Raw genomic sequence first — 55,902 nt, 5'->3', positions numbered from 1 at the left:
ACACCGCCCTGAAGACCGCCAACTCCGGCTACCTGACCCGCCGCCTCGTCGACGTGGCCCAGGACGCCGTGATCCGCGAGGTGGATTGCGGCACGACCAACGGCATCAAGATGCGCGCCATCGTCGATGCCGGCCAGGTCGTGGCGACGCTGGCCACCCGCATCCTGGGCCGCGCCACGGCCGAGGATCTCGTGGCCGCGGACGGCACGGTGATCGTCAAGACCGGCGAGACCATCGAGGAGCGTCACCTGCCGGCGATCAACGCCGCCGGCATCCAGGAGGTGAAGATTCGCTCGGTGCTGGTCTGCGCCACCAAGAGCGGCGTCTGCGCCACCTGCTACGGGCGCGACCTCGCCCGCGGCACGCCCGTCAACATGGGCGAGGCCGTCGGCGTCATCGCGGCGCAGTCGATCGGCGAGCCGGGCACGCAGCTGACGATGCGCACCTTCCACATCGGTGGTGCGGCCCAGATCGCCGACTCGTCGTTCATCGAGTCGAGCTTCGAGGGCACGATCAAGATCCGCAACCGGGCGATCGCCAAGAACTCCGATGGCGATCTGATCGCCACCGGCCGCAACGTGGCGGTGGTCGTCGTCGGGTCGGACGGGGTCGAGCGGGCGGTCCACCGCCTGCAGTACGGCGCCAAGCTCCGGGTCGACGAGGGTGACAAGATCAAGCGCGGGCAGCGGATCGCCGAATGGGATCCCTACACCCGTCCGATCCTCACCGAGGTCGACGGCCTCGTGGCCTACGAGGATCTGGTCGACGGCCAGTCCATGACCGAGACCACCGACGAGTCGACCGGCATCGCCAAGCGCGTCGTCGTCGACTGGCGTGGTTCGGCCCGGACCTCGGACCTGAAGCCCGCGATGGTCGTGGTCGATCGGGACGGCAAGGCGCTCAAGCTGCCCCGCGGCTCGGACGCCCGCTACTTCCTGCCGGTCGACGCCATCATCGGCTTCGATCCGGGTGCGAAGGTCAACGCCGGCGACATCCTGGCCCGCGTCTCGACCGACTCGGCCAAGACCCGCGACATCACCGGCGGTCTGCCGCGGGTGGCGGAGCTGTTCGAGGCCCGGCGCCCGAAGGACGCGGCGATCATCGCCGAGAAGTCGGGCACCATCGCGTTCGGCCGCGACTACAAGAACAAGCGTCGGCTCACGCTGACGCCGCATGACGGCTCGGAGGCGGTCGAGTACCTGATCCCGAAGGGCAAGCACATCCACCTGCAGGACGGGGACGTGGTCGAACTCGGCGATTACATCGTCGACGGAAACCCGGCTCCGCACGACATCCTGGCGATCAAGGGCGTGGAGGAACTCGCGGCCTACCTCGTCAACGAGATCCAGGAGGTCTACCGGCTCCAGGGCGTGTCGATCAACGACAAGCACATTGAGGTGATCGTCCGCCAGATGCTGCAGAAGGTCGAGGTGACCGACGGCGGCGACTCGGACATCCTCGCGGGTGACCAGATCGACCGGACGGAGCTGACCGACTTCAACGAGAAGCTTCTGTCCGAGGGCAAGAAGCCGATCCAGGGCGTCCCGGTCCTGCTCGGCATCACCAAGGCGTCGCTGCAGACGAAGTCGTTCATCTCGGCGGCCTCGTTCCAGGAGACCACCCGCGTCCTCACGGAGGCGGCGGTCAACGGCAAGGTCGACACCCTGGAAGGCCTCAAGGAGAACGTCATCGTGGGCTCGCTGATCCCGGCCGGCACCGGCTCGATGGTGGCGGATATCCGTTCCATCGCCCGCCGTCGTGACGCGATGATCCTGCAGCAGAAGCAGTCCGAGAGCGGCGCGATGCCGGTCGAGGAGCTTCCGCCCGCCGCGGCCGAGTGAGGCAGGCGGCAGAACCAAAGGAGAGAGGGCGGCCTTCGGGCCGCCCTTTTTCGTTCCCGGGGTACCTCGGCCACACGTCGCCCTCGGACCCGCCGGCATTCGCCCGCGGCCCGGGCGGGGGCGGTCGCTGGCACCACGATCCCGCAGGATCTCGGCGCCTCCGCGATTCCGGATTCGGGCGCCGCTCCGCAGCGTCGGAACACCCCCTGACGAGGATGGAGGCTGTCCGCCGCCCGGCGCGGGACGGCGCCCACGCCGCCGGCTTAACCGGCCCTCAACCATGTCGGGCGATAAATCCCGCACGGCCGCACAAAGACCCTGGAAACGGGGAGGCTGGGGTCGGTTCGGGTGCGTGAGTACGGGTCTGGCGTTGTGGGAACGAGACGAGGACGACGGGAATCGAGCCTGCGATGGCTCTCGGCGGCCATGACGCCCTGGATGGTCGGGCTCGGCCTCCTAGTGTCGTTCACCGCGGATGCCGGGACGGAGAACGCCATCGGGTCGAGTCGCCGCGGCGTGATCGATGCCAACACGGTGCCGGCGCTGCCGCCCGGCACCCTCCTGATCGGTGCCGGCCTGCGCCGTCTCGGCGACGAGCCGCCCCAGGCGGAGTTCAAGACCGGCGCGCACGTGTTCCCCGTGGTCCAGCGGGCCGGCAAGGGCAACCCGACGCGGCCCCCGGCCGCGAGCTTCGCCCGCCGGGCCGCCGCCCTGCGCGAGTCCGGGGCCGCCCTTCTGTTCGGCGACGTGACCGGCAGCGTCAGCGGCGTGCTGACCCAGGGCTCGGCGGTCTGGGATCCGGATTCGGAGCCGGAGGCCGCCTTCGTGCCCGTCCCCGATCTCGGCCTGACCACCGGCGCCGGCAGCGCCGCCTCCACGGGTGCGGGAACGGCCGATCTCACCGAGGACGGCGACCCCGCGCGCTTCGACGGCTCGACGCCGCCGGTGCCCCGGGCGGTCGCCCTGTCGTCCACCACTCCGGCACCCGCGGACGCGATCCCCGTGGAAGTCGCCGCGGCCAGCCTCGCGCTGCCCGATTTCGCGATCCGCACCGAGCGCCCGGACAGCGTCCAGCCGGTGCCGGAGGACGCGCGGCGGCGCTACGCCGACCTGATCGACCCGGAATCCCTCGACAAGGAGCAGCGCTGCCTGTCGGAGGCCGTCTATTTCGAGGCGCGCAGCGAGCCGGAGGCCGGTCAGGCCGCCGTCGCCCAGGTGGTGCTCAACCGCGTCAAGAGCGGCCTCTATCCGAGCAGCGTCTGCGGCGTCGTCTACCAGAACCGGCACCACTACATGGGCTGCCAATTCTCCTTCGCCTGTGAGGGCAAGTCGCTGCGCATCACCGATGCCGGCGCCTGGGAATCGGCGACCCGCATCGCCCGCTCGGTGATCGAGGGCCGGACCTACCTCGCCGAGGTCGGCGCCGCGACCCACTACCACGCCGACTACGTGCGGCCGGGCTGGTCACGCCGCCTGCGCAAGATGGACGTGATCGGCCGGCACATCTTCTACCAGCTGCGCGCCGGCCAGACCTGAGACGATGCAGACCGCGCCGGACTTCATAAGAGAGACTATCGTTAATCAGAACAATGCTACCTAGGTAGGCGACGACTAAGCAGTCGAAATCAAGGGTTAATTTTACCTTCGTTCCCGATAATGCTTGCGAGTCGGGCAACGACTCTGGCCTCTGGTACGTCGAGACGAGCGCCGCCATCGCGACGCTTCTCGCTGTATCGCGTACCAGAGGACTTCCATGACCGCGCCGGTCGCTCGCACCGCCCTTCTCGCCGCCGCCCTGGGCGGCCTGATGCTCGCCGCACCCGCCCAGGCCGGCGGCTGCTACGGAACCGAATGCTACCGCCACGTGGTCACGCCGCCGGTCTACGACACCGTGCAGGAGAACGTGCTGGTGCGTCCGCCGCGCACGGTCTACCGGACCACCCCGCCGGTCTACGACACCGTGTCCGAGCGCGTGATGGTCTCGCCCGGTGGCCGGTTCTGGCAGACGAGCCGGGGCCCCGGCGGTGAGCTGATCGGCTGCTGGGTCACCACGCCGCCGCGCTTCGCCGTCCGCACCCGGACCGTACTGGTGCGTCCGGCGCAGTCGATCCCCGAGACCATCCCGCCGGAATACGCGAGCGTCAGCCGCCGAGTCCTGGTGGCGCCGGCCCGTGCCGGCTGGGTGCCGGCCGGCGGCTACGGCGGCTACGGCTATCGTCCGGCCGCCTATGGCGGACCGCTGGTCGGTTCGATCCCGGACGCGATGGGCATCACCGGGGCCAGCGCGTCGGATATCGGCGTCGGTCTCGGCTTCTCCTACGGCAGCCGTTACGAAGGGTACTGATCCCGGCCCGGCCGCCTTGATTCCGGGCGTCCCGGCGACACCTCACCGCCCAACGCAGGAGGTGTCGATGGGGACGTTCAAGGCCTGGGTGGTCGAGAAGAGCGAGGCCGGCCAGAATCTGGCCTTCCGGGACTTCGACGACGCCGACCTCATGGACGGCGACGTCACCGTGCGGGTCACGCACTCCACCCTGAACTACAAGGACGGTCTCGCGCTCACCGGCACGTCACCCGTGGTCCGTCGCTTCCCGATGATCCCCGGCATCGACTTCTCCGGCGTGGTCGAGACGTCGGACCATCCCGAGTACAAGCCGGGTGATTCGGTGGTGCTCACCGGCTGGGGCGTCGGCGAGACGCATCTCGGCGCCTACGCGCAGCGTGCCCGGGTCAAGGGCGACTGGCTGGTGCCGCTGCCCCAGGGGCTTACCCCCGAGCAGGCCATGGCGGTCGGCACCGCCGGCTACACCGCGATGCTGTGCTGCATGGCGCTCGACGCGCACGGGGTCACGCCCGGCCACGGACCGGTGATCGTCACCGGCGCCTCGGGCGGCGTCGGCTCGGTGGCGGTGGCGCTGCTGGCGCGGGCGGGCTGGCACGTGATCGCCTCCACGGGCCGGGATGGCGAAGCGGATTACCTCAAGGGGCTCGGCGCCGCCGAGATTCTCGACCGGGCCGAATTGGCGAAGCCCGGCAAGCCGCTCGGCAAGGAGCGCTGGGCGGCCGGCATCGATGCGGTCGGCTCGACCACGCTCGCCAATGTGCTGGCCATGACCAAGGCCGACGGCGCCGTCGCGGCCTGTGGGCTGGCGCAGGGCATGGACCTGCCGACCTCGGTGGCCCCGTTCATTTTGCGCGGCGTCTCGCTGCTCGGCATCAACAGCGTCACGACTCCGCAGAAGAAGCGCCGCGAGGCCTGGGCGCGGCTCGCTCGCGACCTCGACCTCGGCAAGCTCGCCGCCATGACGAGTCGCGTCCGCCTGGAGGAAGTCGGCCGGCTCGGTGCGGAGATCCTGGCCGGCAAGGTCCGGGGCCGGACCGTGGTGGAGGTAGGTTAAATCCCGCCTGCATGGAACCGCTGCCGTTCCAGCCTTGTTTTTTGCTTCATGAGCGTTGCATTCGTCAAAGAGCCCGAGGGCGGGGAAGCTTTCGAGAACCTGCCCGACCGGCCGATCTCGCCCCATACCAACTTCGTTACGCCGGAAGGCCTCGCGCAGATCGAGGCCGAGGTCGCGCGCTTAGAGAAGGAGGTCGCGTCCCTGGATCCCGCCGACAAGGCCGAGGATTCCCGGATCGGACGCGACCTCCGCTACTGGGCCGCGCGGAAGAACACCGCGCAACTCGTGGAGGCCAAGGGGGGCGACACGGTTCAGTTCGGCTCGACCGTCACGGTGCTGCGGGAAGACGAGTCCGGCAAGGAGACGCGCCAGACCTTCCACATCGTCGGCGAGGACGAGGCTGACCCGCACAAGGGTTCGATCTCCTACGTGGCGCCCCTGGCCCGCGCGCTCACCGGAAAGACGGTGGGCGACGTGGTCGAGGTCAACGGCCACGAGGTCGAGTTGGTCGAGATCCGCTGAGCCCGTTCAGCCGCCCGCGAAGCGCGGCCGCAACGGCAGGATCGCCTCCGCGACATGCTCCATGAAGACCCGGACCCGCGCCGCGTGGCGCAGATCCGGATGCGTCAGCACCCAGAGGTCGGCGCCGAGTTCCGGGTGCGGACCCGACAGGCGGCGCAGCGCCGGATCGGCATCGGCGGTGAAGCAGGGCAGGGGGCCGACGCCCAGGCCTGCCAGGATCGCGGCGTCGAGCCCGGTGACGGTGTTGATCCGCAGCCTGATCCGGTCGGCCGGCGCCCGCGCCGCCACGAACGGCGTGAACGAGCCTCCCACCACGCTCGGGCCCGGGCTGACCCAGTCCTCCACCGCCAAGTCGCCGTAGTCGCGCGTGGCCAGGCCGTAGACGGCCCAGGCCACCGCGGCGAGCCGGCGCCCGACCAAGGTCTCGCTCGGGTCGCGGGTCACCCGGATCGCCACGTCGGCGTCCCGCCGCGACAGGTTGAGGGCGTCCTCGGACAGGATCAGGGCGATCCGGATGTCCGGATAGCGCGCACCGAACGACGCCAGCATCGGCATGAGCAGGTTCGACGCGAAGCCGGCCGGCGCGGTCACGCGCAACTCGCCCGACGGCGTGTCGCCGCGGCCCGCCGCCACCCGCTCGAACCGGGTGATGTCGTCCTCGATCCGGGTCGCCGCCTCGATCATCGCCCGCCCGCAGGCGGTCGGCACGTAGCCGGTGCGCAGGCGGTCGAACAGCCGCGTTCCGAGCGTGGCCTCGAGCGCCGAGAGCCTGCGGAAGGCCGTGGAATGGTTGATCCCGAGCCGTGCGGCGGCGGCCGTCAACCCCGCACAATCCGACACCGCCTTAACGAAACGGAACTCGTCCCAATCCAGCGGCACGACGGTATCCTTGCTCTGGTGCAAACCCAGTTTTGCACCAGATGGCATTTTTGCAAGCAGCGAAACGCGTCATGGAGGAGCACCGCGCCGCCGGTGATCCGGCCGGCGCATCGTCACGCACGCGGGAGAATCACCCCATGGCCAAGGTTCTGGTCCTGTACTACTCAAGCTACGGGCACGTAGAGCAGATGGCCTACGCCGTCGCCGAGGGCGCCCGGGAGGCCGGCGCCGAGGCCGTAGTGAAGCGCGTGCCGGAACTGGTGCCGGAGGAAGCGGCCCGGCAGAATCACTTCAAGCTCGATCAGGCGGCGCCGATCGCCACCGTGGCCGAACTCCCCGATTACGACGCGATCATCTTCGGGACGCCCACCCGGTACGGCAACATGGCCTCGCAGATGAAGCAGTTCATCGACCAGACCGGCGGGCTCTGGATGAAGGGTGCGCTGGTCGGCAAGGTCGGATCGGTCTTCACCTCCACCGCCTCGCAGCACGGCGGCCAGGAGACGACCCTGACGAGCTTCCACACGGTGCTGTTCCACCACGGGATGGTGGTGGTTGGGCTGCCCTACAGTTTCCAGGGGCAGGCCGGGGTCGAGGCGGTCAAGGGCAACACGCCCTACGGTGCCAGCACCATCGCGGACGGCGACGGCTCGCGCCAGCCCAGCGCCGTGGAGCTGGAGGGCGCCCGCTTCCAGGGCCGCCACGTCGCTGGGATCGCCGCCAAGCTCGCCTGACGGGAAACCCCTCCCTCAGCAGCGCCCAAGAAAAAAGGCTCGGATTGCTCCGAGCCTGAAGGGGAAAAGGCCAATGGGGGCTGAGAAGGCCTTCGTGATCAATAAACGGGCGGCAGACAGGTCCGTTCCGCGGATGGCGAAAAAAATCTTCGCCGTCAGCGCGGGGCGGCGGCCCGGGCGAGGCGGTCGCGGATCGCTTCGCCCAGGCCCTCGGACGGGATCGGCGCCACCGCGATGGTGGCGGCTCCCGAAGCATCGAGGTCGCGCAAGGCTCCGAACAGCCGGGCCGCCGCCTCGGCCAGATCGGCCGCCGGGCTGAGATTCCGGACCGCGCAGGCCTGCTCGTGGCCCGAGGGGCGCCCCTCTCCGAACAGCAGCACCGCCTCGTCGGCCGTCACGCTCCGGGCGTCGAGGCGCACCCGCGCCCGGGGCGCGTAGTGCGAAGCGAGCATCCCGGGGGCGGCAGGCCGTCCGGGATCCGCGTCGTCGGGGGCGGCCGGGTCGAGACCGAGGACGTCGCGCAGGGCGGCACGGGTGACCCCCCCCGGCCGCAACAGGCGCGGAACACCACCGAGACAGGCCACCACGGTCGATTCGACGCCCACCGGCGTGTCACCGCCGTCGAGCACCGCGGCGATCCGGCCCGCGAGGTCGTCGAGTACGTGCGCGGCCCGGGTCGGGCTGACCCGACCCGACCGGTTCGCCGAGGGCGCCGCCACCGGACGGCCGACATCGGCCAGCAGCGCCTGGGCAACCGGATGCGCCGGCACCCGCAGGGCGACGCTCGGCAACCCGGCGCGGGCGAGATCGCAGATTGCCGTGCCGGGGCGAGCCGGGACCACCAGCGTGAGGGGACCCGGCCAGAAGGCCTCGGCGAGTCGGCGCGCCTGCGCGTCGAAGACGCCCTCGGCCAGGGCCGCCCGCACCGCGGCAAGATGGGAGATCAGCGGGTTGAAGCGCGGCCGTTCCTTGGCGGCGAAGATCCGCGCCACCGCGGCCGCGTCCGTGGCATCCGCGCCGAGCCCGTAGACGGTCTCGGTGGGAAAGGCGACGAGGCCGCCCGCCCGCAGGAGCGCGGCCGCCTCCGCAAGGCCGGACGCGTCGGGGTCGAGCCACCGGGTCGCGGCCGGGACCGTTGACCCGGGATCATTCATGCGGGAAGCCGTCTCCGGGGTGGTGGCGGCGCGAAACCCGCGCGCCTATCCTCGGTCCGCCCTAGCGCCGGTGCGCGGGCGCGGTCAAACCCGCCGCGGGTCGAACGAGCGGGCGGGCCGCAAGACGGGAGGATCCTATGAGTTACCGCGCCCCAGTCCCGGAGATGCTGTTCACCCTCCGGCACGTGGCCGGGCTCGAGGCGGTCGATCCCGACGACGCCGAGGCGATTCTCGGCGAGGCCGCAAGGATCGCCGCCGGCGTGATCGCGCCGCTCAACCGGATCGGCGACCGCCACGGCACGCCCTTCGCGGACGGGCGCGTGACCACGCCGCCCGGCTGGCGGGAGGCCTACCGCACCTTCACGGAGGGCGGCTGGAACGGGCTCTCGGCCGAGGCCGAGCATGGCGGCCAGGGCCTGCCGAAGCTGATCGAGGCCGCCTGCACCGAGATGTGGAACGGCGCCAACCTCGCCTTCGGCCTCTGCCCGCTGCTGACGCAGGGCGGCATCGAGGCGCTGGCGGCCCACGGTTCCGACGCGCTGAGGGAACGCTACCTCGGGAAGCTGGTCTCGGGCGAATGGCCCGCCACCATGAACCTGACCGAACCGCAGGCGGGCTCCGACCTCGCGCTGCTGCGGACCCGAGCCGAGCCCGCGGGAGACGGCACCTACCGGATCACCGGCAGCAAGATCTACATCACGTACGGCGAGCACGACTTGGCGGACAACATCGTCCACCTCGTCCTGGCCCGGCTTCCGGACGCGCCCGCCGGCACGCGGGGCATCTCCCTGTTCCTGGTGCCGAAGGTGCTGCCGGACGGGACCGCCAACGACCTGCGCTGCTCCGGCATCGAGCACAAGCTCGGCATCCACGCCTCGCCGACCTGCTCCATGGCCTTCGGCGACAACGGCGGCGCCACCGGCTGGCTGATCGGCCAGGAGCACAAGGGCCTGGCCTGCATGTTCACGATGATGAACGCGGCGCGGCTCGGTGTCGGCCTCCAGGGCGTCGGGGTCGCCGAGGCGGCGACCCAGCGGGCGCTCGCCTACGCGCAGGAGCGCCGCCAGGGTAAGGCCCTGGGGGGCGCTGAGGCGGCGAGCCCGATCGCCGCGCATCCCGACGTGCAGCGGATGCTGCTCACCATGAAGGCCTACACGGCCGCGTCCCGCGCCATCTGCTACCTCACCGCGGCCGCCCTCGACGCGTCGAAGGGCGCTGAAGGACGGCCGGCCCTGGACCGCGCCTCGCTGCTGACGCCGGTGGCGAAGGCCTTCTCCACCGATCTCGCCAACGAGGTGACCTCGCTGGGCGTCCAGGTCCATGGCGGCATGGGCTTCGTGGAGGAGACCGGCGCCGCGCAGCTCATGCGCGACGCCCGCATCCTCGGCATCTACGAGGGCACCAACGGGATCCAGGCCATCGACCTCACCGCCCGCAAGCTGCCGCTGAACGGTGGTGCCACGGTCCGGTCCCAGATCGCCTGGATGCGCCGGACCGCCGAGGGGCTGCTCAAGGCCGGGGAGCCCGCCTTCGGCCATATGGCGGCCCGGCTTCGGGACGGGATCGGCAGCCTCGACCGGGCGACGAGCCACCAGCTCGCGGCGCTCGCCTCGAACCGGCCCGAGGCGGCGCTGGCCGGGGCAGCGCCGTACCTCCGGCTGTTCGGCCTGACGCTCGGCGGTGCGTGCCTCGCGCGGAGTGCGCTCGCCGCGAGCGCCGCCCTGAAGGCCGGCGGGACCGACCCGGCCCATGCCGGTCGCATCGCGCTGGCGCGGTTCTACGCCGAGAACCTGCTCACCGCGGCCGAAGGCCTGGAACAGACCGTGGTGGCGGGCGGTGCCTTCACGGACGACGCCGCCCTGGCGCTGGCGGTTTGAGGAGGGCGACCATGGCCGATACCGTCGCGATCGACGATCTCCAGGGCGGCGTCCGCCTGATCACCCTGAACCGCCCGGAGAAGAAGAACGCGCTCACCGGCGCGATGTACGACGCCATGCGCGAGGCCCTGGTCGAGGCCGATGGCTCGGGCGCGGTCGGCGCCGTGGTCTTCGCCGGTCAGCCCGGCATGTTCAGCGCCGGCAACGACCTCGCCGACTTCATGGGGCATGCGGGCGACGGCTTCAGCGCCTCCCCGGCCCTGTCGTTCATCCGCCAACTCGCCCGCACCCGCACCCCGATGGTGGCGGCGGTCGACGGGATCGCGGTGGGCATCGGCGCGACGCTCTGCCTGCACTGCGACCTCGTCTACGCGAGTCCGGCGGCGCGGCTGCGCATGCCCTTCGTGGAACTCGGCCTCGTGCCGGAGGCGGCATCGAGCTACCTGCTGCCCCTGCGGGTCGGCCGGCTCAAGGCGACCGAGCTGCTGCTTCTGTCGCGGCCGCTCGAGGCCGACGAGGCGCAGGTGCTCGGCCTCGTCAACGCGGTGCTGCCGGCCGACATGCTGGTGGAGCAGGCGATAGCCCAGGCCACGCGCCTCGCCGCCCTGCCGCGCGGGGCGCTGGCGGCCTCGCGGGCGCTGATCCGCGGAGATCAGGCGCAGGTCGAGGCGGCCCTTGAGGCGGAGGCCAAGGCCTTCGACGTGCAGCTGCGCTCGCCCGAGTCCCAGGAGCGGCTTGCCGCCTTCCTGTCGCGGTCGAAGCCCGCCGCCTCGGCGTGAGCGCGCCCGACCTGTCGCAGAAGATCTGCCTCGTGGCGGGCGCGTCGCGGGGCGTCGGGCGGGGGCTCGCCCGGGCGCTGGGGGAGGCGGGGGCCACCGTGATCGTCACCGCCCGGTCCAGCGAGACGGGCGCGCGCACCGAATTGCGGCCCGAATCGATCGAGGACACGGCCCGCATGGTCGATGCGGCGGGCGGGCGCGGCCACCATTATCTCTGCGACCACCGCTCCGAGCGCGCCACCGACACGCTGGTGCATTGGGTGCTGCGCCGCTTCGGCCGGATCGACGTGGCGGCCTGCAGCGTCTGGAGCGGCAACGAGGGCTACGACGGCGAGCGCTACCCGGACGGGGCCGGCTGGGGGACGCCGTTCTGGCGCCGCTCGGCCGCGCCGTATCTGGGGTTCCTCGAAGCGGGTCCTTTGCCAGCTCTCTTGCTGGCCCGCGCGGTCGCTCCCGCCATGGTGGCGGCACGCGCCGGCCTGATCGCGCTGGTCTCGTTCGGGACCGAGGACTACCTCGGCGACGTGTTCTACGACTCCGCCAAGGCCGCCACCAACCGACTGGCCCTGTCCTTCGCCCGGGATCTGGCGCCCTACGGCGTCACGGCCCTCGGCCTCTCGCCGGGTTTCGTCGCCACCGAGCGGGCGCGGGACCTGGGCCAGGACGGGCTCGCCACCGAAAGCCCCCTCTATGCCGGCCGGGCGCTCGCCGCGCTGGCCGCCGACCCGAACGTCGCCACGCGGGCCGGGTCGGTCCTGCATGCCGGCGACCTCGCGCGGATCTACGGCTTCACGGACAGCGACGGCACGCAACCGGAGCGGTTCCGCGTCGCGCCGTGACGGCAGGGCGCGCGCCGGTTTGACCTCACCGTGCGCCGATCCGGCGCGGGGCCGGCCGCACAGCCCGGTCGAATCCCACAGCCGGGGCGAGGCGTGCTGCGGGAGCGAAAAACGGCCTCAATTCGCCCGCAAGTCAGACAGCGATCTTTGCACGGCCCGATGGCGCGGATTCGGGCCGCCTGCGTGAACGAGGGAAGCTGGCATGTCGGATGCGAATACGGCCCCGCGCGTGCTGATGGTGTTCCCGAAGTTCTACGAAAACTCCATGTGGAACTTCAAGGAGGCCATGGAGCTGCAGGGCGCCCGCGCCCCCGCGCCGCCGCTCGGGCTGATCACGCTGGCCGCGATGCTGCCGCCGGCCTGGCAGGTGACGCTGGTCAACCGCAACTGCGAGGACCTGACCGACGCCGAGATCCAGGCCGCCGATCTCGTGATGACCGGCGGCATGCTGCCCCAAGAGCCGGACTGCCTCGTCGTGATCGACAGGTGCGTCGCGCTCGGCACGCCGGTCTGCGTCGGCGGTCCCGCACCCACCTCGACGCCTGAGGTCTACGACAGGGCCGACTTCCTCGTGCTGGGCGAGGCCGAGGGCATCCTCGACACGTTCGTGGCCGCCTGGGAAGCGGGTGAGCGACGCGGCCGCTTCACGGCCGAGAAGTTCAAGGCCGACGTCACCAAGAGCCCGATCCCGCGCTTCGACCTGCTGACCTTCAGCCACTACCTCTACATCGGCGTCCAGTTCTCGCGCGGCTGCCCGTTCACCTGCGAGTTCTGCGATATCATCGAGCTCTACGGCCGCGCCCCGCGGACCAAGACCACGCCGCAGATGCTGGCCGAACTCGACCGGCTCCACGGCCTCGGCTACCGCGGCCATGTCGACTTCGTCGACGACAACCTGATCGGCAACAAGAAGGCGATCAAGCTGTTCCTGCCGCACCTGATCCAGTGGCAGGAGGCGCACGGCTACCCGTTCAAGTTCTCCACCGAGGCCTCGCTGAACCTCGCGGACGACGAAGAGCTGCTCGGGATGATGCGGGACGCGAACTTCTTCGCCCTGTTCACCGGGATCGAGACGCCCGACGAGGCGACGCTGATCCAGACGCAGAAGAAGCAGAACACCAAGCGGTCGATCGCCGACAGCGTGCACAAGCTCTACGAGCACGGCATGTTCGTCACCGCCGGCTTCATCGTCGGCTTCGACACCGAGAAGGACAGCATCGCCCAGGCGATGTCGCTCTGCATCAGCCAGACCGGCATCCCGATCGCCATGGTCGGCCTGCTCTACGCGCTGCCCAACACGCAGCTCTCGCGCCGCCTGCGCAAGGAGGGCCGCCTCTACGAGAACTACGCGGCGACCACCGCCGATCAGGGCGATCAATGCACGCAGGGGATCAACTTCGTGACCCTGCGCCCGCAGCGTGACGTGTTGGCCGACTACCGCGACGTCCTGCAGGAGATCTACGACCCGGCGAACTTCTTCGACCGGGTGCGGGTGGTCGCAAGCCGCGTGAAGCGGCCGAAATTCGCCGCCCAGAAGCTGAACTGGCGCCACGTCGTCCACGATCTCTATTCGCTGCTGCGCGTCTGCTGGCGGATGACCGTGCGGCGGCCGGAACTCGCCAAGCATTTCTGGAGCGTGTTCCTGGAGACCGCCCGCCGCAACCCGGCGGCCCTGGAGGCCGTGGTCACCAACATGGTGATCTACCTCCACGTCTACCCGTTCTCGCGCTACGTCATCCGCGAGATCAACGGCCGGATCACCGAACTGGACGCCGGCCGCTGGGTGCAGCCGCCGATCCTGCTCCCCGAGGTGGAGAGCGGCGGCAAGGCGGCACCGGTCGGTAAGGTGGCAGCCCGGGCCGAGGTGAAGCACCTCGCCGCCGTCGCCTGAAACCAGCGCGCATCGGACGGGTCGACAGGCCGCCGCGGGAGCGCATCCCCGGCGGCCTTGCCGTCTCTGGCCGGTTTCGGTGAGGGCCCGGGTCCGCCGCCCTGGCGGGCGGAGCGAGGACATCCGGACCGTGCCCCGCCCGCCCAGACCGCTCCGCCCCGAGGCGCTTCGCCCGGCGCGTGAGGACGGACGGAGCCGGAGGGGCCGAAGCGTTCACACCGCCGCGTTGGACGCCCGGAAGGAGCCCGTCAGGCGGCCCGCACCGTCGCCAGGAACGTGTCGATCTCCCGGCGCAGCTCGGTGGATTGGTCCGACAGGCTCGCCGCCGAGGCGAGCATCCGCGTGGCGGCCGTGCCGGTGGCATCGGCGGCCCGCGCCACCGCGTCGATGGTGCCGGTGACCGCGCCGGTTCCGACGGCCGCTTCGGCGACGTTGCGGGCGATCTCCCGGGTCGCTGCGCCCTGCTGCTCGACGGCGGCCGCGATGGAGGTCGCCACCCCGTCGATCTCGCGGATGCGCGCCGCGATGCCGTCGATCGCCCCCACGGTCTGACCTGTGGCGCCCTGGATGCGGCCGACCTGATCGGCGATCTCCCCCGTGGCCTTGGCGGTCTGGGCGGCGAGCTGCTTCACCTCGGCGGCGACCACCGCGAATCCCTTCCCGGCCGCGCCGGCCCGCGCGGCCTCAATGGTGGCGTTGAGTGCCAGCAGGTTCGTCTGGCCGGCGATATCGGTGATCAGGCGCACGACGTCCCCGATCCGGCCCGCCGCCGCGCTCAACTCCTGGACGAGGCTGGCGGTCTGCCCGGCCTCGACCACCGCGCCCCGGGCGAGGTCGGCGGACCCGTCCACCTGCCGGCTGATCTCCTGGACCGAGGCGCCGAGTTCCTCGGCCGCCGCCGCCACCGTGCCGACGTGCTGGGCCGCCTCCTGCGCGGCGCCCGACACCGTCGCGGCGCGCTCGGCCGTGTGCGTGGCCGTGCCGGACATCGCCTCGGCATCCGCGCGCAGGCCGAGGGCGGCGTCCGACACCCGTGCCAGCACGCCGCCGACGGCGGCCTCGAAGGATCCGGCCATCGCGTGGACGGCACGCCGACGCTGCGTCTCGGCGCCCTCGCGCGCCAGCGCGGTGTCCCGCTCCAGGGCGCGGCTGCGGATCAGGTTGTCCTTGAACACCTGCACGGCGGCCGCCATCGCGCCGATCTCGTCCCCGCGCCCCGTGTGCGGAACCGGCACGGTCTCGTCACCCTCGGCGAGGCGACCCATGGTTCCGGTCATGCGCTCGATCGGCCGGGCGATCCCGAAGATCGCGAACAGCATCGCCGCCGCGGCGACCGCGAGGCCCATCACCGTAGCGGCCAGCGCGACGAGCTTGGCCCGCGTCGCCTTCGCCACGGTCACGGCGACGTTGGCCTCCGTCTGCGCCCGCGCGGAGGCAATCGTCTCGGTGAGGCTGGCGACCGCCGCGTCGTTCTGCGCGCCCGTCGCGGGATTCAGCACCAGCGCGAGGGCAGCCGGTTGGTCGCCCGCGATCATCAGCTCGACCACTTGGAGCTGGACGTTCTGATACGCGTTCCAGGCCGTGGTGAACCGTTCGTAGGTCTCCCGCTCGCGGGGAGCAGTCGGGCGCTCCTGAAAGGCTTGGCGCAGGTCGGAGAGCGCCCCGAGCGTGTCGGTCAGCGCGGTCTGGTTCCTGTCGAGGGCCGCCGCATCGGGGGAGGCCACGACCAGTCGGTAGAGGCTGAGGCGCGCGTCCCGGACGGCCGTCCCGATCGCCTCGGCCTGGTTCTGTGCGGGCAGGGCCTGCCGCGAGATCTCGGTCGCATTCCCCTCGATCTCCGACAGGGTCACGACGCTGGCGATCCCCTGGCCGGCGGCGGCGAGGGCGAGCAGGCCGATCGCACCGGAGAGGACCGTCTTGAGAGAGAATCGCATGGGAGCTTCCGTCTTCGCGGGCCTGCCGCGCCTTCAAGCTCGCGCTTTTTCCCAGAGATCCCTTAATTCTTTCTCGGCTCTTGGATAAAGACTAGTGCTAGAGCCACTTCTTCCATCGAAAGAAGAAGTAGGGAAATATGGCGGCAACGACCATCATGACCAGCGCCATCGGGTAGCCGTACGGCAGCTCCAGTTCGGGAAGAGACTTGAAATTCATGCCGTAGATCGAGGCTATCAGGGTCGGTGGCATGAAGACAACCGCCATCACCGAGAACAGTTTGATGATGTTGTTCTGCTCGAGGTTGACGAGCCCGAGTGTTGCATCGAGCAGAAACTGTATCTTGTTGTTCAGGAAGGTGGCGTGCTCCTCCAGTGATTGAAGATCCCGCAGGGTCGAGCGCACGTCTTCCCGAAGGTCGCGCGGCGCCTTGTTGGTCCGGTAGGTCGCGGACAGCGAGAGCAGGATTCGCTCCATGGAGACCAAGCTCTCGCGCTGCTTGGAGATGAGGTCGCCGTGCCGACCGAGCGCCCGCAAGGTGTCCTGAAGGGCGGTGTTGCGGGCGGACGGATCCTCCTGCACCTCGAAGATCTTCCCCGACAGGCGGTCGATCCGCTCGCCCTGGAGCTGGAGCACGTCCGCAGCCCGGTCGATCACCGCCTCGATCAGCCCGGCCAGGATGGATTCCCCGGAGGTCGAGGCGCTGCTGCCGTTGCCCATCGAGCGGCCGGCGCGCTGCGTGTACATCCGGAAGGCCTGCGGCTCCTCGTAGCGCACGGTGACGAGGCGGTTGCCGCGCAGGATGAAGGTGATGCCGGCGAGCCCCGGCTCCTCCGAGTCGCTCACCTTCGAGAGCACCCGCCCGGTCATGTAGCGGGCGCCCTCCTCGACGTAGAGGAGTTCCGAAGGCTCGATGTCCTTCATCTCCTCGCGGGTCGGCACCTCGATGCCCGCGAAGGCCTCGACCTTGAGCTCCTCCTCGCGGCTCGGCCGGATCAGGTCGAGCCAGACGGTATCCTCCGGGATCGTGTCCTGAAGATTGACCACGCGCCGCTCAAGCTGCGTGGATCCGGCGCCGACGGCGGGCTGGTGGATGAAGATCACGAACGAGTCTCGGATGCGGAACGGACGCGAAGCGGCGCAGGGCTCAGCCCGCATCCGGCACCGCGAGTCCCGACGCAAGCTGTGGCGCGGATGTGGCGGTGTTTTCTGACGCTTCCGTGACATTCCGGAGCGCACGCGCGACGACGCAGGGTCCCTCCGTCGTCACGGCCCGATCCAGGGTGATCCGCGCACAGGAACGGGCCGTCGGCCGCGCCGACGAACCCGCCGCGCACCGCGTCAGTTGCAGCCGTCGCAGATGCTGCGATCGATCTGGTCGGTCAGGGCGCGTTCCCGGCGCCGCTCCTCGCGGGAGGGCACCTCGCCTGGCCCCAGCGACGTGCCCGGCGGCTTGGTCACGCCGTAGCTGTTGGTGTTCGGCGCCGTGATCGTCGAGGCCGGGCCGCCGCCGGTGCCGGTCTGGTCGGGCGCGACGGTCTGCGCCGCGAGCGCGCCCGGCAGGGCGAGGCTCAGCGCGGCCAGCGCGAGGGGGCGAAGGCATCCGCGGGTCATGTGGACCTCCAGTCGTCGTGAAAACGCGAAACGTGGCCGCAGGTTGCGTGGGTCATCGCCGCCGCGTGGCGGCGCGGCGGAAGATCCCGGCCATCTCGACGTGACCCGCGTGGCGGAACTGGTCGACCGGCGTCACCGCCTCCAGCCGGTAGCCGCCGGCCACGAGGGTCGCCGCGTCCCGCGCGAAGGTACCGGCGTCGCAGGCGATGCCGACCACTAGGGGGACGCGCGAGGCCGCGAGCTGACGGACCTGGGCATCCGCGCCGGCCCGGGGCGGATCGAACACCACAGCCTCGAAGACGTCGAGTTCAATCGGCAGCAGCGGCCGCCGGAACAGGTCGCGGCGCTCGCTGGTGATCGGGCGCAGGCCCGTGGCCGCGCGGGCGGACCGGTCGAGGCCGGCGAGCGCGGCCGCGTCCGCCTCTACGGCGTGAACGGCCGCGATTCTTGCCATCGCCAGGGTGAGCGGCCCGCAGCCCGCGAACAGATCGGCGGCGCGGCGCACCCGCGGGCCGAGGGCTGCCAGCGTCAGTTCGGTGAGCACGGCCTGCCCGGCGGCCGTCGCCTGCAGGAAGCCGCCGGGGGCCGGGTAGAGGCGGATGTCGCCGGCGGTGACCGAGACCGGCTCGGCCTCCATGAGGCGCTCGCCGTGCAGGGACAGCCGGGCGAGGCCGAGGGCGCCGGCGATCCGCACCAGGGCGGCGCTGACGCCTCCGCTCACCGGGCCATGACCGCGCAGATCGACGTCGAGGCCCTGATCGGTGGCGGTCACCGCGACGTCGAGGGGCTTGCGGCCGTGGCCCAGGGGCGCCGCGAGGCGGCGCGCGATTTCCGGCGCCGCGTGCAGTGCCGGCACGGTGATCGGACAATGATTGATCGGAACCAGGGCGTGGCTGCGCGCCGCCATGAGCCCGGCTTCGGCCCGGTCGTCGATCTCCCGGACGTGCAGCGTGATGCGGCGGCGGCCCGCGCCGTGGGCATCGACGGTCGGCGCCGGGTCGACGGCATGCCCGGCCTGAGACAGGGCCTGCGCGACGAGGCCGCGCTTCCAGGCGAGTTCGGCCGGCCGCGCCAGATGCTGCGTCCGGCAGCCGCCGCAGCGCATGTAGTAGGGACAGAACGGCTCGACCCGGTCGGCGGAGGCCTGCTCGATGCCGAGCAGCTCCGCGCGCCGGCCCTCCGGCCGGATCGCGACGCGCTCCCCCGGCAGCGCGTAGGGGACGAGGATCCCGCCCTCCGCAATGCCGTCGCCCCGGGCACCGAGTTCCCGGATCGCGACCGTCTCGTTGGGGGCATCGCTCATGGGCATCTCACCGGCATCTCATCGGCGTCGCATCCGGCGTCGCATCGGCATCGCGCCGACGACTCTAGGCGATCCGGCCGCTCCCGGGCATCTCACGGCAACCGCGCCCCGATCAGGAACTCGGCATTGCCGTCGCCGCCGGGCACGGGCGAATCGACCAGGCCCAGGATCGCGGCGCCGAGCGCCTCCAGCGCGCTCCGCACCGCGGCGCAGACCTCGGCATGGACCGCCGGATCGCGCACGAGGCCCCCACGCCCGACCCGGGCCCGGCCGGCCTCGAATTGTGGCTTGATCAGCGCGACGAGCTCCGCGCCGGGAGCCAGCAAGGCCGGCAGGACCGGCAGCACGAGGCGCAGGCCGATGAAGCTCACGTCGATGCCCGCGAGATCCGGACGCGGCGTCAGGGCCGCCGGGTCGAGGCCGCGGATGTCCGTGCCCTCCAGGTTCGTCACGCGCGGATCGGCGGCGAGGCGGGGATGGAGCTGTCCCCGTCCCACATCCACGGCGTGGACATGGTGCGCGCCGCGGCCGAGCAGAACGTCCGTGAACCCGCCCGTGGAGGCGCCGACGTCCAGGCCGGTGCGGCCGCGCGGATCCAGGAGGAAGGCATCCAGGGCGGCGGCCAGCTTGAGCCCGCCCCGGGAGACGTAGGGATGCGCGGGAGCCGCGTCGACGCGGGCCCCCGCGGCGACCGGCTCCGAGGCGCGCGTGAGCGGTCGCCCGTCGATCCGCACCAGCCCGGCCTTGATCGCGGCCTGCGCCCGAGCCCGGCTCTCGAAATGGCCCTGCTCCACCAGGAACAGATCGGCGCGTCGGGGGGGCGGGGCACCGGTCGCGGCGCGGTCCGCTATGGGCCGGTCTCGGGTCATCAGAATTAAGCGCGGTTCCGGCAGAGCTGCGGTCGAGGTTCGGAGGCGCGGCCCTGTCGAAGGGCGGCACGCTCCCTAACTAGACCGGGCCGTACAGGAGAGCCACCGCATGACCCGTACCCTGCCGCTGTTCGCATTGCTCGGGACCCTCGCCGCGAGCGGCGCCCTGGCGCAGGAGCCCTCCAAGGAGGGTTCGAAGGAGCCTGCCAAGGCTCCCGAGACCTACGAGGCGCCGATCAAGAACGCCAAGGGCGACGCGATCGGGACGCTGACGATCCGAGACGGGGCGAACGCCCTGGTCCTGCGCGTGGCCATTCAGCCCGGCGGCCTGCCCCCCGGCTGGCACGGCATGCACTTCCACGCGGTCGGCGACTGCTCCGACGCGAAGTTCCAGAATTCCAAGGCGCACGTGAACCACGACCAGAGCAAGCACGGCCTGCTCAACCCGGAGGGCCCCGACGAGGGCGACCTGCCGAACCTCTACGCCGCGCAGGACGGCTCGGCCCAGGCCGAGGTGTCGAGCGAGACGCCGCTCAACGGCGAGGGCGGGCTCAAGGACGGGGACGGTTCGGCCCTGATCATCCACGCCAACCCGGACGACCACACCAGCCAGCCGATCGGCGGCGCCGGCGACCGGGTCGCCTGCGGGGTGATCAAGTAGCCGCGGGCGGCGACGGGACGGCCGGCGGGATCGGCCGCGGCCGGCCGGCCTCGTCGATCGCCACGAAGGTCAGGGTGGCCTGCGTCACCCGCTCGCGCACCTGGGTGCAGAAGCGCCGCGCCCAGGCCTCGACCTCGATCTTCATGGAGGTCCGGCCGACCTGCGAAACCCGGGTGTAGACGCACAGCACGTCGCCCACCCGGACCGGCCGGATGAAGGTCATGGCATCGAGCGCCACGGTGACGACCCGGCCCTGGGCACGATCGACGCCCGCGATGCCGCCGGCCTGATCCATCTGCGAGAGCACCCAGCCGCCGAAGATGTCGCCGTTGGCGTTGGTGTCGGCCGGCATGGCGATGGTGCGCACCGTCAGGTCACCCCGGGGCAGATCGACCTCCGGGGGCGGGGGGGTACTTGCCCCCGCTGAGGGTCCGACGTGCTGCATGCCGTCCATCCACCCGCCTCGCGCCGTCAGGGAAGGAAGCCGGCGAGCTTGAGCCCCGCCGCCACCAGGACTGCGACGGCGCTCAGGATGCATTCGAGCGGGACCAATTGCCAGAGGTCTTGCGTCGCCGCCGAAGGCTCGGCGCGCTGCGCGATATCGTTCATCAGGCGTCCTCCCGGGTGGGTCGATCTCCCGTCGTCCATCCCGTCCCATGCAGAATAACGCATGGGGCGCCCTCGCGCACCCCGAATCAAGGCATGAAAAAGCCCGGCGGCTCGAAGAAGCCGCCGGGCCGATCAAGGCCGCGCGCTCAGTAGTAGAACCGGCGGCGGTAATACGGACGGCGCCAGTAGGGCCGCGGGCCGTAGAACCGACGGCCGTAATACGGGCGGCGCCAGTAGGGCCGCGGGCCGTAGAAACGGCGACGGTAATAGTACTGGGCCTTCTCGGTCGCTGCAGCGGGTGCGGCATCGGCCGGCAGGGCGAGCCCCGGACCGATGGGCGCGGCGGACGCTCTCTCCGGCGCGACGGCCGCGAAGCCCAGCACCAGCAGGGCCGCGAGCAGGAATTTCCTCAGCAAGGTCTCGACTCCCTTGTGTCATTACGTCGTGACGACGAACCGCACGGGAAGCGAGGCCTTCCGACCGGTCCGAAACGCTGCAACGCGTGGGTGAGCCCAAGCGTTGCAGCGTAACCGCTACGGAGTGGCGAACAGGGTTGATCGCGGGTTGAGGCCCGCCGCGTCAGGCGATCTTCGTGGTCATGTCCTCGATGCGGGCCTCGGCGCTCTGTCGGACGAGCGCGATGCCGTGCTCGCAATCCTCGCGGCGCGCGTAACCTTCGCCGGATTCCGCCACCACCTCGCCGTTGCGCGCCCGCAGACGCCAGCGCCACTCGCCCTTGGCGTCCCGGTAGAGTTCGAACCGCATGGTGGAGGCTCCCTGTCCAATCCGGACGAGATGGGATCGGGGGCCCATCAGGAAAAGATTGCCCCTGCGGCTTACGGGGCAGGAATTCCGCCGTCCCGCATCCCGCCCGCCTTCGGCGGTGCGGCGGCGCGACCTGGATACCTCCACACCGCGCGCAGGGACGACGCGTCGAGGTCGGCGACCGGCGGTGCCAGCCCGAGGTCGCGCTCGACCCTCCCCCTCCAAACGCGAAGCCGCCCGGGATGGATGCGTCCCGGGCGGCTTCACAGGTCAGATCGTGTTAGTCGGCTCAGGAGCGCGGCGCCCGCTCCAGCCAGCCGATGTTGCGGCCCTCACCGCCACCGCCACCGCCGCTGCGCGGACGGGCGTCGGCCCGCTGGGGCCGTCCGTCGCGGTTCGGGCGGCCCTGGCTGGGACGCTGCTCACCCTGCGGCCGGGCCGGCCTGCTGTCCGGGCGCGCCTCGCGCCCCTGCGGGGCCTGGCTGCGGCCGTCGGTCCGACCCTCCTGGGGCCGTCCCTGCCGGGGTGCGCCCTGGCCGCCGAACCCGCGTCCGCCCTCGGGCCGCCCCTGCGGGGGACGACCCTGCTGCTGCCGGGGCCGCTGGCCCGGGCGCCCGCCGCCGGGACGCTGCTGCCGCTCGGGCCGGCGCTCCTCCTCGCGGGCGATGTCGGCGGCCTCCTGGCGGGACGGCGGGTTGAAGCCCTCCGGGAAGCCCGCCACCGGCACCTTCTGCCGGGTGATGCGCTCGATGTCGCGCAGGTAGGCCTTCTCCTCGTCGTTGCAGAACGAGATGGCGAGGCCGTCCGCGCCCGCCCGGGCCGTGCGGCCGATCCGGTGAACGTAGCTCTCCGGCACGTTCGGCAGGTCGAAATTGACCACGTGGCTCACGGCCTCGACGTCGATGCCGCGGGCCGCGATGTCGGTGGCCACCAGCACCCGGCTGGAGCCGTCCTTGAAGGCGGCCAGCGCCCGCTCGCGCTGGGGCTGGCTCTTGTTGCCGTGGATCGCCGCCGCCGCGATGCCGACCTTGTCGAGGCCGCGCACCACCCGGTCCGCGCCGTGCTTGGTCCGGGTGAACACGAGGACGCGCTCGATCGCCGGGTCGCGCAGGATGTGCCCCAGCAGCGCCTGCTTGGCGCCAGTGTGGACGAAGATCACCTGCTGGTCGACCCGCTCGGCCGTGGTGGCGACGGGCGTCACCGCGACCTGCACCGGGTCGGTGAGATACTGACTGGCGAGGCCGGCGATGTTCTTCGGCATGGTGGCCGAGAAGAACAGGCTCTGGCGCTTCTGCGGCAGCATCTTCACGATGCGCTTGAGGGCGTGGATGAAGCCGAGGTCGAGCATCTGGTCGGCCTCGTCGAGGACGAGGATCTCGACGCCTTCGAGGGTCAGCGAGCGGCGCTCGATCAGGTCGATCAACCGGCCCGGCGTGGCCACGAGGATGTCGACGCCCGGCGCCAGCGCCCGCTCCTGACGGCTGATGGTGACACCGCCGAACACCACCGTGTTGGTGTACGGCAGGTGGCGCCCGTAATCCGAGAAGGACTCGGCGATCTGGTTGGCGAGCTCGCGGGTGGGCGAGAGCACCAGCACCCGGCAGCCGCGGCGCGGGGGGCGGCGGTCCGAGAGCGAGAGGCGGTGCAGGATCGGCAGCGCGAAGGCCGCGGTCTTGCCGGTGCCGGTCTGGGCGATACCGCAGAGGTCGCGGCCCGCCATGGCCGGCGGGATCGCCTGGGCCTGGATCGGGGTCGGCGCGACGTAGCCAGCCTCGCTGAGCGACCGCAGCACGGGCTGGGCGAGGCCGAAATCGGTGAATTGGGTCAAGGATGTATCCGATGCAGCAGGACCGACCGGGCGCCTCGCGTTCTCGTCGCGAGCGGTGCCGTGTTCGGGTCGGTCCGTTGGCAGGGAGCAGCCCGCGTGATGGGGCGGCTCGGGTGCATGCACGTTATGAAGAGGGGGGCCGGATCACGCCGGAAGGCGCCCGATCCGTCACGCAGCCCCCTCAAGCGGGCCATGGCGGCCGCTGACGCTGCACCGCCGATATGCGGCTGTGCGGCTGCGAAGTCAACTCGCCGCGGTGCGAGCCCGCGCATGGCACGGCATCCGCCGACGCGTGGCTCGACCACCGGGCGGAACGGCGTCTATCCGGTGCGGCGCCCGAGGGGCTCAGCCGGTGACGAAGGCCTGGGCTCGGCGCATCCAGCGCAGGGACGCCTCCACCAGGGTGGGGCTGCGATGCTTGAGGATCGCCGATTTCAGGAGGCTCCTGGGCACTTCCCAGAGCTGGACCGACCCGACCGGGAAATGCGCCACGTCGCCTTGGCTGAGGTGATGCCGCTGGCCGTCCGCGTCGGTGATGAACACCTCGCCCTCCAGGATCGTGATGATCTCATCGGCCTGATGGGTCCACCGGAACGTGCTCGCCGTGGTGCGCCACAGATAGACGTGCGCGCTGCCGTCATGGACCTCGGAGACCTTGGCGGCTTCGGTGACGGGATTGCCCGAGATTATCCAGGCCGCTGGGATCGGTGACGGGCTGAAGGCGGCGATCCCGGGTCGAATCGCGGTGCTGGCGACGGGGCGCCCCTCCTCGTGCAGCTGGATCTCCGCGTAGGCACCTGTGGCGGCCAGGAGGAGGGCCGCGGCGACGAGGATCTTCTTCACGGTCAGCTCCGACACGCGGGGCACAAGGTTCGTACGAACGAAGACAGCGATGTTGGCCCGTCGCTTTCCGAAGATTAGCCGGTGAGACCGACCAGTTCCAGCATGTCCTCCGGTCTTCGCGCGTTTGCCTTAATCAGCACTGGCGCGGATGGTGGTCTTGACACGCGCGCTGCCGGGCCGGACCAGATTTCTACCCGGCCGACCGCCCCCTGCGGGGCCCGCCGCCGCGCTCCGGACTCGATGGCTCCCGCCGAGTTCCGGCTCGGGTCACTCCTGGAAACCGGAGGCGCCCTGCGGGCCGCGCCGCCTGTTCAAGCTCCCGCCCTCGTAGAGGATGACCGGGCGCGGACCCGCGAAGCTGACGCCCAGATCGAACTTCGCCGAACCGCTCTTTCTGGTCCCTCGGTTCGGGTTGGCGACCGTGAAGTCGATGGTGGACCGCGCCGCACATTTGCGGGCCTCGACGTTGCAGATGACCCGCATCGTGCCGGGGCGGTGTGCATACTGTCGCACCGGCCATTGCGCGATGGCGCGTAGCTTCTCGGCCTGCAGGTCCGCCTGGCTATACGGTTTTCCGTAGAACTGGACCGTCCGCCCGTACATGTAGGGTACGTCCGAGACCGGGCTCACGTTGTTGGAGGACCAGATCTGCAGGTAACGGCTCGCGATGGCGGCCGTGCGCTCGCGCATGTCCTCGGGGCTGAGGGCGCTGGCCGCGCTCGCCCACGCGACGACGGTCGCGCCGATCGCCAATCCCCGGACATTCAACATGCGAGCCTCGCTGCTCTCGGACAGGGAAGGCTCAAGGATGGTCGAGCCAGCGCAGGACACCACCGGCCTCGGCAGCGGTCACTCTGCGTCGAACCACGGAAGGCCGGTCCTCGACATCCCGCTCGTAGCGGTCGACGACCTCGACGTGCCGGGGCGGGTAAAACCCTGACGGCGGGTCGACGTCGTCCCGCCGCGCGACGTAGATCTGGCGCGACTGCCGCGGGGCCACGAGGCGGACGTCGTCCTGGCTCGCGTCCGACGACGCGACGCGGGACCCTGCGGCCTTGTGCTGAGCGTTGGCCGTCTGCCGCGGCGCCTGAGGCTTGGGCGCCGGCGCCCGCGATTCCCGGGTGGCGTCCGCCGTGTCAGTCTCGGAGGCCGGTTCGCGGCGGGGCCCGGATTTCGCCAGGAGTTCGGACGCGGTCGGTCGGCGCGGCGGCGGGACGACAGCGGTTCGACGCACGTCTCCCTCATCCGCTCCCGTGCCGTCCCGGGCCGCCTGATCCTTCGCCGGTTCGCTCCTGCGCTCCACGTGGAACACCAGCGGGGGCAGCGGCGGGTTGGCGGCCGGTGCCGCAGCGCGCTGCCGGGTCGGGTCGACCCAGGTCTCCGTGGCCGCCGGGGCCTTGCCGAGCGGTGCGGTCTCGGCCGCGCGGGACGTCGACGCGAGATCGGCGACCTTCGGGGCCTGCCCGGTCGCGGACGGCCCGGCCGTCATGGCCGGCTCGACCTGCGGCCGCTCGGGCCGGCCGCCGACGAAGGCCGCGGTAACCGCGATTCCTGCGGCGAAGGCGGTCCCGACGGCGAGAAATGATCTTACCGGCGCGCTCATAGGCACTCTGTTCGTAGGCGTTGCGGATCCGGGGTCCGACATAAACCCCAGGCTGTCCTGGGTGGTTCCGGCATCCCGCTCTCCCGCGCTGAGCGCGGAGGCGCGAACCGAAGATGAGGCGTGCCGACCCGCCGCGCGCCGGCGTCGAGATCCGCTCCGGCCCTAATATTCCCCGCGCGGTCCGATCCAGACCTGGCGTCGCGCGTCGTCGTCCCAGGAGGGATGGTGCCTCGTCCGGTTGATGCCGGCGGTCACGTCCCGGGGATCCAGACCGATATCCTCAAGGCACCGGCAGTCGAGGCGGCACAGATCGCGGCTGGTCCGCGCACCGGCAAGCCATGACTTCACAGAAGCGACGACGCGGTTCGCCATCGGTGATCTCCCTGGCAGATGTGAACGGCCAGGATCCATCGTTGCTGTCTTCGTGGCGGTGCTGATCCGCACGGCTGCAACGAAGACGGATCGTGGCGTGCCGAGACCCATCAGAGGTTCTGGGACGAGCGCCTGCGCGGTTGCCGGAGATCTGCGGCGATCCGCCCCCGCCGGCTGTCCTGCGTCGATCGGGCGGCCGGGTCCGCTTCGGTCGGGAAGAGGCCGGAGAACAGACCCGAGGCTGCGGCGGCCGTATCGGATACCCGGGAGCGGAGGGGACTAGGCCGCGCGACGCTGAACACATGAGCGTTGATCGCACCCCGCGATCATGCCGGAGTCGCGATCCATCCTGCGGGGGCTGCCCATGGCCGGACGGCCGAAGGGCTCGATCACCTGATCGCTTGCCGGATGGTGTGTGTGTCGGATGCGTCGGACAGGGCTGCGCGGAGCGCGTCGGCCACTTCCGAAGTCGTGCACCGAACCTCGTCTCGCTGTTCGAGAAAAGGTTGGTGCGGCCAAGAGGACTCGAACCTCCACCCCTCGCGGGACTAGCACCTCAAGCTAGCGCGTCTACCAATTCCGCCATGGCCGCATCGGACGCGAAGACCCGTCCATTCGCTCGACTTGTGCGCCCCGCGGGAGAACCCGGGGCCGCCGTCGTGTCGCGCGGCGCAGCGGATAACAGATCGCCCCGCCGCCGACAAGCGTTTCGCTCACGCTCGATCGTAGCCGGTCTCCAGGAGCGAGGCCGCGCCGTCGCCGATGCTGGCGCCGGGCTCCACGATCGAGGCCGCCTTGCGGATCAGCTCCGTCACCTCGACGGAGATGCGGTCGCCCGTCACCACGATCTGCCCGCGGGCGATCGGGTGATCGTTGGCCAGGATCTCGACCATGTCGCTGTCGCTGGCCTCGAGCTCGATCACGGCGCCGCGGCCCATGCGCAACAGCATGTGCAGCGGCATGCGGGCGCGGCCCAGCACCACCGTCAGATCGACCTTCAGGGTCTCGAAGACCGCCACCGTTCGTCATCCCGTCTTGCAGTTGGAACCTTGCAACCGCCGGTCGCGGATGGTGAAGGCTTCGACCATCGCCGCAGGATGGTGAACCCTTGGTAAACGCGCCGCGCCTCACGGTCAGCCCCCACGCCTTCCCGAAGGAGACCGGCTCCGATCCGGCCGCGGGGCCGGTGGGCTGGCGCGTGAGCGACGCACCCGTGGCGTACGCGGCGGCCGTCGCCTGGATGGAGGCGCGCGCGGAGGCGGTCGCCCGCGGCGCGGCCCCGGAATGCGTCTGGCTGCTGGAGCACCCGCCGCTCTACACGGCCGGGACGTCGGCACGGCCCGCCGATCTCGTGGCGCCCGGGCGCTTCCCGGTCCACGCCACGGGGCGGGGCGGGCAGTACACCTATCACGGCCCCGGTCAGCGGGTCGCCTACGTGATGCTCGACCTCGGCCGGCGCAGCCGCGACCTGCGCGCCTACGTGGCGAGCCTGGAGGCGTGGCTGATCGAGACGCTGGCCGCCTTCAACATCCGCGCCGAGCGCCGCGAGGATCGGGTCGGCGTCTGGGTGCGCCGTCCCGAGAAGGGCCCGGGGGTCGAGGACAAGATCGCGGCGATCGGCATCCGGGTGCGCCGCTGGGTCAGCTTCCACGGCATCAGCCTGAACGTCGAGCCCGATCTCACGCATTTCGACGGGATCGTACCCTGCGGCGTCCGGGAGCACGGGGTGACGAGCTTGGTCGATCTCGGCCTGCCGGTGAGCATGGCGGAGGTCGACATGCAACTCCGGGCGGCGTTCGAGGACATCTTCGGGGCGACCGTGACTGAGGCGGCGGACTGACCGCACCGCGCTCAGAAATCCGCGTGCAGCCGCGAGGCGAAGAAGTGGGCGGGGCCGCGGTCGCGGTTGTAGCCCGGGTTGTTCACGAACTGGTAGTCGAAGGTCAGGGTCACGAACTTGGTGAGGTTCAGGGCGTAGTAGGTCTCCAGCGCCCGCTCGGTGCCGTAGTTGAGCCGCCCGTCGCCGACGAGCAGCCCGAAATAGCCCGCCGCGAAGGCGGCCCGGTGCGAGGGCGAGAGGCCGTTCATCGCCGCGCCGATGCCCACCGTGTCGTCCGGCCGGTCCCAGGCCTTGCCCTTCAGCGACAGGCCGCCGGAGAAACTCTGGTCGATGTCGGTGAAGGAGATGTTCTCCGTCCGCCCGTCGTTCAGGCTGGCGCGGGCGAACAGTCCGAGTTCCGGGGTGAGCGCCTGCTCCAGGTTGATGTAGCCGCCGGTCTTGCGGCGGGGGCGCCGCGTCGCCGCGACTGCGTCGTTGATGTCGTCGAAGGCGCCGATTTGCGTGAGGGTGACCACCGACCGGTTGTTGGCCGAGACCCCCACGTTCGAGAACAGCCCGAGGCGGAGCTTGCCCGGCTGGTCGAGCCACGGGAGCACGTAGCGCTGCTCGAACTCCGCGTTCAGTCCGGCGCGCCGGAACACCCGCGGGTCGAGGACGTCGCTCGACGGCTCCTTGGGGACCTGCGTGTAGGCGGCGCGGATCGCGAATTCCGGCCGGTTGTACTCGGCGTAGACGCCCTGGGTGAAGCCGGGGAGGTTCGCCGGGAAGTCCCAGGCCGAGGCGCCCCAGAGCGACCAGTTGAAGAAGTCGACCCGCGGATCGTGCGCGTAGACGTTGCCGTCGAAGAAGTCGCCGAGCGCGAACTTGCCGGCGATCAGCGTGATCCGCTCGGAATCGTAGCGGGTGGCGACCTGATTGGGCCCGTCCGGCACCTCCACGGTCTCGCCGCCCAGCCCGATCGTCTGCTTCACGTAGTAGCGGTTCGAGCGCAGCTTCGGGAACGGGGCGCCGGCCTTCTGCGCCTCGCCGTTGACGAAGCCCGCGACGCCGAGCGTCCGCGACAGGCCGAAGCCCTGGCTGAACTCGGGATTGTAGTAGATCTCGGTGCTGTCGGTGAGCTTGAGCCCGAGGAAGATCGTAGCCGTCGTCGTCTGCCGGGCCTGATGCGGGACCAGGCTCTGCGCGCCCGCGTAGGGTGAGCGGAAGCCCGGCACCCCCTGCGCGATCAGAGTCGTCTGCCCGTGCAGCGAGAAGCGGCCGGTGTCGCCGTTGTCGGGATCGTGCGGGGCGGTCTCGTCCGGATCCGGCGGAGCCCTCAATCCCTCCGGGAACCACATCAGCCGGGCGAAGAGCTGGTTGGACGTGAAGCTCGCCCGGCTGGTGACCGGGCCGCCCGCATCGCCGGGCACGACGCCCAGCGTGAAGCGCCGGCTGCCGCCGAGATCGATGTAGCGGTAGTCGATCCCGAGGGCGAGGTGATCGGTGATGGCGTACTGGATGCCCGCGCCCAGGGTGAAGCCGACATAGCCGAGTTCCCGCCGGGCCGCGTTCTGGCCCCCCACGTCGAGGTTCGGGTAGGACGCGAGGAATCGCGCGTTCGCCCCCGTGAGCCCGAAGGCGCCGTAGATCAGGTAGCGGTCGAAGCTGTAGCCGAGGCGGGCGCGCAGGGCGCCGTAGAGATCGGTCTTGGCGCGCACGACGTTGAAGGCCGGGTCCACGTCCGCGTAGCCGAAGCCCGCGATGGTCGAGGGAACCGGCCGTTTCAGGTTCGCCGCGTCGAGGCTGGCCTCGACGCCGTAGACCCACGGCCCGCTCTGCCAGTTCCAGCCGCCGAACAGGCCGCCCGCCGCCGTGGTGGCGTCGCGCCCCTGGTCGCTGCGGCCGGTGGAATCGCCGCTCTTGAAGGCCGGGACCGGGCGGCCGCCGATCGTGGTGGGCCCGAAATTGTAGGCCCCATAGGATCCTCCGGCGCTACCCTCCAGGCCGAGATAGCCGCCGGACCAGTCGGCGTAGGCCGGACCCTCCGCCGCGGCCGGCGGGGCGGCAGGATCGGCCGCCCGTGCGGCGACGGGGGCGAGGAGGGAGGCGGTCAGCGCGAGGACCGCGACGTGGGCCAGGGTCACGGAACGGGTTCTCATCCGACTCACGGCAAAAGTATAGCACTTGCTAAGACGGGGCCGGCCGTTAAGCAAGCACGGGTTCTGCCGGGGCACAGCTCGTTCCGCCAAACGCCGCGATCTGCCCGGCACTTCGATCCCGCTCCCCATCCTGGCGCCGCGGCATGGCAGTGACATGACGACACGGCCCCGATGGATTGGTCAAGATTCGGACCGCCGCGAGATGGCGAACATCTTCGTCAGGGCGGCTGATAGTAGGAAGTCTGCACGACCATGCTTCGAATTACGCGCCGGTCGTCAGTGCGAAATCGCAGATTAGAATTGTTATTATTTGAGAGCGCTGCGATTCGAGTTTGAACTTCGCGTGTGAGCCGTTATGTCCGCTTCCATGCGTGCTTTGAACGTCCCCCCGATTCTCCGCGGCCTCGCCGCGGCCTCGCTCCTCGCGCTCGCCGGGACAGCGATGGCCAAGGAGGTGCCGATCGGCCCGCACGTCACGCGGAACGGCCTCGAGGTCGCCGCCGTCTATCTCCAGCCGATCGAGATGGATCCGCCCGGCATGATGCGCGAGGCCGCGCAGTCGGACATCCACCTCGAGACGGATATCCGGGCCGCCAAGGACAACCGCAACGGCTTCGCGGAGGGCGACTGGGTTCCAGCCCTCGACGTCCGGTTCGAGGCGGTGAAGCTCGACGGCGACAAGGCCACCGACCAGAAGGTGGCCGGCATGCTGATGCCGATGGTCGCCAATGACGGGCCGCATTACGGCGACAACGTCAAGCTCTTCGGTCCCGGCCGCTACCGCCTCAAGGTGACCGTCGCGCCGCCCGGCAAGGCCAGCCATTTCGGCCGCCACGTGGATAAGGAGACGGGGGTCGGGCCGTGGTTCGAGCCCTTCGACGTGACCCAGGACTTCACCTTCGCCGGCGTCGGCAAGAAGGGCGCCTACTGAGATCCCGGAGGTCGCCGTGACACGCCTGCCGCGTTCCGCCCGCTTCGCCCTCGCGCTGCTCGCCGCCTGCGCGGCCGCGCCGGTGCGCGCGGACGATATGCCGGTGATCAAGGTCGAGATGCGGGACGGGATGATCCTTCCGGCCGTGATCGAGGTCCCGGCCAACACCCGGTTCAAGCTGGAGATCTCGAACACGGGCCAGACCCCCGTGGAGTTCGAGAGCCTGGAGCTGAAGCGCGAGAAGGCGCTCGCCGCCGGCTCGACCTCGGCGATCGTGTTCCGCACCGTCGAGCCCGGCACCTACCAGGTGTTCGACGATTTCCATCCGGAGGCGAAGGCGACCCTGGTGGCCAAATGAGCGCGTCGACGACAGCGCCCGGCTCCCTCCCGCTCGCCCGCCTCCCCTCCCGCCGGGCCGCGATCGACCTGCGGCTCGCCCGGTTCGGCGACTGGCTGCGGCGGTACGGCTGGATGATCCGCGCCGTGCAGTGGCTGATCGTCGCCGTCTACGCCGTGCTGGTGATCGTGCCGGCGCTGCTGCCGCTCCCCGACAACGCCGCCCATCTCTGGACCAACCTGACGCTCGCCGCCCAGTTCGCCTTCTGGGGGATCTGGTGGCCCTTCGTGCTGGTCAGCATGGTGCTGGTCGGCCGGGCCTGGTGCGGCGTCCTCTGTCCCGAGGGGGCGCTCAGCGAATTCGCCAGCCGCTGGAGCCGCGGCTACGCCGTGCCGCGCTGGATCACGTGGCAGGGCTGGCCGTTCGTGGCGTTCGCGGGCACCACCGTCTACGGGCAGATGACCAGCGTGTACGGCTACCCGAAGCCGGTCCTCGCGGTGCTCGGCGGCTCGACGGTCGCGGCGATCGTGGTCGGCCTGCTCTACGGCCGCAACAAGCGGGTCTGGTGCCGCTATCTCTGCCCGGTCAACGGCGTCTTCGCGGTGCTGTCGAAGCTCGCCCCGGTCAGCTTCCAGGTCGACCGCGCTGCCTGGGCGGCCTCGCCCAAGCCCGTCCGGGGTGCGGAGGCGTTCAACTGTGCCCCGCTGGTTCCGGTGAAGACGATGCGCGGCGCGGGGGCCTGCCACATGTGCGGGCGCTGCAGCGGCCATCGCGGCGCCGTGCGCCTCGCCCTGCGTTCCCCCAACCACGAGATCGTGCACGTGGCCGGCGAGGAGCCCAGCCTCGACCAGTCCATGCTGATCCTGTTCGGCATGCTGGCGCTGGCGGTGGGGGCCTTCCAGTGGTCGTCGAGCCCCTGGTACGTCGAGGCCAAGCAATGGGCCGCCACGTGGCTCATCGAGCACGGGACGACGTGGCCCCTGGAGCACTCGGCGCCCTGGTTCGTGCTGACGAACTACCCCGACCGCAACGACGTGATGACCCTCCTCGACGGCGGGTTGCTTCTGGCCTACATCGGCGCCGCCACGGTGATCCTCGGGCTCGCCCTGTCGGCGATCGTGGCGCTCGCGACGGTCGCGCTCGGCGGCTGGTCGCTCCGGCGCTTTCACCACCTGACCCAGACGCTGATCCCGGTGGCGGGCTGCGGCGTCTTCCTGGGATTGTCCGCCCTCACCGTCACCTTCCTGCGCGGCGACGGCATCGTGGTCCCCTACGTGGCGGAGATGCGCGCCGGCCTGCTCGCGGGCGCGAGCCTGTGGAGCGTCTGGCTCGCGTGGCGGGTCGCAGGCCTCGGCGCGGGCGGCCTGCGTCGGGCGGCGGCCACGGCCTGCATCGCGGGGGCCGCCACCCTGTCGGTGGCCAACTGGGTGCTCCTGTTCTGGATCTGGTAGCGCGGTTCGCGCGACGCTTCGCAACCTCTCGCAACCTCTCGCAATCTTGGAGACCGCCATGATCGGCGCCTTCGTCATCGCCTTCCGCGAAGTCATCGAGGCGGGCCTCATCATCTCCATCGTGCTGGCGGCGACCCGCGGCATTCCGGGACGGATGCGCTGGGTCCTGCTCGGCATCGGGGGCGGGCTGGCGGGGGCCGCCGTCGTCGCCCTGTTCGCCGAGAAGATTTCCGACGCCTTCGAAGGCAGCGGCCAGGACATCCTGAACGCCGCGGTCCTGATCGTCGCGGTGCTGCTGCTGATCTGGCACAACACCTGGATGAGCAAGCACGGCAAGGAACTCGCGGGTGAATTGCGGGCGACGGGCGCCGCGGTGCGCTCGGGCGAGCGTGAGGCGGCCGCCCTGGCGATCGTGATCGGCGCCGCGATCCTGCGCGAGGGCGCTGAACTGGTGCTGTTCCTCTACGGCCTCGTGGCCTCCGGCACTTCCGGCGCCGACATCCAGTTCGGCGCCTTCGCGGGGATCGGCGCGGGCGCGCTCCTCTCGGCGGTGACCTATTTCGGCCTCGCCTCCATCCCGAGCCGCTACGTGTTCTCGGTGACCAGCGTGCTGATCATCTTCCTGGCAGCGGGGCTCGCCGCGCAGGCGGCTCAGTTCCTGGCCAACGCGGGCGTCGTGGACATCCTCGGCCACACCCTCTGGAACAGCTCCGGCCTGATCGCCGAGACTTCCTGGCCGGGCCGCATCCTGCACGCGCTGGTGGGCTACACCGACCGGCCGACAGCCCTGCAGGGGCTCGTCTACGTGGCTACCATCGCGGTGATGATCGGCCTGATGCAGTGGAGCGCCGCCGACAAGCGCCACGCCGTGCGGGCGGCGTAGGTCGCGGTTCCGGACGGTCCGGGACCTTTCGCGGGTGCGGGGCGCAGCCCCGCCGGCGGGCTTCGCCCTGATCACCCGCTGCGGGGTCGTCGCCCTCGGAAACCCACTTCTACGGCGCGCCGGTCGCGACGGCCCGGGCCGGATCGGCGCCCCATTCCGACCAGGAGCCGTCGTACAGGCCGCGGGCCGGGTGGCCCAAGGTCTCCAGCGCGAGCGCGATGATCGCCGCAGTCACACCCGAGCCGCAGGTCGTCACGATCGGCCGGGCCGGATCGACGCCGTTCTCGGCGAAGACGGAGGCCAACTCGTCCGGGCTCTTCATCCGCCCGTCGCGCTGAAGCGCCGCGTAGTGCAGGTTGCAGGCGCCGGGCATGTGACCGGGCCGGACGCCGGGCCGCGGCTCCGCCTCCTCGCCACGGAACCGCGTGCCCGAGCGGGCGTCGACCACCTGGGCCGAACCGGTCTCCAGGGCGCGGGCGACGTCGTCCGCGTCGGCCACGGCGCCATGATCGAGGCGGGCGGTGAAGTGCCGGCGCTCACGCGGGCGCGGCTCGCCCTCCTCGGTGGGGTAGCCCGCCGCGACCCAGGCCGGCAGGCCGCCGTCCAGAACCAGCGCGTCGCGCACGCCGAAGGCCTTGAGCATCCACCAGACCCGCGGAGCCGAGAACAGGCCCTGGCCGTCGTAGACCACGATCTGCATGCCGTCGCCGACGCCGAGCGCGCGCATCCGCGCCGCGAACACCTCGGGGCGCGGCAGCATGTGCGGCAGGCTCGACTCGGTATCGCTCATGGCGTCGAGGTCGAAGCGCAGGGCGCCGGGGATGTGGGCGGCCCGGAACTCGGCCTCCGGGTCGCGGCCGGCGGTCGGCAGGTACCACGAGGCGTCGAGCACCACGATGTCGGGGGCGGCGAGGCGGTCGTGCAGCCAGTCGGGGGACACGAGGGGCGCGTGGGCCATGGGGACAGGTCCGGCTCTGTTCGCGAGGGCGTGCACCAAATCACAGGTCGAGCCGGGTTGCACCTGCGGGTCGTGGCCGATCCGGAGCGTTCGCGCGGTTTCGTCAGGGCTGCCGAATGGCAATCCAGGCCCCGTAGATCGTGATGAGCTACGCACCCCGCACCGTGGTACGATGCGCCCAATGCAGGTTGGTCTTGTTTTAAAACGCCGTAACCCCAGTTACGACAACACGATGACGCCGATCGCGTCGGCCACCGCGGCCGGCAGCGCGCGCGCTTCCCCGGACGCCGCTCCTCTAGGACGCGAGACGGGGTCGCCGCCCGAGCGAGAAGCGTTTCACCCTCTCTGTCTGCCGGGGCATCCGCACCCACCGAGCAGGATGGTTATTGAGCCGATCAGCACCATGAATCAACTCGTCCGCATGTCCCAGATCGGCGATGCCGAGACCGTCCAGGAGCCGTCGGCCGACCTGCGCGTGCCCTTCGCGCAGTCAGGGGCCTTCGTCTGCAAATACATCATCGGTGAGCCGAACGACCGGGCCATCTGCTGCGGCGCGCCGGTCTCCGACGGCAAGAGCTGGTGTACCTATCACCGCCGGATCGTGTTCGAGCCGACCCGCCCCGGCCGGATCCGCTGAACGACGGATCCGCGCCGCTCGGTGCTGTCCCGCGCCGTCACTGGGTCCGCATGATCTGGATGACGGCCGGCGTGATGATGACGACGAACAGAACCGGCAGGAAGAACAGGATCATCGGGACGGTGAGCTTGGGCGGCAGGGCCGCCGCCTTCTTCTCCGCCTCGTTCATCCGCTGGTCGCGGCTTTCCTGGCTCAGCACGCGGAGCGCCTGTCCGATCGGCGTACCGTAGCGCTCGGCCTGGATCAGCGCGGTGGCCACGGCCTTGACGGGATCGAGCCCGGTGCGCAGCACGAGGTTCTCGTAGGCTTGGCGCCGTTCCGGCAGGAACGACATCTCGGCGGTCATCAGGGCGAGTTCCTCGGCCAGCACCACCGAGGAGGTGGCGATCTCGGTGCTGACCTTCCGGAAGGCGTGCTCGATCGCCATACCGGATTCCACGCAGATCAGCGTGAGATCGAGGGCGTCCGGCCACGCTTTCCGGATCTCGACCTGCCGCTTCTTGGCGGCGTTCACCAGGAACAGCTCCGGCGCCTTGATGCCCCCGTAGGCGGCCGCGATCACCAGCGCGACCCGCATGAGGACGGAGGCGTCGATCGCCTCTAGCACGAACAGGTAGAACAGGGCGGTGATCACCGTGGCGACCGGGACCACGAGGCGGAAGAACAGGAACGCCGTCTCCGCCCCCTGGCCGCGATAGCCCGCCATCATCAGCTTGCGCTTGGCCGTGTCGGTGCCGAGCCAGCGGCTCAGGTGATACCGCTCGACGATGGACTTCATGTAGGCCTTCGGCGCGACGCGCAGCGTCGCGCGGCTCATGGTCCGGTCCCCCAGGGCCCGCTCGCGCCGCCGGATCTGCTCGCGCTCGTCGCTGACGATCTTCATCCGCTTGGCGAGCTTGTCGGTCTCGAAGAAGGGCTGCGCCACCGCGAAGGCGGTCGCGGCCGCCGCCACGGAGGTCAGCAGCATCCCCATGAAGCGGGGATCGAACAGCTTCTCCGCGATGGCATCGATCATGACTCGGGATCCGGTGACGGGTGGGCGTCGTGGCCCGCTTGGCGAGATGTCCTGCGATCCGGGGCCGGCCCCGATCCTCCCCGCTCAGCCCGAGTTGCCGAAGCGCGGCCGAAGCCTGGATGGGCCCCCCGTCCGCCGCTTGCCTCTCGTGATGGGGTGGGGACGGAAGATCCGCCGAACGTGAGCGCGCTCCGATGGAGGGGGTGGCGTCGAACAGGCTGTCAGAAGTCGAAGGCGATCATCTTCTTGATGGTGAAGATGCCGATGGACATCCAGATCGCCGCCCCGACCAGCGCGATCTTGCCGATGTCGGTGGTCCAGAGCAGCGAGATGTAGTCGGGGCTCGTCAGGGTGGTGATGCCCGCGACGCCGAACGGCAGGCAGGCGATGATCGAGGCCGAGGCCTTGGCCTCCATGCTCATCGCCTGGACCTTGCCGCGCATCTTGGCGCGGTCGCGCAGCACCACGGAGAGGTTGTTCAGCGCCTCCGACAGGTTGCCGCCCGACTGCTGCTGGATGTTGATCACGATGGCGAAGAAGTTCACCTCGGCGGTGGGCACCCGCTCGAACAGGCGCGAGACCGCCTCGCCCAGCGACAGGCCGAGCGCCTGGGTCTCCACGACGGTCCTGAACTCGCTGCGCACGGGCTCCTCGGCCTCGCGCGAGACCATCCGGAAGCAATCCCCCACCGGAATGCCGGTGCGGATGCCACGCACCACCACGTCGACGGCGTTCGGCAGTTCCTTGTTGAACTTCGCGATGCGCTTGAGCCTCAGGCGACGCAGCAGCCAGGCCGGAAGGCCAAAGCCGCCCGCGAAGGCGGCGGCGGCGCCCACGAACGGGCTCTCGGTGATCACGAAGAGCAGGAGTCCCAGGACCCCGGCGCAGACGGCCGAGACCATGTAGAAGGTCCTCTTCGTCCAAGCGAGGCCGGCGCGGGCGAGCTTCAGCTCGACGCTGGCCTTCGTGGCGCCCTTCGCCTTGGCCTCGATCTCGCTCAGCGTCTTGGCGACCTGCTCGCGCCGGTTGATGGTCACTCCCCGGATCGCCGCCCCCGACGCGGAGACGCCGATCGACTTCAGGCGCTTGCTCGCCCGGCGCTCGCCGCTGAGCAGGGGCAGGATCGCCACGTAGGCCACCGCGGCGGCCGCGATGCCGAGGAGGCCGGCCGCGATCGGCAGGTTGGAGGCGGCGGGAACGGCCAGGTCCAGCATGGGGCGGGTCCGCGCTCAGTCTCGGTCGACGACTTCGGCGGCGTCGAGCGCCTCGCCGAGGCGGCGCTCCAGGCCGTAGTAGCGGGCGCGCTCCCAGAATTTCGGCCGCCCGATCCCGGTAGACCGGTGACGGCCGATCAGCTTCCCGTTCGCGTCCTCGCCGACGATGTCGTAGAGGAAGACGTCCTGCGTGGTGATGACGTCGCCCTCCATGCCGAGCACCTCGGTGATGTGGGTGATGCGCCGCGAGCCGTCGCGCAGGCGCATGGCCTGGATCACCACGTCGATCGAGCCGCAGATCATCTCGCGCAGGGTCTTCGAGGGTAGCGTGAAGCCGCCCATCGAGATCATCGACTCGATGCGCGACAGGCACTCGCGCGGGCTGTTGGCGTGGAGCGTGCCCATCGAGCCGTCGTGGCCGGTGTTCATCGCCTGGAGCAGGTCGAAGGCCTCCGGTCCGCGCACCTCGCCGACGATGATCCGCTCGGGCCGCATGCGCAGGCAGTTCTTGACGAGGTCGCGCATGGTGACCTGGCCCTGGCCCTCCATGTTGGGGGGGCGCGTCTCGAGGCGCACCACGTGCGGCTGCTGGAGCTGCAGCTCGGCCGCGTCCTCGCAGGTGATGACCCGCTCGTCGTGCTCGATGAAGGCGGTGAGGCAGTTGAGCAGCGTGGTCTTGCCCGAGCCCGTCCCCCCCGAGATGACCACGTTGCAGCGCGACTGGCCGATGATCTTCAGGACCTCCGCGCCCTCCGGCGAGATCGCCCCGAAGCGCACGAGCTGCTCCAGGGTCAGCTTGTCCTTCTTGAACTTACGGATGGTGAGCGCCGGGCCGTCGATGGCGAGCGGCGGGGCGATCACGTTGACGCGGGAGCCGTCCGGCAGGCGGGCGTCGCAGATCGGCGAGGCGTCGTCGACCCGGCGGCCGACCTGGCTGACGATCCGCTGGCAGATGTTCATCAGCTGCTGGTTGTCGCGGAAGCGCACGCTGGTCAGCTGGATCTTGCCGTTGACCTCGATGAAGGTCCGGTTGGCGCCGTTGACCATGATGTCGGCGATGTCGTCGCGGGCCAGCAGCGGCTCGAGCGGACCGTAGCCCAGCACGTCGTTGCAGATGTCGTCGAGCAGCTCCTCCTGCTCGGCGATCGACAGGACGATGTTCTTGAGCCCGATGATCTCCGTGACGATGTCGCGGATCTCCTCGCGGGCGGTCTCGGCGTCGAGGCGCGAGAGCTGCGTGAGGTCGATCGCCTCGATCAGGGCGCCGAAGATCAGGCTCTTGGTGCGGTAATAGTCCTCGGACCGCACGGTCTCCACGACGACCGGGACCGTGGGCTCAGGCCGCCTGGGGGCAACCGCCGTCTCGCGCGGGGCGGGGACGGCGGCGACCGTCCGCGCCTGCGGGACCGGCGGCGGGGCCGGGGTCGCGCCGCTGGTCTGTCGCCTACCGAACATGGGCCGGATCCTGGTCGCAGCGCCGCATCACGAGGCCTTCCGGCCGGGAAGCTTGGCGCTGGCGAGCTTGGCCAGCAGCGGCTCGAGCAGGCTCTGGCGCCCGCGCCGGGCCTCGGGCCGTCCGAGCGTCGCGGCCGCCAAGTCGTTGAACAGGTCGGACACCTTCGATCCGGCCTGGATCTCGGCGATCATCTGGCCGTTGTTGGCGGCGGTGCCGAACAGGGCGGGCTCGAAGGGGATCGTGAGCGCGATCGGGGCCTCCAGGGCCTTGGCGAACTCGGCGGATCCGATCTCGGGCCGCTTGGGCACGCCGACGCCGTTCAGCAGGATCCGGGGCGGCTGGTCGTTCGGGCGACCGTGCCGGAGGGCGCCGAGCAGGTTCTTGGTGTTGCGCAGGCAGGCGAGGTCCGGGCCGGCGACGATCAGGATCTCGTCGGCCGCCGTGAGGACGCGCTTCGACCACGCGCTCCACTGGTGCGGGACGTCCAGGACCACGCAGGGGACGCTCGCCCGCATGTACTCGATCAGGGCGTCGAAGGCCGGCTCCGACAGGTCGATGGTCCGGTCGAGGCTGGCGGGCGCCGAGAGCAGGCTGAGGTTGTCGCTGCACTTCGACAGCAGGCGCTCGACCAGCGCCGAGTCGAGGCGCTCGGGGGCGAACACCGCCTCGGCGATGCCCTGCGGCGGATCCTGGTTGAAGTTGAGCGAGGCCGTGCCGAAGGCGATGTCGAGATCGGCGATCACCGTCTGGACGCCCTGGTTGCGGGCGACGGCCCAGGCGAAGTTGTGCGCCACCGTGGAGGCGCCGATGCCGCCCTTCACGCCGTAGACCGCCACCGTGCGCCCCACCGGCTTCACGCCCGGGGCGGTGAACAGGTCGGAGATCGCCGCGATCAGGGTCAGCGGGTCGACGGGCGCCATCAGGTAGTCGGAGACCCCCCGCTGGATCAGCTGGCGGTAGAGCGTCACGTCGTTGAGGTGGCCGATCACCAGGACGCGGGTGCCCTCGTCACAGACCTCCGCCAGGGCGTCGAGGCACTCGACCGGCTTGGACCGCTGGCCCTGCGTCTCGAGGATGATGACGTTGGGCGTCGGCGCGTGCCGGTAGGCCTCGATCGCTGCGGCGCCGCCGCCCATCCGGACCTTGACCTGCGCCTTCTGCATGCGCCGGTCGAGGGCGGCCCCCTCGATCATCGCGGCGGTCTCGCCGGTCTCGCAGAAGGCCTGGATGGTGATCCGGGGCACCGGGGCGATCGTGCGCTCGGTTGTCTCGGACAGGTCTGCCATGACGGCGCTTTCAGGTTCGCGTTCGGGGTTCGGCGTGGGCTTGGGTGCGGGCCTGGGCCTGGGCCTGGGCTTGGGCCTGGGCGAGCCAGTTCTACTGACCGACCTGGGACTTGACGGCCGTCTGCCCATCTTGCCGCCATGTGGTTGACGGATCCTTGCCGTCCCGCAACTGGCCGATGTCCCGGACCCGCTTGACCGTGTCGATCCGGCCCTCGGGCCGGCCGCGCACGAGGTCCACCGGATCCGCCACCTGGGCGGCCACGGTCGACTGCATGGCGCAGCCCAGGTTCCAGTTCGGCCGGTTGCTGTAATCGACCTGGAAGCTGGAGGTGCCGAGATCCTGCGGCCACAGCCCGCACTGGTCGGCCACCTTGGCCTGCATGCGCTGGAAGCTCAGCCGGATCGGCGTGGCGAGGCTCGGCGCCGCCACCGCGTAGCCGGTCACCGCGATCTCGCGGGTGCCGACGCCGTTCTGGCCGCCGAGCCCGCGCAAGGCCGCCGCCGTCCGCTCGACGGCGGGGGCCACGGCCGGAGCCACGCCCCGGGGCACCTCCATCAGGAGAACGCCGCGGCCGAAGCGGCGGTATTCCAGCATGAAGGCGTCGATGTCGGCGGTCTGGCGGGGGTCGAGATGGCCGATGCCGGTGGGGAACACGTCGAGGCTGCGGGTGCCGTCGGCCAGCACGATCGGGTGCCGGGCGCGGTAATCCGACACCGTGATCTCGCCGGTGGTGGCGGGATCGCTCTTGCAGGCCGCCGCCAGGGTGGCCAGCGCGCAGGCGGCGACGAGGCCGCCGAGGCGGGGCAGGGTGGGGTGGTGACGTCGGGTCATGGATCCGGTCCTCGGGCCTTACTCGACGATGAAGCCGACGCGGCCGCGGTAGGTGCGTCCGAGCGGGGCCGCGGCGGCGGCGGCCGGGCCGACCCGGCCGTAGAGGCGGTTGATCTGGCCGAGCAGCACGGCCTGGCCGTCGGTCGCGTCGACGAAGTTGTCGTCGGGCCGGCTCACCTGCTTCTGCTCCATGGGCCGGGCGATGAAGGGGGTGCACATGATCATCAGCTCGGTCTCCTGCCGCTGGTAGTCGCGGGAGCGGAACAGGGCGCCGAGGATCGGCAGGTTGATCAGGCCCGGCAGGCCGGAGATCGCCTGGCGGTTGACCTGCTGGATCAGGCCCGCCGTCATCATCACGCCGCCGGAGGGCAGCTCGACGGTGGTCTCCGAGCGGCGCACCCGGGTGCCCGGGACCGCGATCGTGGAGTTGCCGACGACGTAGTCGAAGCTCTGCTGCGGATCGATCTCGGTCACGTCGGTGGCGACGCGGATCGAGATGCGGTTGTCGGCCAGCACCACGGGGGTGAACGACAGGGCGACGCCGTAGGGCTTGTAGGTGATGCCGGGGGTGCACACGCCGCCCACCGCGCAGGAGGCCGAGGACGGCACCGGGAACTCGCCGCCGGCCAGGAACTTCGCGGCCTCACCGGAGATCGCGGTCAGCGTCGGCTCGGCCAGGATCCGGGAGACGCCTGCCTGCTCGAAGGCCTTCAGCGTGGCCTGGAGCGAGAAGCCGCCCGCCCTCACGGAGGCCTGGATCTGGTTGCCTTGCGGGAAGTCCGTGTTGATCGGGAACGGCAGGTTGTTGTTGAACGCGGGCGAGGCCGCGGATCCCAGCGGGTTCAGGGCCGACCAGTTGCCGGTCATGTTGATCCCGAACTGCTTCAGGACGTTGCGCGACACCTCCACGACGGTGACGCGGAGCATCACCTGATCCTTGTTGCGGATCGTGAGGTTGTTGATCACGGCACCGCGCGCGCCGGACGCGACGCCGCCGCTCGCCGCGCCCGCCGCCCCCGCCGCACCGGCGCCGCCCAGCCCTACGAAGGCGTTGGCGATGTCGATCGCCTGCTGGGCATCCGCCGATGCGTTCACCGAACCCGACAGCAGCACCGAGGCCCCCGAGGAGCGCACGTCGAAGCGGCCGCCCGGAATGCTCTGGTTGAGCAGCTCGCGCAGGGTCCCGAGGTTGAGGTCGCGCGCCACCGTCACGTCGAGGGCGGCGATCTGGCGACCCTCGGCGTCCATGATGAAGATCGAGGTCGCGCCGTCGGCCATGCCGATCACGAAGACCTTGCGGGTCGAGCGGACCACCGCGTTGGCCACCGCCGGGTTGGCGACGAAGACCTCCTTGGCGTCCCGCGGGAGGTCGACGATCACCGAGCGGCCGGCGGTCAGCTCGACCTTGCGGGTCGAGGCCGCCTCGGCGGCGCCGACCGTCAGCACCGGTGCCGGACCGAGGGTCGAGCGCTCCTGGGCCAGCGCCGGCGTCGTCACCGCGGCCAGAAGCGCGAGGGCGGCGGCGCGGCGGCGCCGTCGCCGGTCGGCCTCGTGCCGAGCCGGTCGGGGGAGGGGCAGCTGTGCGGTCATGGCCATCACGGCGTCTGCTGCCGCGCGACGCCGAAGCGCACGACGGTCAAGGCGGGTTCGGATGTCTGCGCATCGGACGTCTCGGCCTGCGGCAGGGCCTCGGCTGGCTGTCCGGCATCGGCGAGGCTGCGCAGGGCGAGCGACAGGGCGCCGACCTTCTGGGCGAGCGCCAGGGTCTCGGCCTGAGCGGGCGTGACGGCGAGCGTCGCGGTCTCGCCGGTGACGACGTTGGTGCCGTTCTTCTCCTGGATCAGCTGGCCGATCGCCAGGACCCGGATGTCGGTCAGGATCGTCTGGGAGAACTGGACGTCGGTGTTGGCGGCCCGCGATTTGGCGTCGTCGCGGAAGATGCGGATCACGTCGACGCGGTCATTGGGCAGGATGAAGCCGCCCGCCGAGTTGGTGCCGCGGCTGTCGGTGACGATGGCGACCGCGCGCATGCCGGGCGGCAGGATCGCCGCCATGAACCCGCTCTCGGGGCGGACCAGCTTCTGCGCGCGGATCGGCTCCCCGGCCAGGAAGCTCGAGCGCACGGAGGCGCCGACCGTCTCGTCCAGGGATTTCGGATTGAGCTTGCGCGTCATGTAGCCCGGCGCGATGGCGGCGTCCGGCCAGGCCTGCCAGCGCAGGTCCGCGGCGCGCAGCACCTGCCCCATGGGCATGTCGGTGGCGGCCACGAGCACGTCGGTCATCGGCGCCGGCGGCGCCTCGACCGTCGGCTGTGGCGTCGGCGGGGGCGGATCGCCGCCGCTCATCAGGAAGGCCGCCCCGCTGCCCGCCGCGAGGGCGATGCCGAGGACGGCGAGACGGGCTGGGTTCATCGCAAGGACACGCCGGAGACGGCTGAATTGCCGTCCATGGCCTGAACTTGCCCGCGGATTCGTGTACTTATGGTTAAGGTATTATAACCTCGCCACGCTCGACCGGTCCGGAAACGGGCCGCCGCTCGACCGCACGTCACAACCGGCCCGATCCTTCAGCGTTCGGCCGAGCGTGGCCGTGGCCACTCACCCGTTCGTGTTCTATCGTGACGTCGGATCCGCCTCAGAAGCGGGCGCTCGGGCGAACCGGGGGGAGACATGATCAGGACATTCGGCGGCGCGGTGGTGGCGGCGGCTCTGGCGGGGACGGCGCTCGGCGCCGGATCGGCCGCCGCGCAAGGGGCCGGCGCGGAGGCATTCTCGGACAACGCAATCCGCATCGGCGTCCTCAACGACCAGTCGGGACTCTACGCCCAGTACGGCGGTCAGGGCTCGGTCGAGGCCGCCCGCATGGCGGTGGAGGACATGGGCGGCAAGATCGGCAGCGTGCCGATCGAGATTCTCTCCTCGGACCACCAGAACAAGCCCGACATCGCCTCGGCCATCGCCCGGCAATGGTACGACCGCGACGGCGTCGACGCGATCATGGAACTGACCACCTCCTCGGTGGCGCTGGCGGTCCAGGGCCTGTCCAAGGAGAAGAAGAAGATCACCATCACCACCGGGGCCGCGACCAGCGACCTCACCGGCAAGGCCTGCACGCCGTACGGCTACCACTGGGCGTTCGACACGCGGGCGCTCGCGGTGGGGACCGGCGGCGCGCTCACGCGGGCGGGCGGCGACACGTGGTTCTTCCTCACCGCCGACTACGCCTTCGGCTCGGCGCTGGAGGCCGATACCAGCCGCGTGGTGACCGCCAACGGCGGCAAGGTGGTGGGCAGCGTCCGCCACCCGCTCTCCAACCAGGACTTCTCCTCGTTCCTGCTCCAGGCGCAGGGCTCGAAGGCCAAGGTGATCGGTCTCGCCAATGCCGGGCTCGACACCTCGAACGCGATCAAGCAGGCGGCCGAGTACGGCATCGTCGAGGGCGGCCAGAAGCTCGCGGCGTTGCTGTTCACCCTCTCGGAGGTGCACGGCCTCGGCCTCAAGGTGGCACAGGCCCTCACGCTCACCGAGGGCTGGTACTGGGACGCCAACGACGAGACCCGCGCCTTCGGCCAGCGCTACATGAAGCGCACCGGCCGGATGCCCAACATGATCCAGGCGGGCACCTATTCGGCGGTCCTGTCCTACCTCAAGGCCGTGAAGGCGGCGGGCACCGACGAGACCGACGCGGTCAACGCCAAGCTGAAGGCCCTGCCGGTGGACGACGTCTTCGCCCATGGCGGCGTGGTGCAGCCGAACGGCCGCATGGTGCACGACATGTACCTGTTCGAGGTCAAGAAGCCCGCCGAGTCGAAGGGCGAGTGGGACCTCTACAAGCTGATCTCGACCGTCCCCGGCAAGGAGGCCTTCGCCTCCCCGGCCGAGAGCGGCTGCCCGCTGACGGCGGCCAAGTAGGCGGGCGCACGCCCCGCGTCATCGCGGGCGGAGCGAGGCGGTCCCGCTTCGCTCCGCCCGCGATGGATGACGCTTCCGACCCGTCGACGGGCCGCCGGATTCAGGCCGCCCAGACGCGCCGGTAGAGCGCCACGATCTCGTCGGCGCTGGGCTCCACCGGGTTGTTGGACGGGGAGCCGGAGGCCAGCGCCTGGGCCGCCATGGTCGGGAGCAGCGCCTCCCAGCGGGCCGGGTCGATCCCGTATTCCTGGGGACCCGGCACGTCGAGGTCGTCGTTCAGCGCCTCCAGTTCCGCCACCAGGGCCGACACTGCGGAGCGGTCGTCGGTGTCCGGGCCGGCGATCTTCATGGCCCGGGCGCAGGCGGCGTAGCGGTCGATGGCGGCCGGCGCCGAGAAGGCCGTGACCACCGGCAGCAGCATCGCGTTCGAGAGCCCGTGCGCCACGTGGAAATGCGCGCCGATCGGCCGGCTCATGCCGTGGACCAGTGCGACCGAGGCATTGGAGAACGCGATGCCCGCCTGGGTCGCGCCGAGCATCATCGCCTCGCGCGCCGCCCGGTCCCCCGGATCGGTCCAGACCCGGCGCAGGCTCGGGGCGATCAGGCCCATCGCCTGGAGCGCCAGCCCGTCCGAGAACAGGTTCGACTTGCGCGAGACATAGGCCTCGATCGCGTGGGTGAGGGCGTCGATGCCGGTGTCGGCCGTGAGCCGCTTGGGCTTGGTGAGGGTCAATTCATAATCGACCAGGGCGGCCACCGGCAGATAGGCCAGCCCGATGCACAGCATCTTCTCGTCGGAGGCCTCGTCGGTCACGATGGTGAACCGAGTCGCCTCGGAGCCAGTGCCGGCGGTGGTGGGGATCGCCACGATCGGCAGTCCGGGCTCGTCCTGCTGGCGCGGCGCCTTGTAGTCGCGCATGTGGCCGCCGTGGCGGGCGAGCACCGCCACGGCCTTGGCGGTGTCCATCGGGCTGCCGCCGCCGAAGCCGACCACGCAGTCGAAATCCCCCGCCTGGAGGGCCGCGAGCGCCGCCTCCACGGAGGCGACGGTCGGGTCCGGCACGGTCTCGGAGAAGATCGTCGCCTGCGCCCCCGCGCTGGTGAGCCGTTCGAGCAGCATGTCGGTCCGGCCGCTGCCGGCGAGGTAGGGGTCGGTGACCACGAAGGGCCGCGACAGGCCGAGCTGGCCGAGCACCTCCGGCAGCAGCCGCGAGGCGCCGGCGCCGACGCGCATCAGCCGGGGCAGGGCGATCGAGGCGACCATGTCTTGCTTCTCCCACCCGGCGCCTCTGATGGTGCGCCGGAACGGCCGATCTTAAGGCGCGCGACCGCGGGGCGAAACCGCCGCCGCTTACACCGCCGGCCCGGCGAACAGCGCCCCCGCGGCCTTCACTTCGGCGGCGATGAACCCCGCCACCGCGCGGATATGGGCCGCCTTCCGGTGGTCCTCGTGGATGTGCATGTGGAACGAGCGGGTCAGCGAGACCGCCTCGGGCAGCACCGGCACGAGTCCCGGATGGGCCGCCGCGATGAAGGCCGGCAGGATGCACAGGCCGGCGCCCCCGAGCGTCGCGTGGACCTGGGCCAGGAGATTGGTGGAGCGCAGGCGGGCCGTGACCGCGGGGCCGAGCGCCCCGAGGTAGTTGAGCTCGCGGGTGAACAGCATGTCCTCGATGTAGCCGACGAAGGGATGGGCCGGCAGGTCCGCGAGCTCCGCGATCGGCGCTGCCGCAGCGAGATAGGACTCGGCCGCGTAGACGAGCAGCCGGTAATCGGTGAGCCGGCGCGCCACCACCCGGGCCTGCTGCGGGCCGGAGAGGCTGATCACGATGTCGGCCTCGCGCTTGGACAGGCTGAAGATCCGGGCGGTCGCCATGATCTCCACCTCCAGCTCCGGATGGCGGGCGGTCAGCCGGTGCATCCGCGGCGCGAGGAAGACGCTGCCGAACCCGTCCGGCGCGCCGATCCGCACCGTGCCCGACACCGCCTGGGCCGCCTCCGTGGCGGCGCTGGCTGAGAGGAACGCGCTCTCCATGGCCTCGGCGACGCCCAGCAGGTTCGCCCCGTCCTCGGTGAGCGCGTAGCCGAGATTGCTGCGATGGAACAGGCGGGCGCCGAGGCCCTCCTCCAGGGCGCGGATCCGGCGCCCGACCGTGGTGTGCTCGGTGCCGGTGCGCGCCCCCGCTGCGCTCAGGGTCCCAGTCCGCGCCACCGCGAGAAAGAAGCGGAGATCGTCCCAGTTGGGCCCCGTCCTGGCCATGACCGCACTCCCGCTGTGCATCGATGCACAGCGGCTGTAAGCGCATCTGGCTTTATCGCTCAAGGGATCCTGTTAGGGTGCGCCAAAATCGAACGCCACATCACAGGGAGGCGCGCATGCGCACGATCGGGCACTACATCGGCGGCCGGAATGTCGGCGGCGAGAGCGGGCGGTTCGCCGACGTGTTCCACCCCTCGACCGGCGAGGTCCAGGCCAAGGTCGCTCTGGCCAGCAAGGCCGAGATGCGCGCCGCCGTGGAGAACGCCAAGGCGGCCCAGCCGGCCTGGGCGGCGACCAACCCGCAGAAGCGCGCCCGCGTGATGATGCGCTTCCTTGAACTCATCCGCGGGGAGAACGACGCGCTGGCCGAGCTGCTCGCCTCCGAGCACGGCAAGACCGTGCCGGACGCCAAGGGCGACATCCAGCGCGGCGTCGAGGTGGTGGAGTTCGCCTGCGGCATCCCGCACCTGCTCAAGGGCGAGTACACGGAAGGCGCCGGCCCCGGCATCGACGTCTATTCCCTGCGCCAGCCGCTCGGCGTGGTGGCCGGCATCACGCCGTTCAACTTCCCGGCCATGATCCCGCTGTGGAAATGCGCCCCGGCCATCGCCTGCGGCAATGCCTTCATCCTGAAGCCGTCCGAGCGCGACCCGAGCGTGCCGATCCGCATCGCCGAGATCTTCCTGGAGGCGGGCCTGCCGGCGGGCATCCTCAACGTCGTCAACGGCGACAAGGAGGCGGTCGACGCCATCCTGGATGATGAGGACATCAAGGCGGTGGGCTTCGTCGGCTCCTCGCACATCGCCGAGTACATCTACGTGCGCGCCGCCGAGACGGGGAAGCGCGCCCAGTGCTTCGGCGGCGCCAAGAACCACATGATCATCATGCCGGACGCCGACATGGGCCAGGCGGTCGACGCGCTGATCGGCGCCGGCTACGGCTCGGCCGGCGAGCGCTGCATGGCGATCTCGGTGGCGGTGCCGGTGGGCGAGCAGACCGCCGACCGGCTGATGGAGCGCCTCATCCCGCGGGTCGAGTCGCTCAAGATCGGCCCGTCGCACGACGGCTCGGCCGATTACGGCCCGCTGGTCACGGCGGAAGCGGTGCAGAAGGTCGCGAGCTACATCGACAAGGGCGTCGCCGAGGGCGCGCAGCTCGCCGTCGACGGCCGCGGCTTCAAGCTCCAGGGCTACGAGAACGGCTTCTACATGGGCGGCTCGCTGTTCGACCGCGTGACGCCCGACATGACGATCTACAAGGAGGAGATCTTCGGGCCGGTGCTCTCGGTGGTGCGGGCCAAGGATTACGAGGAGGCGCTGGCGCTGCCCTCGACCCACCAGTACGGCAACGGCGTGGCGATCTTCACCCAGGATGGCGACGCCGCCCGGGACTTCACCGCCCGGGTGAACGTCGGCATGGTCGGCGTGAACGTGCCGATCCCGGTCCCGATCGCCTACCACACCTTCGGCGGCTGGAAGCGCTCGGGCTTCGGCGATCTGAACCAGCACGGGCCGGACTCGATCCGCTTCTACACGAAGACCAAGACCGTGACGCAGCGCTGGCCGAGCGGCATCAAGAGCGGGGCGGAGTTCTCCATCCCGACGATGCGGTAGGCCGAAACCCTTCCCCGACCGATCCTGGGTCTGCCCAAGATCGGCATCCCCCTTGTCCCGAGTGGGCAGGCCCGTCGGAGGAGGGGGATAGGGGCCGCGCGATGACGCGGCGGCAGGGGAACAGCGCGACGGTGCGGGTTCCGGCGCCCGCCGCGACCTTCACGGAAGCGCCGCTCCCCGCTCCCGACCCCCGCCAACGCGGGGGTGTTTCTCCCCCGCAGAGGGGGAGGGAGGCTCGTTTGCACCTTCGGAGGCAGTGCCCATGAGTTTCGGGCTCGACGAGGACCGGACCGCGATCCGCGAGATGGCCCTCGGCTTCGCGGCCGAGCACATCGCGCCGCACGCCCTCGACTGGGACCGGGACAAGACCTTCCCGGTCGAGACCCTGCGGGCGGCGGCCGCCCTCGGCATGGCGGGCATCTACGTCCGCGAAGATGTCGGCGGCTCGGGGCTCTCGCGCCTCGACGCGACCCTGATCTTCGAGGCGCTGAGCACCGGCTGCCCGACCGTGGCGGCGTTCCTGTCGATCCACAACATGTGCGCCTGGATGATCGACGCCTACGGCGACGACGATCAGCGCCGGCGCTGGATCCCGTCGCTCATGGGCATGGAGCGGATCGCCAGCTACTGCCTCACCGAACCGGGCTCGGGCTCCGACGCGGCGGCGCTCCGCACCCGCGCCGAGCGGGACGGCGACCATTACGTGCTCTCCGGCGAGAAGCAGTTCATCTCGGGTGCCGGTGCCAGCGACCTCTACGTCTGCATGGTCCGCACCGGCGAGGCCGGCCCGGCGGGCATCTCGGCGATCGTGGTGGAGAAGGGCACGCCCGGCCTCTCCTTCGGCGCCGACGAGCGCAAGATGGGCTGGAACGCCCAGCCGACCCGGGCCGTGCGCTTCGACGGCTGCCGCGTGCCCGTGGCCAACCGCCTGGGCACGGAGGGCCAGGGCTTCCGCATCGCCATGAGCGGGCTGGACGGCGGGCGCCTCAACATCGCCGCCTGCTCCCTCGGCGGCGCGCAGGCGGCCCTCGACAAGGCCCTCGCCTATATGGGCGACCGGCGCGCCTTCGGGGCGAAGCTCATGGATTTCCAGGCGCTGCAGTTCCGGCTCGCCGACATGGCGACCAGCCTGGAGGTCTCGCGCACCTTCCTGCGCCACGCGGCCGGCGCGCTCGACGCCAAGGACCCGGCCGCGACGCAGCTCTGCGCCATGGCCAAGCGCCACGTCACCGACGCCGCCTTCGAGGTCGCCAATCAGGCGCTCCAGCTCCACGGCGGCTACGGCTACCTCGCCGAGTACGGGGTCGAGAAGATCGTCCGGGACCTTCGGGTGCACCAGATCCTGGAGGGCACGAACGAGATCATGCGGATGATCATCGCCCGCGCGCTGACCGGGGGCCGCCGATGACCGACGTGATCGTCGAGCGTGTCGGCGCCCTCGGGCGCCTGCGGCTCGACCGGCCGCAGGCGCTGAACGCCCTGACCCACGGCATGGTCCTGGCGATCGACGAGGCCCTCGACCAGTTCTCCGCCGATCCCGGCATCGCCGCGGTGCTGCTCACCGGCGAGGGCGAGCGCGGCCTCTGCGCGGGGGGCGATCTGCGCGGCCTGTACGAAAGCCAGGGCACCGCCTTCGCGGAGGCCTTCTGGCGCGACGAGTACCGGCTGGATGCCCGGATCGCCGCCTATGAAAAGCCCTTCGTGGCGGTGATGGACGGCATCACCATGGGTGGCGGCGTCGGCCTCGCCGGCCACGCCGCCCACCGGATCGTCACCGAGCGCTCCCGCGTCGCCATGCCGGAGACCGGCATCGGCTACCTCCCGGATGTCGGCGGCACCTGGCTGCTGCCGCGGGCGCCGGGCGAGATCGGCACCTATCTCGGCCTGACCGGTGAGCCGGTCGGGGCCGCCGATGCGATCTTCTGCGGGCTCGCCGACGCTCAGGTGCCGTCCGCCGAGCTGCCCAACCTGATCGACGCCCTGCTGGCGCTCGATCCGGATGCCGGCCACGAGGGCGTACGGGAGCTGATCGCCCGGTTCGCGCAGGACCCGGGGGCGCCGCCCCTGGCGGCGCACCGGGCCCGGATCGACCGCTGCTTCGCCTTCGACATGGTGGACGAGATCCTGGCCGCCCTCGACGCGGACGGCTCCGACTTCGCGGCCGCGACCCGGACGACCCTGCTGACCAAGGCGCCGTCGAGCCTCGTCCTGACGCTGTGCCTGCTGCGCCTCGGCCGCGGCTCCGCGAACCTGGAGGCCTGCCTGGAGCGCGAGTACCACGCCTCGCTGGCGCTGCTGGACGAGGGCGACTTCCGCGAGGGGATCCGCGCCGCCGTGATCGACAAGGACAAGACGCCGCGCTGGAACCCGCCCACCCTCGACGCGGTCGATCCCGCCCGGATCGCCCGCTGGCTGGAGGCGCGGGCGGCGCCGGTCTTCGCGGAGTCGCGCACGGGCGCGATCTGATGACGGGCCGCCTGATCCCACCCGCCGCCTCATCTTGAGGGGCCCGCATCGCCGGGTCTGAGGGAGGGCTCCAGGGATCGCGCGGCCGGCTGGAGGTCTCCGTCGAGGCCTCCGCTACGCTCCGGCGCCTCAGGATGAGGGCGCCGGCGGGACGGGCGGTCGAGGGGCGGGACCCGGGGTCCCGCGTGATGCAATGGGGAGGAATGGGATGGCGCAGACCATCGGGTTCATCGGTCTCGGCAATATGGGTGGGCCCATGGCGGCCAACCTCGTGCGGGCCGGCCACACCGTGCGCGGGTTCGATCTGGTGCCGGCCTCGCTGGACACCGCCCGGGCCGCGGGGATCGCGGTGGCGGGCTCGGCCCTCGAAGCCGCCGACGGAGCGGATGTCGTGATCACCATGCTGCCCGCCGGGCGGCACGTGGTCGAGGTCTGGACGCAGCTCGCGGAGGCCCTGCCCGCCGGCACCCTGCTGATCGATTCCTCCACCGTCGACGTCGAGAGCGCCCGCAAGGCCCACGGCCTCGCCGAGGCCCGGGGCTGCCTGTCGGTGGACGCGCCGGTCTCGGGGGGAACCGGCGGCGCGAAGGCCGGGACGCTGACCTTCATGGCCGGCGGCGCCGAAGCCGCATTCGCGAAGGCGGAGCCGCTGCTGAAGGCGATGGGCAAGAACGTGTTCCATTGCGGCGAGGCCGGCGCCGGTCAGGCGGCGAAGATCTGCAACAACATGATCCTCGGCATCTCGATGATCGGCGTCAGCGAGGCCTTCGCGCTGGGCGAGAAGCTCGGCCTGTCGCATCAGGCGCTCTACGACGTGGCCTCGGTCTCCTCGGGCCAGTGCTGGTCGCTGACCACCTACTGCCCGGTGCCGGGACCGGTGCCGACCTCGCCGGCCAACACCGGCTACAAGCCGGGCTTCGCCGCCGCGCTGATGCTCAAGGATCTCCGGCTCGCCCAGGCCGCGGCGCTCGCCTCCGGGGCCGCCACGCCGCTGGGCGCGGAGGCCGCGCAGATCTACGGATTGTTCGACGGCGCGGGCCACGGGGGAGAGGACTTTTCCGCGATCATCACTATGCTTCGCGGGCAGGGAGGCGAGTCGTGAGCGAGCCGTACGAGACGATCCTGACGGAGACGCGCGGCCGAGTCCTGCTGATCACCCTCAACCGGCCGAAGGCGCTCAACGCCATCAACGCGCAGCTCACCCGCGAGGTGATCCGGGCGGCCACCGCGGCGGACGCGGATCCGGGCGTCGGCTGCATCGTCATCACCGGTTCGGCCAAGGCCTTCGCGGCCGGCGCCGACATCAAGGAGATGCAGCACGCCACCTATGCGGAGATGTACGCGGGCGACCGGTTCGCCGACTGGGACCGCTTCGTCGCCGTGCGCAAGCCGATCATCGCCGCGGTGGCGGGCTACGCGCTGGGCGGTGGCTGCGAGCTCGCCATGATGTGCGACATCATCCTGGCGGCCGACACGGCGCAGTTCGGCCAGCCGGAGATCAAACTGGGCGTGATGCCGGGGATCGGCGGCAGCCAGCGGCTGACCCGGTTCGTCGGCAAGGCCAAGGCCATGGAGATGTGCCTGACCGGCCGGATGATGGACGCCGCCGAGGCCGAGCGCGCGGGGCTGGTCTCCCGCGTGATCGCCGCCGATCAGCTCATCGACGCGGCGCTGAAGGCCGCCGAGACGATCGCGTCGATGTCGCTCCCGATCGCGATGATGACCAAGGAGGCGGTCAACCGATCCTACGAGACCACGCTGACCGAGGGGATCCGGTTCGAGCGGCGGGTCTTCCACGCGATGTTCGCAACCAAGGACCAGAAGGAGGGCATGGCTGCCTTCGTGGAGAAGCGGCCGCCCCGGTTCGAGAACACCTGAATGCGGCCCGCCTCGGCCGAACGGGACGGGCAGCCAAGACCACGATACGGGGAGGGGAACGACCATGCCGAGCTTCCGGGAGGCCCGCGACCTTCTGCTGGCCCATCGCACCGATTACGCCGCCGCCGTCTCGGCCTTCGCGTGGCCGGACCCGGTGCCGTTCAACTGGGCGCTCGACTGGTTCGACGCGGTGCTCGCCGGCCCCGAGAGCCGCGACCGGGCCGCCCTCCGGATCGTCGAGGCCGGCAGCGGCGCCGAGCAGTGCCTCACTTTCGGAGAGCTCGCCCGGCGCTCCAATCGGGTGGCCAATCACCTGCGGCAGCAGGGCCTGAGGCGCGGCGACCACCTGCTCCTGCTCCTCGGCAACGTCCCGGCCCTGTGGGAGACCATGCTGGCGGCGATGAAGCTCGGCGCGGTCGTCATCCCGGCGACCACCCTGCTCACCGCCGACGAACTCGCTGACCGCCTCGCCCGCGGCCGTCCCCGGGCCATCGTGGCGGGGACGGAACAGATCGCGCGGTTCGCCGGGCTCGACACGGGCGACGCCATCCGCCTCGTCACCGGGGCCGCGACCGAGGGCTGGGCGGCCTACGACGACGCGTCCGCGGCCCCGGACGATTTCGCACCGGACGGCCCGACCGGGGCTGACGACCCGATGCTCCTCTACTTCACCTCCGGCACTACGGCGAAGCCGAAGCTCGTGCGCCACAGCCACCGCTCCTACCCGGTGGGGGCGCTCTCGACCATGTACTGGCTCGGGCTGCAGCCCGGGGACGTGCACTGCAACGTCTCCTCGCCGGGCTGGGCGAAGCACGCGTGGTCGTCATTCTTCGCACCCTGGAATGCCGGGGCGACGATCCTGGTGATCAATCAAGCGCCGTTCAACGCCGCCGCCCTGCTGGCGCAGCTGGAACGCACCGGCGCCACCACGCTGTGCGCGCCACCGACCGTGTGGCGGATGATCATCCAGGAGGATCTCACCGGTCGGACTCTCGCCCTGCGCGAGGTCTGCGCGGCGGGCGAGCCCTTGAACCCGGAGGTGATCGAGCGGGTGAAGGGCGCCTGGGGTCTCACGATCCGCGACGGCTACGGCCAGACCGAGACCACGGCGCTCATGGCCAACACGCCCGGCCAGCCGGTGGTGCCGGGGGCGCTGGGCCGGCCCCTGCCGGGTTACCGGGTGCGCGTCCTCGACATCGACGGCCAGCCGGCTTCCGAGGGCGAGGTCTGTCTGGAGCTCGGGGCGCACAGGCCCGCCGGCCTGATGCAGGGCTACGACGACGGCCAGGGCAACCTGTCGGGGGCCGGGGGCGATCTCTACCACACCGGCGACGTCGCCTTCGTGGACGACCAGGGCTGCTACACCTTCGTGGGCCGCGCCGACGACGTGTTCAAATCGTCGGGCTACCGCATCAGCCCGTTCGAACTGGAGAGCGTGCTGATCGAGCATCCGGCGGTGGCCGAGGCGGCGGTGGTGCCGGTGCCCGATCCGATGCGCCACACCATCCCGAAGGCCTACGTGTCCCTGGTGGCGGGGGCCTCGTCGGGACCGGAGACGGCACTCGACATCTTCCGCTTCACCAACGCGCGGCTGGCGACGTTCAAGCGCCTGCGGGGGCTCGAATTCGTCACCGACCTGCCCAAGACCATCTCGGGCAAGATCCGCCGGGTGCAGCTGCGCCGCCTGGAGCACGAGGGCGTCACCGACGATCCGCATCGCGGCCGCGCTTACACGCAGGCGGACTTCCCCGAACTGAAGGGCGAGGCGGAGCGCAAGCTCGACCAGACCGCGGGGTGACGGGCCCCGGCACCGGGGCCGCCGTGGCGGGAATCCGGGCCGATGACCGAGACCTCCGCGCTGGGCACGCGCGATCTCGCTGAGCACATCACGCAGGTTTTTCGGGCGACGGACGAGGCGCGGACGGTTGTCGCCGAGCCGTAGAAGCGATGGCCGGGGCGGCGGAGCGGGTGCGCGGCCGTGCGCCGGCCCCGGGGCAGACCGGCTGGCCGGATGGACGCGGGCGCGGCCTTCTTCGGGGCCGGCGCCGCCTTCGTGACGCGCCCCAGGCCCCGAACGAATCCTCAAGGTTTCCGCTTCCCGAAACTGAAGCCACGGATTCGCGCGGCTTCTCAAGCCCCCCGTCGACGCTGTCGCGCGTCACCCGGCCCCCACCCCCGAATCGGTAAAATTGCGCGCATCCGCTTCAGCGCCGCGGAGGCTCTGCGGCGCAATCTTGGCCTCAACAACGGGGGCGGGTGCGATGAGCGCGGGGTTTCTCAGGACGGTTCGGGGGATGGTGGCCGGCGCTGCGGCGCTGCTCGGCCTCACGGCCGCCGCGCAAGCACAGACGCTGGCGAGCCTTCCGACGGAGGCGGGTGCGCGGGTTCAGGGGGACGCCAAGCCGCTCGCCGCCTGGGTGACGTTCTGCCAGGCTTACGCGGCGGAGTGCACGGTGGACCGCAGCGAGCCGGCGCGGATCAGC

At 71.0% G+C, this 55,902-nt stretch carries 52 protein-coding genes, 1 tRNA gene and 1 pseudogene (1 of these 54 only partly in view); 25 read left to right on the top strand and 29 right to left on the bottom strand.

Annotated elements, in window-relative coordinates; all coding sequences use genetic code 11:
- The 5 genes from rpoC to greA form a co-directional block, all read left to right on the top strand.
- Window positions 1–1,841, top strand: partial view of a DNA-directed RNA polymerase subunit beta' gene (gene rpoC, locus MKK82_RS03580; protein WP_238290559.1) — the final stretch only. The gene continues 2,371 nt to the left of window position 1, outside the view; 1,841 of the gene's 4,212 nt are visible here — the last part of the coding sequence; its start codon lies off the left edge, out of view; the stop codon is at window positions 1,839–1,841.
- A 438-nt stretch (window positions 1,842–2,279) separates the two neighbouring features.
- Window positions 2,280–3,377: a cell wall hydrolase gene (locus tag MKK82_RS03575; protein WP_238290622.1), complete on the top strand. Its 1,098-nt coding sequence runs from the start codon at window positions 2,280–2,282 to the stop codon at window positions 3,375–3,377.
- A 217-nt stretch (window positions 3,378–3,594) separates the two neighbouring features.
- Entirely contained in the window at window positions 3,595–4,185 is a 591-nt protein-coding gene (locus MKK82_RS03570; RefSeq protein ID WP_238290560.1) for a hypothetical protein, read from the top strand.
- 67 nt (window positions 4,186–4,252) lie between these two features.
- Complete coding sequence (locus MKK82_RS03565) at window positions 4,253–5,239, top strand: MDR family oxidoreductase (protein ID WP_238290561.1); 987 nt, start codon at window positions 4,253–4,255, stop codon at window positions 5,237–5,239.
- A gap of 48 nt (window positions 5,240–5,287) precedes the next feature.
- A complete protein-coding gene (gene greA, locus MKK82_RS03560; RefSeq protein ID WP_238290562.1) occupies window positions 5,288–5,761 on the top strand; it encodes a transcription elongation factor GreA in 474 nt (157 codons plus the stop codon).
- Window positions 5,762–5,767: 6 nt separating this feature from the next.
- Here greA and MKK82_RS03555 read toward each other — a convergent pair whose 3' ends face one another.
- Window positions 5,768–6,640: a LysR family transcriptional regulator gene (locus MKK82_RS03555; protein ID WP_243984667.1), complete on the bottom strand. Its 873-nt coding sequence runs from the start codon at window positions 6,638–6,640 to the stop codon at window positions 5,768–5,770.
- Between the two features lie 137 nt (window positions 6,641–6,777).
- Here MKK82_RS03555 and wrbA point away from each other — a divergent pair, with 137 nt between their 5' ends.
- Window positions 6,778–7,374: an NAD(P)H:quinone oxidoreductase gene (wrbA, locus tag MKK82_RS03550; protein WP_243984665.1), complete on the top strand. Its 597-nt coding sequence runs from the start codon at window positions 6,778–6,780 to the stop codon at window positions 7,372–7,374.
- A gap of 155 nt (window positions 7,375–7,529) precedes the next feature.
- Here wrbA and MKK82_RS03545 read toward each other — a convergent pair whose 3' ends face one another.
- Window positions 7,530–8,528 (bottom strand): L-threonylcarbamoyladenylate synthase, encoded by a 999-nt coding sequence (locus tag MKK82_RS03545; protein ID WP_238290565.1) that lies wholly within the window; start codon window positions 8,526–8,528, stop codon window positions 7,530–7,532.
- Window positions 8,529–8,665: 137 nt separating this feature from the next.
- On the opposite strand from MKK82_RS03545, the gene MKK82_RS03540 reads away from it, so the two are divergent.
- The 4 genes from MKK82_RS03540 (at window position 8,666) to MKK82_RS03525 (ending at window position 13,914) form a co-directional block, all read left to right on the top strand.
- Complete coding sequence (locus MKK82_RS03540; RefSeq protein WP_238290567.1) at window positions 8,666–10,405, top strand: acyl-CoA dehydrogenase; 1,740 nt, start codon at window positions 8,666–8,668, stop codon at window positions 10,403–10,405.
- Window positions 10,406–10,416: 11 nt separating this feature from the next.
- Complete coding sequence (locus MKK82_RS03535; RefSeq protein ID WP_238290569.1) at window positions 10,417–11,184, top strand: enoyl-CoA hydratase-related protein; 768 nt, start codon at window positions 10,417–10,419, stop codon at window positions 11,182–11,184.
- A 32-nt stretch (window positions 11,185–11,216) separates the two neighbouring features.
- A complete protein-coding gene (locus MKK82_RS03530) occupies window positions 11,217–12,023 on the top strand; it encodes an SDR family NAD(P)-dependent oxidoreductase (protein WP_238290623.1) in 807 nt (268 codons plus the stop codon).
- A 202-nt stretch (window positions 12,024–12,225) separates the two neighbouring features.
- On the top strand, window positions 12,226–13,914 hold the full coding sequence (locus MKK82_RS03525; protein WP_238290570.1) for a B12-binding domain-containing radical SAM protein: 1,689 nt from the start codon (window positions 12,226–12,228) through the stop codon (window positions 13,912–13,914).
- A gap of 248 nt (window positions 13,915–14,162) precedes the next feature.
- Here the strand turns inward: MKK82_RS03525 and MKK82_RS03520 are convergent, their stop codons facing one another.
- The 5 genes from MKK82_RS03520 to MKK82_RS03500 form a co-directional block, all read right to left on the bottom strand.
- Entirely contained in the window at window positions 14,163–15,848 is a 1,686-nt protein-coding gene (locus tag MKK82_RS03520; RefSeq protein WP_238290571.1) for a methyl-accepting chemotaxis protein, read from the bottom strand.
- A gap of 97 nt (window positions 15,849–15,945) precedes the next feature.
- Window positions 15,946–16,950 carry a magnesium transporter CorA family protein gene (locus tag MKK82_RS03515; RefSeq protein ID WP_238290572.1) on the bottom strand — a complete coding sequence of 335 codons (1,005 nt, stop codon included), beginning with the start codon at window positions 16,948–16,950 and terminating at the stop codon, window positions 15,946–15,948.
- Between the two features lie 237 nt (window positions 16,951–17,187).
- Complete coding sequence (locus MKK82_RS03510; protein WP_238290573.1) at window positions 17,188–17,460, bottom strand: hypothetical protein; 273 nt, start codon at window positions 17,458–17,460, stop codon at window positions 17,188–17,190.
- Window positions 17,461–17,512: 52 nt separating this feature from the next.
- On the bottom strand, window positions 17,513–18,763 hold the full coding sequence (locus MKK82_RS03505) for a class I SAM-dependent RNA methyltransferase (protein WP_238290574.1): 1,251 nt from the start codon (window positions 18,761–18,763) through the stop codon (window positions 17,513–17,515).
- Window positions 18,764–18,855: 92 nt separating this feature from the next.
- Window positions 18,856–19,632 (bottom strand): TlyA family RNA methyltransferase, encoded by a 777-nt coding sequence (locus tag MKK82_RS03500; RefSeq protein WP_238290575.1) that lies wholly within the window; start codon window positions 19,630–19,632, stop codon window positions 18,856–18,858.
- A 109-nt stretch (window positions 19,633–19,741) separates the two neighbouring features.
- On the opposite strand from MKK82_RS03500, the gene MKK82_RS03495 reads away from it, so the two are divergent.
- Window positions 19,742–20,293 carry a superoxide dismutase family protein gene (locus MKK82_RS03495; RefSeq protein WP_238290577.1) on the top strand — a complete coding sequence of 184 codons (552 nt, stop codon included), beginning with the start codon at window positions 19,742–19,744 and terminating at the stop codon, window positions 20,291–20,293.
- On the opposite strand, the gene MKK82_RS03490 is transcribed toward MKK82_RS03495, so the two are convergent.
- The 11 genes from MKK82_RS03490 to MKK82_RS03440 form a co-directional block, all read right to left on the bottom strand.
- Window positions 20,286–20,738, bottom strand: a complete 453-nt coding sequence (locus MKK82_RS03490) for an acyl-CoA thioesterase (protein WP_238290579.1) — start codon at window positions 20,736–20,738, stop codon at window positions 20,286–20,288. The two genes, MKK82_RS03495 and MKK82_RS03490, sit on opposite strands and share 8 nt — an antisense overlap.
- Window positions 20,739–20,764: 26 nt before the next feature.
- Window positions 20,765–20,902 (bottom strand): hypothetical protein, encoded by a 138-nt coding sequence (locus MKK82_RS03485; RefSeq protein WP_238290581.1) that lies wholly within the window; start codon window positions 20,900–20,902, stop codon window positions 20,765–20,767.
- 146 nt (window positions 20,903–21,048) lie between these two features.
- Window positions 21,049–21,318, bottom strand: a complete 270-nt coding sequence (locus MKK82_RS03480; protein WP_243984663.1) for a hypothetical protein — start codon at window positions 21,316–21,318, stop codon at window positions 21,049–21,051.
- Window positions 21,319–21,481: 163 nt separating this feature from the next.
- Complete coding sequence (locus tag MKK82_RS03475) at window positions 21,482–21,667, bottom strand: YegP family protein (protein ID WP_238290585.1); 186 nt, start codon at window positions 21,665–21,667, stop codon at window positions 21,482–21,484.
- Between the two features lie 289 nt (window positions 21,668–21,956).
- Window positions 21,957–23,495 carry a DEAD/DEAH box helicase gene (locus MKK82_RS03470; RefSeq protein ID WP_243984661.1) on the bottom strand — a complete coding sequence of 513 codons (1,539 nt, stop codon included), beginning with the start codon at window positions 23,493–23,495 and terminating at the stop codon, window positions 21,957–21,959.
- A gap of 345 nt (window positions 23,496–23,840) precedes the next feature.
- Window positions 23,841–24,338: a cupin domain-containing protein gene (locus MKK82_RS03465; RefSeq protein WP_238290589.1), complete on the bottom strand. Its 498-nt coding sequence runs from the start codon at window positions 24,336–24,338 to the stop codon at window positions 23,841–23,843.
- Window positions 24,339–24,605: 267 nt separating this feature from the next.
- On the bottom strand, window positions 24,606–25,109 hold the full coding sequence (locus MKK82_RS03460; protein ID WP_243984659.1) for a hypothetical protein: 504 nt from the start codon (window positions 25,107–25,109) through the stop codon (window positions 24,606–24,608).
- A 31-nt stretch (window positions 25,110–25,140) separates the two neighbouring features.
- A complete protein-coding gene (locus tag MKK82_RS03455; protein ID WP_243984657.1) occupies window positions 25,141–25,941 on the bottom strand; it encodes a hypothetical protein in 801 nt (266 codons plus the stop codon).
- Between the two features lie 162 nt (window positions 25,942–26,103).
- Entirely contained in the window at window positions 26,104–26,313 is a 210-nt protein-coding gene (locus MKK82_RS03450) for a hypothetical protein (protein ID WP_238290592.1), read from the bottom strand.
- A 507-nt stretch (window positions 26,314–26,820) separates the two neighbouring features.
- A tRNA-Leu gene (locus MKK82_RS03445) sits at window positions 26,821–26,905 on the bottom strand.
- A 121-nt stretch (window positions 26,906–27,026) separates the two neighbouring features.
- The gene (locus tag MKK82_RS03440; protein WP_238290593.1) at window positions 27,027–27,332 is read right to left on the bottom strand and encodes a FliM/FliN family flagellar motor switch protein; all 306 of its coding nucleotides are present in this window, start codon (window positions 27,330–27,332) and stop codon (window positions 27,027–27,029) included.
- A gap of 89 nt (window positions 27,333–27,421) precedes the next feature.
- On the opposite strand from MKK82_RS03440, the gene lipB reads away from it, so the two are divergent.
- Entirely contained in the window at window positions 27,422–28,153 is a 732-nt protein-coding gene (gene lipB / locus MKK82_RS03435; RefSeq protein WP_238290594.1) for a lipoyl(octanoyl) transferase LipB, read from the top strand.
- Window positions 28,154–28,164: 11 nt separating this feature from the next.
- Here the strand turns inward: lipB and MKK82_RS03430 are convergent, their stop codons facing one another.
- On the bottom strand, window positions 28,165–30,291 hold the full coding sequence (locus tag MKK82_RS03430) for a carbohydrate porin (protein ID WP_238290595.1): 2,127 nt from the start codon (window positions 30,289–30,291) through the stop codon (window positions 28,165–28,167).
- Between the two features lie 367 nt (window positions 30,292–30,658).
- Between MKK82_RS03430 and MKK82_RS03425 the strand changes: the two genes are divergently transcribed.
- The 4 genes from MKK82_RS03425 to MKK82_RS03410 are packed head-to-tail and all read left to right on the top strand — an operon-like array spanning window position 30,659 to window position 33,893.
- Window positions 30,659–31,222, top strand: a complete 564-nt coding sequence (locus tag MKK82_RS03425) for an iron transporter (protein WP_238290596.1) — start codon at window positions 30,659–30,661, stop codon at window positions 31,220–31,222.
- Window positions 31,223–31,238: 16 nt separating this feature from the next.
- Window positions 31,239–31,580: a cupredoxin domain-containing protein gene (locus MKK82_RS03420; RefSeq protein WP_238290597.1), complete on the top strand. Its 342-nt coding sequence runs from the start codon at window positions 31,239–31,241 to the stop codon at window positions 31,578–31,580.
- Window positions 31,577–33,010, top strand: coding sequence for a 4Fe-4S binding protein (locus tag MKK82_RS03415; RefSeq protein ID WP_373323363.1), 1,434 nt, complete (start codon window positions 31,577–31,579; stop codon window positions 33,008–33,010). The genes MKK82_RS03420 and MKK82_RS03415 overlap by 4 nt, the downstream gene beginning before the upstream one ends.
- A 58-nt stretch (window positions 33,011–33,068) precedes the next feature.
- Window positions 33,069–33,893: an FTR1 family protein gene (locus MKK82_RS03410; protein WP_238290599.1), complete on the top strand. Its 825-nt coding sequence runs from the start codon at window positions 33,069–33,071 to the stop codon at window positions 33,891–33,893.
- Window positions 33,894–34,002: 109 nt separating this feature from the next.
- Here MKK82_RS03410 and sseA read toward each other — a convergent pair whose 3' ends face one another.
- Entirely contained in the window at window positions 34,003–34,851 is an 849-nt protein-coding gene (sseA, locus tag MKK82_RS03405; RefSeq protein ID WP_238290600.1) for a 3-mercaptopyruvate sulfurtransferase, read from the bottom strand.
- A 403-nt stretch (window positions 34,852–35,254) separates the two neighbouring features.
- Here sseA and MKK82_RS03400 point away from each other — a divergent pair, with 403 nt between their 5' ends.
- Entirely contained in the window at window positions 35,255–35,488 is a 234-nt protein-coding gene (locus tag MKK82_RS03400; protein ID WP_238290601.1) for a GcrA family cell cycle regulator, read from the top strand.
- Window positions 35,489–35,525: 37 nt separating this feature from the next.
- Here the strand turns inward: MKK82_RS03400 and MKK82_RS03395 are convergent, their stop codons facing one another.
- The 7 genes from MKK82_RS03395 to cpaB form a co-directional block, all read right to left on the bottom strand.
- Entirely contained in the window at window positions 35,526–36,503 is a 978-nt protein-coding gene (locus MKK82_RS03395) for a type II secretion system F family protein (RefSeq protein ID WP_238290602.1), read from the bottom strand.
- A gap of 221 nt (window positions 36,504–36,724) precedes the next feature.
- Window positions 36,725–37,717, bottom strand: a complete 993-nt coding sequence (locus MKK82_RS03390; protein WP_238290603.1) for a type II secretion system F family protein — start codon at window positions 37,715–37,717, stop codon at window positions 36,725–36,727.
- A gap of 15 nt (window positions 37,718–37,732) precedes the next feature.
- Entirely contained in the window at window positions 37,733–39,172 is a 1,440-nt protein-coding gene (locus MKK82_RS03385) for a CpaF family protein (RefSeq protein WP_238290604.1), read from the bottom strand.
- A gap of 27 nt (window positions 39,173–39,199) precedes the next feature.
- A complete protein-coding gene (locus tag MKK82_RS03380) occupies window positions 39,200–40,459 on the bottom strand; it encodes a CpaE family protein (protein ID WP_238290605.1) in 1,260 nt (419 codons plus the stop codon).
- A gap of 91 nt (window positions 40,460–40,550) precedes the next feature.
- Window positions 40,551–41,291 carry a CpaD family pilus assembly protein gene (locus MKK82_RS03375; protein WP_238290606.1) on the bottom strand — a complete coding sequence of 247 codons (741 nt, stop codon included), beginning with the start codon at window positions 41,289–41,291 and terminating at the stop codon, window positions 40,551–40,553.
- A gap of 18 nt (window positions 41,292–41,309) precedes the next feature.
- A complete protein-coding gene (locus tag MKK82_RS03370; RefSeq protein ID WP_238290625.1) occupies window positions 41,310–42,881 on the bottom strand; it encodes a type II and III secretion system protein family protein in 1,572 nt (523 codons plus the stop codon).
- 5 nt (window positions 42,882–42,886) lie between these two features.
- Window positions 42,887–43,702: a Flp pilus assembly protein CpaB gene (gene cpaB, locus MKK82_RS03365; RefSeq protein ID WP_238290608.1), complete on the bottom strand. Its 816-nt coding sequence runs from the start codon at window positions 43,700–43,702 to the stop codon at window positions 42,887–42,889.
- A gap of 258 nt (window positions 43,703–43,960) precedes the next feature.
- On the opposite strand from cpaB, the gene MKK82_RS03360 reads away from it, so the two are divergent.
- Window positions 43,961–45,202 (top strand): ABC transporter substrate-binding protein, encoded by a 1,242-nt coding sequence (locus MKK82_RS03360; RefSeq protein WP_279602735.1) that lies wholly within the window; start codon window positions 43,961–43,963, stop codon window positions 45,200–45,202.
- A gap of 100 nt (window positions 45,203–45,302) precedes the next feature.
- Here the strand turns inward: MKK82_RS03360 and MKK82_RS03355 are convergent, their stop codons facing one another.
- Both MKK82_RS03355 and MKK82_RS03350 read right to left on the bottom strand, forming a co-directional pair.
- Entirely contained in the window at window positions 45,303–46,466 is a 1,164-nt protein-coding gene (locus MKK82_RS03355) for an iron-containing alcohol dehydrogenase (protein ID WP_238290610.1), read from the bottom strand.
- Window positions 46,467–46,553: 87 nt separating this feature from the next.
- A complete protein-coding gene (locus MKK82_RS03350; RefSeq protein ID WP_238290611.1) occupies window positions 46,554–47,462 on the bottom strand; it encodes a LysR family transcriptional regulator in 909 nt (302 codons plus the stop codon).
- A gap of 116 nt (window positions 47,463–47,578) precedes the next feature.
- Between MKK82_RS03350 and MKK82_RS03345 the strand changes: the two genes are divergently transcribed.
- The 7 genes and pseudogenes from MKK82_RS03345 to MKK82_RS03315 form a co-directional block, all read left to right on the top strand.
- A complete protein-coding gene (locus tag MKK82_RS03345) occupies window positions 47,579–49,075 on the top strand; it encodes a CoA-acylating methylmalonate-semialdehyde dehydrogenase (RefSeq protein ID WP_238290612.1) in 1,497 nt (498 codons plus the stop codon).
- Between the two features lie 262 nt (window positions 49,076–49,337).
- Entirely contained in the window at window positions 49,338–50,483 is a 1,146-nt protein-coding gene (locus tag MKK82_RS03340; RefSeq protein ID WP_238290613.1) for an isobutyryl-CoA dehydrogenase, read from the top strand.
- On the top strand, window positions 50,480–51,541 hold the full coding sequence (locus MKK82_RS03335; RefSeq protein ID WP_238290614.1) for an enoyl-CoA hydratase/isomerase family protein: 1,062 nt from the start codon (window positions 50,480–50,482) through the stop codon (window positions 51,539–51,541). Before MKK82_RS03340 ends, MKK82_RS03335 begins: the two co-directional genes overlap by 4 nt.
- Window positions 51,542–51,749: 208 nt before the next feature.
- A complete protein-coding gene (gene mmsB / locus MKK82_RS03330) occupies window positions 51,750–52,643 on the top strand; it encodes a 3-hydroxyisobutyrate dehydrogenase (protein WP_238290615.1) in 894 nt (297 codons plus the stop codon).
- Complete coding sequence (locus MKK82_RS03325) at window positions 52,640–53,419, top strand: enoyl-CoA hydratase (protein WP_238290616.1); 780 nt, start codon at window positions 52,640–52,642, stop codon at window positions 53,417–53,419. The genes mmsB and MKK82_RS03325 overlap by 4 nt, the downstream gene beginning before the upstream one ends.
- A gap of 64 nt (window positions 53,420–53,483) precedes the next feature.
- Window positions 53,484–55,217: an AMP-binding protein gene (locus MKK82_RS03320; RefSeq protein ID WP_238290618.1), complete on the top strand. Its 1,734-nt coding sequence runs from the start codon at window positions 53,484–53,486 to the stop codon at window positions 55,215–55,217.
- 496 nt (window positions 55,218–55,713) lie between these two features.
- Window positions 55,714–55,902, top strand: a pseudogene (locus MKK82_RS03315) (transglutaminase-like cysteine peptidase); the annotation flags it as partial.

The organism is Methylobacterium sp. E-046, from assembly GCF_022829625.1.
Lineage (GTDB): Bacteria > Pseudomonadota > Alphaproteobacteria > Rhizobiales > Beijerinckiaceae > Methylobacterium > Methylobacterium longum.
Note: the sequence above shows the minus strand (reverse complement) of the source record. Positions and strands in the feature narration are given on the sequence as shown.

Bases quoted from the DNA above. Each gene is read 5' to 3' on its own strand.
- MKK82_RS03575 (WP_238290622.1), top strand. From the start codon at position 2,280: ATGGTCGGGCTCGGCCTCCTAGTGTCGTTCACCGCGGATGCCGGGACG.
- MKK82_RS03570 (WP_238290560.1), top strand. From the start codon at position 3,595: ATGACCGCGCCGGTCGCTCGCACCGCCCTTCTCGCCGCCGCCCTGGGC.
- MKK82_RS03565 (WP_238290561.1), top strand. From the start codon at position 4,253: ATGGGGACGTTCAAGGCCTGGGTGGTCGAGAAGAGCGAGGCCGGCCAG.
- greA (WP_238290562.1), top strand. From the start codon at position 5,288: ATGAGCGTTGCATTCGTCAAAGAGCCCGAGGGCGGGGAAGCTTTCGAG.
- wrbA (WP_243984665.1), top strand. From the start codon at position 6,778: ATGGCCAAGGTTCTGGTCCTGTACTACTCAAGCTACGGGCACGTAGAG.
- MKK82_RS03545 (WP_238290565.1), bottom strand. From the start codon at position 8,528: ATGAATGATCCCGGGTCAACGGTCCCGGCCGCGACCCGGTGGCTCGAC.
- MKK82_RS03540 (WP_238290567.1), top strand. From the start codon at position 8,666: ATGAGTTACCGCGCCCCAGTCCCGGAGATGCTGTTCACCCTCCGGCAC.
- MKK82_RS03535 (WP_238290569.1), top strand. From the start codon at position 10,417: ATGGCCGATACCGTCGCGATCGACGATCTCCAGGGCGGCGTCCGCCTG.
- MKK82_RS03525 (WP_238290570.1), top strand. From the start codon at position 12,226: ATGTCGGATGCGAATACGGCCCCGCGCGTGCTGATGGTGTTCCCGAAG.
- MKK82_RS03520 (WP_238290571.1), bottom strand. From the start codon at position 15,848: ATGCGATTCTCTCTCAAGACGGTCCTCTCCGGTGCGATCGGCCTGCTC.
- MKK82_RS03510 (WP_238290573.1), bottom strand. From the start codon at position 17,460: ATGACCCGCGGATGCCTTCGCCCCCTCGCGCTGGCCGCGCTGAGCCTC.
- MKK82_RS03505 (WP_238290574.1), bottom strand. From the start codon at position 18,763: ATGAGCGATGCCCCCAACGAGACGGTCGCGATCCGGGAACTCGGTGCC.
- MKK82_RS03500 (WP_238290575.1), bottom strand. From the start codon at position 19,632: ATGACCCGAGACCGGCCCATAGCGGACCGCGCCGCGACCGGTGCCCCG.
- MKK82_RS03495 (WP_238290577.1), top strand. From the start codon at position 19,742: ATGACCCGTACCCTGCCGCTGTTCGCATTGCTCGGGACCCTCGCCGCG.
- MKK82_RS03490 (WP_238290579.1), bottom strand. From the start codon at position 20,738: ATGCAGCACGTCGGACCCTCAGCGGGGGCAAGTACCCCCCCGCCCCCG.
- MKK82_RS03485 (WP_238290581.1), bottom strand. From the start codon at position 20,902: ATGAACGATATCGCGCAGCGCGCCGAGCCTTCGGCGGCGACGCAAGAC.
- MKK82_RS03475 (WP_238290585.1), bottom strand. From the start codon at position 21,667: ATGCGGTTCGAACTCTACCGGGACGCCAAGGGCGAGTGGCGCTGGCGT.
- MKK82_RS03460 (WP_243984659.1), bottom strand. From the start codon at position 25,109: ATGTTGAATGTCCGGGGATTGGCGATCGGCGCGACCGTCGTCGCGTGG.
- MKK82_RS03455 (WP_243984657.1), bottom strand. From the start codon at position 25,941: ATGAGCGCGCCGGTAAGATCATTTCTCGCCGTCGGGACCGCCTTCGCC.
- MKK82_RS03450 (WP_238290592.1), bottom strand. From the start codon at position 26,313: ATGGCGAACCGCGTCGTCGCTTCTGTGAAGTCATGGCTTGCCGGTGCG.
- MKK82_RS03430 (WP_238290595.1), bottom strand. From the start codon at position 30,291: ATGAGAACCCGTTCCGTGACCCTGGCCCACGTCGCGGTCCTCGCGCTG.
- MKK82_RS03425 (WP_238290596.1), top strand. From the start codon at position 30,659: ATGCGTGCTTTGAACGTCCCCCCGATTCTCCGCGGCCTCGCCGCGGCC.
- MKK82_RS03415 (WP_373323363.1), top strand. From the start codon at position 31,577: ATGAGCGCGTCGACGACAGCGCCCGGCTCCCTCCCGCTCGCCCGCCTC.
- MKK82_RS03410 (WP_238290599.1), top strand. From the start codon at position 33,069: ATGATCGGCGCCTTCGTCATCGCCTTCCGCGAAGTCATCGAGGCGGGC.
- sseA (WP_238290600.1), bottom strand. From the start codon at position 34,851: ATGGCCCACGCGCCCCTCGTGTCCCCCGACTGGCTGCACGACCGCCTC.
- MKK82_RS03400 (WP_238290601.1), top strand. From the start codon at position 35,255: ATGAATCAACTCGTCCGCATGTCCCAGATCGGCGATGCCGAGACCGTC.
- MKK82_RS03395 (WP_238290602.1), bottom strand. From the start codon at position 36,503: ATGATCGATGCCATCGCGGAGAAGCTGTTCGATCCCCGCTTCATGGGG.
- MKK82_RS03390 (WP_238290603.1), bottom strand. From the start codon at position 37,717: ATGCTGGACCTGGCCGTTCCCGCCGCCTCCAACCTGCCGATCGCGGCC.
- MKK82_RS03385 (WP_238290604.1), bottom strand. From the start codon at position 39,172: ATGTTCGGTAGGCGACAGACCAGCGGCGCGACCCCGGCCCCGCCGCCG.
- MKK82_RS03380 (WP_238290605.1), bottom strand. From the start codon at position 40,459: ATGGCAGACCTGTCCGAGACAACCGAGCGCACGATCGCCCCGGTGCCC.
- MKK82_RS03375 (WP_238290606.1), bottom strand. From the start codon at position 41,291: ATGACCCGACGTCACCACCCCACCCTGCCCCGCCTCGGCGGCCTCGTC.
- MKK82_RS03370 (WP_238290625.1), bottom strand. From the start codon at position 42,881: ATGACCGCACAGCTGCCCCTCCCCCGACCGGCTCGGCACGAGGCCGAC.
- cpaB (WP_238290608.1), bottom strand. From the start codon at position 43,702: ATGAACCCAGCCCGTCTCGCCGTCCTCGGCATCGCCCTCGCGGCGGGC.
- MKK82_RS03360 (WP_279602735.1), top strand. From the start codon at position 43,961: ATGATCAGGACATTCGGCGGCGCGGTGGTGGCGGCGGCTCTGGCGGGG.
- MKK82_RS03355 (WP_238290610.1), bottom strand. From the start codon at position 46,466: ATGGTCGCCTCGATCGCCCTGCCCCGGCTGATGCGCGTCGGCGCCGGC.
- MKK82_RS03350 (WP_238290611.1), bottom strand. From the start codon at position 47,462: ATGGCCAGGACGGGGCCCAACTGGGACGATCTCCGCTTCTTTCTCGCG.
- MKK82_RS03345 (WP_238290612.1), top strand. From the start codon at position 47,579: ATGCGCACGATCGGGCACTACATCGGCGGCCGGAATGTCGGCGGCGAG.
- MKK82_RS03340 (WP_238290613.1), top strand. From the start codon at position 49,338: ATGAGTTTCGGGCTCGACGAGGACCGGACCGCGATCCGCGAGATGGCC.
- MKK82_RS03335 (WP_238290614.1), top strand. From the start codon at position 50,480: ATGACCGACGTGATCGTCGAGCGTGTCGGCGCCCTCGGGCGCCTGCGG.
- mmsB (WP_238290615.1), top strand. From the start codon at position 51,750: ATGGCGCAGACCATCGGGTTCATCGGTCTCGGCAATATGGGTGGGCCC.
- MKK82_RS03320 (WP_238290618.1), top strand. From the start codon at position 53,484: ATGCCGAGCTTCCGGGAGGCCCGCGACCTTCTGCTGGCCCATCGCACC.